The sequence below is a fragment of the Streptomyces sp. NPDC018964 genome (assembly GCF_044390325.1).
In the GTDB taxonomy this organism is placed as follows: domain Bacteria; phylum Actinomycetota; class Actinomycetes; order Streptomycetales; family Streptomycetaceae; genus Streptomyces.
On the sequence record NZ_JBIRYZ010000006.1, the window covers coordinates 222,392 to 275,444 of the forward strand.

Annotated in this window: 51 protein-coding genes, 2 tRNA genes and 1 riboswitch (1 of these 54 only partly in view); of the genes, 25 read left to right on the top strand and 28 right to left on the bottom strand. The window is 71.5% G+C overall.

Annotated features, from left to right (window positions below; all coding sequences use genetic code 11):
• On the bottom strand, positions 1-84 hold the 5' portion of the coding sequence (locus tag ACH5AO_RS12745) for a Na+/H+ antiporter (protein WP_398924254.1). The gene continues 1,509 nt to the left of window position 1, outside the view; 84 of the gene's 1,593 nt are visible here — the first part of the coding sequence; the start codon lies at positions 82-84; its stop codon lies beyond the left edge, outside the window.
• A gap of 60 nt (positions 85-144) precedes the next feature.
• On the opposite strand from ACH5AO_RS12745, the gene ACH5AO_RS12750 reads away from it, so the two are divergent.
• From ACH5AO_RS12750 to ACH5AO_RS12760, 3 genes are all read left to right on the top strand, one after another.
• Positions 145-405: a UBP-type zinc finger domain-containing protein gene (locus tag ACH5AO_RS12750; RefSeq protein WP_398924255.1), complete on the top strand. Its 261-nt coding sequence runs from the start codon at positions 145-147 to the stop codon at positions 403-405.
• Between the two features lie 259 nt (positions 406-664).
• Positions 665-1,078: an anti-sigma regulatory factor gene (locus ACH5AO_RS12755; RefSeq protein ID WP_003973726.1), complete on the top strand. Its 414-nt coding sequence runs from the start codon at positions 665-667 to the stop codon at positions 1,076-1,078.
• A gap of 17 nt (positions 1,079-1,095) precedes the next feature.
• Complete coding sequence (locus tag ACH5AO_RS12760; RefSeq protein WP_398924256.1) at positions 1,096-2,223, top strand: RNA polymerase sigma factor SigF; 1,128 nt, start codon at positions 1,096-1,098, stop codon at positions 2,221-2,223.
• A 213-nt stretch (positions 2,224-2,436) separates the two neighbouring features.
• Here the strand turns inward: ACH5AO_RS12760 and ACH5AO_RS12765 are convergent, their stop codons facing one another.
• Positions 2,437-2,880 carry a hypothetical protein gene (locus ACH5AO_RS12765; protein WP_398924257.1) on the bottom strand — a complete coding sequence of 148 codons (444 nt, stop codon included), beginning with the start codon at positions 2,878-2,880 and terminating at the stop codon, positions 2,437-2,439.
• Positions 2,881-2,996: 116 nt separating this feature from the next.
• Between ACH5AO_RS12765 and ACH5AO_RS12770 the strand changes: the two genes are divergently transcribed.
• The gene (locus ACH5AO_RS12770; protein ID WP_398924258.1) at positions 2,997-3,965 is read left to right on the top strand and encodes a diacylglycerol/lipid kinase family protein; all 969 of its coding nucleotides are present in this window, start codon (positions 2,997-2,999) and stop codon (positions 3,963-3,965) included.
• Between the two features lie 318 nt (positions 3,966-4,283).
• Positions 4,284-4,541, top strand: a complete 258-nt coding sequence (locus ACH5AO_RS12775; protein WP_037937783.1) for a WhiB family transcriptional regulator — start codon at positions 4,284-4,286, stop codon at positions 4,539-4,541.
• Between the two features lie 177 nt (positions 4,542-4,718).
• On the opposite strand, the gene ACH5AO_RS12780 is transcribed toward ACH5AO_RS12775, so the two are convergent.
• Positions 4,719-6,194: a sensor histidine kinase gene (locus ACH5AO_RS12780; protein WP_398924259.1), complete on the bottom strand. Its 1,476-nt coding sequence runs from the start codon at positions 6,192-6,194 to the stop codon at positions 4,719-4,721.
• Between the two features lie 500 nt (positions 6,195-6,694).
• Between ACH5AO_RS12780 and nagB the strand changes: the two genes are divergently transcribed.
• The 7 genes from nagB (at position 6,695) to ACH5AO_RS12815 (ending at position 14,785) form a co-directional block, all read left to right on the top strand.
• The gene (gene nagB / locus ACH5AO_RS12785) at positions 6,695-7,480 is read left to right on the top strand and encodes a glucosamine-6-phosphate deaminase (RefSeq protein ID WP_398924260.1); all 786 of its coding nucleotides are present in this window, start codon (positions 6,695-6,697) and stop codon (positions 7,478-7,480) included.
• Positions 7,481-7,637: 157 nt separating this feature from the next.
• A complete protein-coding gene (locus ACH5AO_RS12790) occupies positions 7,638-8,402 on the top strand; it encodes a GntR family transcriptional regulator (RefSeq protein WP_398924261.1) in 765 nt (254 codons plus the stop codon).
• A 227-nt stretch (positions 8,403-8,629) separates the two neighbouring features.
• Positions 8,630-8,896 (top strand): DUF3311 domain-containing protein, encoded by a 267-nt coding sequence (locus ACH5AO_RS12795; protein ID WP_398924262.1) that lies wholly within the window; start codon positions 8,630-8,632, stop codon positions 8,894-8,896.
• Positions 8,893-10,521, top strand: a complete 1,629-nt coding sequence (gene mctP, locus ACH5AO_RS12800) for a monocarboxylate uptake permease MctP (RefSeq protein ID WP_398924263.1) — start codon at positions 8,893-8,895, stop codon at positions 10,519-10,521. Before ACH5AO_RS12795 ends, mctP begins: the two co-directional genes overlap by 4 nt.
• A gap of 78 nt (positions 10,522-10,599) precedes the next feature.
• Positions 10,600-11,106: a GNAT family N-acetyltransferase gene (locus tag ACH5AO_RS12805; protein WP_398924264.1), complete on the top strand. Its 507-nt coding sequence runs from the start codon at positions 10,600-10,602 to the stop codon at positions 11,104-11,106.
• Positions 11,107-11,118: 12 nt separating this feature from the next.
• A riboswitch (cobalamin riboswitch) is annotated at positions 11,119-11,290 on the top strand.
• 121 nt (positions 11,291-11,411) lie between these two features.
• Entirely contained in the window at positions 11,412-13,772 is a 2,361-nt protein-coding gene (locus ACH5AO_RS12810) for a ribonucleoside-diphosphate reductase subunit alpha (RefSeq protein WP_398924265.1), read from the top strand.
• On the top strand, positions 13,772-14,785 hold the full coding sequence (locus tag ACH5AO_RS12815; protein ID WP_398924266.1) for a ribonucleotide-diphosphate reductase subunit beta: 1,014 nt from the start codon (positions 13,772-13,774) through the stop codon (positions 14,783-14,785). The genes ACH5AO_RS12810 and ACH5AO_RS12815 overlap by 1 nt, the downstream gene beginning before the upstream one ends.
• Before the next feature lie 30 nt (positions 14,786-14,815).
• Here ACH5AO_RS12815 and ACH5AO_RS12820 read toward each other — a convergent pair whose 3' ends face one another.
• Positions 14,816-15,040 carry a hypothetical protein gene (locus ACH5AO_RS12820; protein ID WP_398924267.1) on the bottom strand — a complete coding sequence of 75 codons (225 nt, stop codon included), beginning with the start codon at positions 15,038-15,040 and terminating at the stop codon, positions 14,816-14,818.
• A gap of 93 nt (positions 15,041-15,133) precedes the next feature.
• Between ACH5AO_RS12820 and ACH5AO_RS12825 the strand changes: the two genes are divergently transcribed.
• Complete coding sequence (locus ACH5AO_RS12825) at positions 15,134-16,096, top strand: GlxA family transcriptional regulator (protein ID WP_398924268.1); 963 nt, start codon at positions 15,134-15,136, stop codon at positions 16,094-16,096.
• Positions 16,097-16,117: 21 nt separating this feature from the next.
• Here ACH5AO_RS12825 and ACH5AO_RS12830 read toward each other — a convergent pair whose 3' ends face one another.
• From ACH5AO_RS12830 to ACH5AO_RS12875, 10 genes are all read right to left on the bottom strand, one after another.
• Positions 16,118-17,488 carry a cytochrome P450 gene (locus tag ACH5AO_RS12830; RefSeq protein WP_398924269.1) on the bottom strand — a complete coding sequence of 457 codons (1,371 nt, stop codon included), beginning with the start codon at positions 17,486-17,488 and terminating at the stop codon, positions 16,118-16,120.
• Positions 17,485-18,570, bottom strand: coding sequence for an epi-isozizaene synthase (gene cyc1 / locus ACH5AO_RS12835; RefSeq protein WP_398924270.1), 1,086 nt, complete (start codon positions 18,568-18,570; stop codon positions 17,485-17,487). The genes ACH5AO_RS12830 and cyc1 overlap by 4 nt, the downstream gene beginning before the upstream one ends.
• 220 nt (positions 18,571-18,790) lie before the next feature.
• Positions 18,791-19,441, bottom strand: coding sequence for a peptide deformylase (def, locus tag ACH5AO_RS12840; RefSeq protein WP_398924271.1), 651 nt, complete (start codon positions 19,439-19,441; stop codon positions 18,791-18,793).
• 149 nt (positions 19,442-19,590) lie between these two features.
• Complete coding sequence (locus tag ACH5AO_RS12845) at positions 19,591-20,571, bottom strand: tetratricopeptide repeat protein (protein ID WP_398924273.1); 981 nt, start codon at positions 20,569-20,571, stop codon at positions 19,591-19,593.
• A gap of 133 nt (positions 20,572-20,704) precedes the next feature.
• Positions 20,705-21,976: an HD-GYP domain-containing protein gene (locus ACH5AO_RS12850; RefSeq protein WP_398924274.1), complete on the bottom strand. Its 1,272-nt coding sequence runs from the start codon at positions 21,974-21,976 to the stop codon at positions 20,705-20,707.
• Positions 21,973-23,493: an HD domain-containing phosphohydrolase gene (locus ACH5AO_RS12855; RefSeq protein ID WP_398924275.1), complete on the bottom strand. Its 1,521-nt coding sequence runs from the start codon at positions 23,491-23,493 to the stop codon at positions 21,973-21,975. The genes ACH5AO_RS12850 and ACH5AO_RS12855 overlap by 4 nt, the downstream gene beginning before the upstream one ends.
• Positions 23,494-23,638: 145 nt before the next feature.
• Positions 23,639-23,950, bottom strand: a complete 312-nt coding sequence (rsrA, locus tag ACH5AO_RS12860; RefSeq protein ID WP_398924276.1) for a mycothiol system anti-sigma-R factor — start codon at positions 23,948-23,950, stop codon at positions 23,639-23,641.
• Positions 23,947-24,633 (bottom strand): RNA polymerase sigma factor SigR, encoded by a 687-nt coding sequence (gene sigR / locus ACH5AO_RS12865; protein ID WP_398924413.1) that lies wholly within the window; start codon positions 24,631-24,633, stop codon positions 23,947-23,949. The genes rsrA and sigR overlap by 4 nt, the downstream gene beginning before the upstream one ends.
• Positions 24,634-24,889: 256 nt before the next feature.
• Positions 24,890-25,549, bottom strand: coding sequence for an alpha/beta family hydrolase (locus ACH5AO_RS12870; protein WP_398924277.1), 660 nt, complete (start codon positions 25,547-25,549; stop codon positions 24,890-24,892).
• A 1-nt stretch (position 25,550) separates the two neighbouring features.
• On the bottom strand, positions 25,551-26,366 hold the full coding sequence (locus ACH5AO_RS12875; RefSeq protein ID WP_398924278.1) for an SOS response-associated peptidase: 816 nt from the start codon (positions 26,364-26,366) through the stop codon (positions 25,551-25,553).
• 64 nt (positions 26,367-26,430) lie between these two features.
• Between ACH5AO_RS12875 and ACH5AO_RS12880 the strand changes: the two genes are divergently transcribed.
• The 4 genes from ACH5AO_RS12880 (at position 26,431) to ACH5AO_RS12895 (ending at position 30,133) form a co-directional block, all read left to right on the top strand.
• Positions 26,431-27,153, top strand: coding sequence for a M50 family metallopeptidase (locus ACH5AO_RS12880; RefSeq protein ID WP_398924279.1), 723 nt, complete (start codon positions 26,431-26,433; stop codon positions 27,151-27,153).
• 200 nt (positions 27,154-27,353) lie between these two features.
• Positions 27,354-28,670 carry a 3-phosphoshikimate 1-carboxyvinyltransferase gene (gene aroA / locus ACH5AO_RS12885; RefSeq protein WP_398924280.1) on the top strand — a complete coding sequence of 439 codons (1,317 nt, stop codon included), beginning with the start codon at positions 27,354-27,356 and terminating at the stop codon, positions 28,668-28,670.
• 9 nt (positions 28,671-28,679) lie between these two features.
• Positions 28,680-29,690, top strand: coding sequence for a ribosome small subunit-dependent GTPase A (gene rsgA / locus ACH5AO_RS12890; protein ID WP_398924281.1), 1,011 nt, complete (start codon positions 28,680-28,682; stop codon positions 29,688-29,690).
• A 119-nt stretch (positions 29,691-29,809) separates the two neighbouring features.
• Complete coding sequence (locus ACH5AO_RS12895) at positions 29,810-30,133, top strand: multidrug efflux SMR transporter (protein WP_030860215.1); 324 nt, start codon at positions 29,810-29,812, stop codon at positions 30,131-30,133.
• 6 nt (positions 30,134-30,139) lie between these two features.
• On the opposite strand, the gene ACH5AO_RS12900 is transcribed toward ACH5AO_RS12895, so the two are convergent.
• Positions 30,140-30,751, bottom strand: a complete 612-nt coding sequence (locus tag ACH5AO_RS12900) for a TetR/AcrR family transcriptional regulator (protein WP_398924282.1) — start codon at positions 30,749-30,751, stop codon at positions 30,140-30,142.
• A 128-nt stretch (positions 30,752-30,879) separates the two neighbouring features.
• On the opposite strand from ACH5AO_RS12900, the gene hisN reads away from it, so the two are divergent.
• Positions 30,880-31,680: a histidinol-phosphatase gene (gene hisN / locus ACH5AO_RS12905; protein ID WP_398924283.1), complete on the top strand. Its 801-nt coding sequence runs from the start codon at positions 30,880-30,882 to the stop codon at positions 31,678-31,680.
• Between the two features lie 170 nt (positions 31,681-31,850).
• Complete coding sequence (locus ACH5AO_RS12910) at positions 31,851-32,249, top strand: cyclic nucleotide-binding/CBS domain-containing protein (RefSeq protein ID WP_398924284.1); 399 nt, start codon at positions 31,851-31,853, stop codon at positions 32,247-32,249.
• 71 nt (positions 32,250-32,320) lie between these two features.
• Here the strand turns inward: ACH5AO_RS12910 and ACH5AO_RS12915 are convergent, their stop codons facing one another.
• On the bottom strand, positions 32,321-33,772 hold the full coding sequence (locus ACH5AO_RS12915) for a catalase (RefSeq protein WP_398924285.1): 1,452 nt from the start codon (positions 33,770-33,772) through the stop codon (positions 32,321-32,323).
• A 144-nt stretch (positions 33,773-33,916) separates the two neighbouring features.
• Here ACH5AO_RS12915 and ACH5AO_RS12920 point away from each other — a divergent pair, with 144 nt between their 5' ends.
• On the top strand, positions 33,917-34,333 hold the full coding sequence (locus ACH5AO_RS12920; RefSeq protein ID WP_391789898.1) for a Fur family transcriptional regulator: 417 nt from the start codon (positions 33,917-33,919) through the stop codon (positions 34,331-34,333).
• Positions 34,334-34,447: 114 nt separating this feature from the next.
• On the opposite strand, the gene ACH5AO_RS12925 is transcribed toward ACH5AO_RS12920, so the two are convergent.
• The 4 genes from ACH5AO_RS12925 to ACH5AO_RS12940 all read right to left on the bottom strand — a co-directional run bounded on the left by ACH5AO_RS12925 (position 34,448) and on the right by ACH5AO_RS12940 (position 39,875).
• Positions 34,448-34,521: transfer RNA gene (locus ACH5AO_RS12925), tRNA-Met, on the bottom strand.
• 256 nt (positions 34,522-34,777) lie between these two features.
• The gene (locus tag ACH5AO_RS12930; protein WP_398924286.1) at positions 34,778-36,595 is read right to left on the bottom strand and encodes a tetratricopeptide repeat protein; all 1,818 of its coding nucleotides are present in this window, start codon (positions 36,593-36,595) and stop codon (positions 34,778-34,780) included.
• 223 nt (positions 36,596-36,818) lie between these two features.
• Positions 36,819-36,892 (bottom strand) — tRNA-Met (locus tag ACH5AO_RS12935).
• Positions 36,893-36,947: 55 nt separating this feature from the next.
• Positions 36,948-39,875, bottom strand: a complete 2,928-nt coding sequence (locus ACH5AO_RS12940; protein ID WP_398924414.1) for a UPF0182 family protein — start codon at positions 39,873-39,875, stop codon at positions 36,948-36,950.
• Between the two features lie 164 nt (positions 39,876-40,039).
• Here ACH5AO_RS12940 and ACH5AO_RS12945 point away from each other — a divergent pair, with 164 nt between their 5' ends.
• Entirely contained in the window at positions 40,040-40,582 is a 543-nt protein-coding gene (locus ACH5AO_RS12945) for a PPA1309 family protein (protein ID WP_398924287.1), read from the top strand.
• A 9-nt stretch (positions 40,583-40,591) separates the two neighbouring features.
• On the opposite strand, the gene ACH5AO_RS12950 is transcribed toward ACH5AO_RS12945, so the two are convergent.
• The 4 genes from ACH5AO_RS12950 to ACH5AO_RS12965 form a co-directional block, all read right to left on the bottom strand.
• A complete protein-coding gene (locus ACH5AO_RS12950) occupies positions 40,592-41,686 on the bottom strand; it encodes a PDZ domain-containing protein (RefSeq protein WP_398924288.1) in 1,095 nt (364 codons plus the stop codon).
• A gap of 100 nt (positions 41,687-41,786) precedes the next feature.
• On the bottom strand, positions 41,787-41,951 hold the full coding sequence (locus tag ACH5AO_RS12955; protein WP_398924289.1) for a hypothetical protein: 165 nt from the start codon (positions 41,949-41,951) through the stop codon (positions 41,787-41,789).
• 115 nt (positions 41,952-42,066) lie between these two features.
• The gene (locus ACH5AO_RS12960) at positions 42,067-42,528 is read right to left on the bottom strand and encodes a molybdenum cofactor biosynthesis protein MoaE (RefSeq protein ID WP_398924290.1); all 462 of its coding nucleotides are present in this window, start codon (positions 42,526-42,528) and stop codon (positions 42,067-42,069) included.
• Positions 42,529-42,618: 90 nt separating this feature from the next.
• Complete coding sequence (locus ACH5AO_RS12965) at positions 42,619-43,731, bottom strand: SDR family oxidoreductase (protein ID WP_398924291.1); 1,113 nt, start codon at positions 43,729-43,731, stop codon at positions 42,619-42,621.
• A gap of 192 nt (positions 43,732-43,923) precedes the next feature.
• On the opposite strand from ACH5AO_RS12965, the gene ACH5AO_RS12970 reads away from it, so the two are divergent.
• Entirely contained in the window at positions 43,924-45,369 is a 1,446-nt protein-coding gene (locus ACH5AO_RS12970) for a zinc-dependent metalloprotease (protein ID WP_398924293.1), read from the top strand.
• Entirely contained in the window at positions 45,366-45,887 is a 522-nt protein-coding gene (locus ACH5AO_RS12975; protein ID WP_398924294.1) for an NUDIX hydrolase, read from the top strand. The genes ACH5AO_RS12970 and ACH5AO_RS12975 overlap by 4 nt, the downstream gene beginning before the upstream one ends.
• Positions 45,888-45,936: 49 nt before the next feature.
• Here ACH5AO_RS12975 and ACH5AO_RS12980 read toward each other — a convergent pair whose 3' ends face one another.
• From ACH5AO_RS12980 to ACH5AO_RS12995, 4 genes are all read right to left on the bottom strand, one after another.
• A complete protein-coding gene (locus ACH5AO_RS12980; protein ID WP_398924295.1) occupies positions 45,937-46,692 on the bottom strand; it encodes an AIM24 family protein in 756 nt (251 codons plus the stop codon).
• Positions 46,693-46,709: 17 nt separating this feature from the next.
• Entirely contained in the window at positions 46,710-47,390 is a 681-nt protein-coding gene (locus ACH5AO_RS12985) for an AIM24 family protein (RefSeq protein WP_085572876.1), read from the bottom strand.
• Positions 47,391-47,402: 12 nt separating this feature from the next.
• On the bottom strand, positions 47,403-49,112 hold the full coding sequence (locus ACH5AO_RS12990; protein ID WP_398924296.1) for a TerD family protein: 1,710 nt from the start codon (positions 49,110-49,112) through the stop codon (positions 47,403-47,405).
• Between the two features lie 136 nt (positions 49,113-49,248).
• On the bottom strand, positions 49,249-49,845 hold the full coding sequence (locus ACH5AO_RS12995) for a M48 family metallopeptidase (protein ID WP_398924297.1): 597 nt from the start codon (positions 49,843-49,845) through the stop codon (positions 49,249-49,251).
• A 216-nt stretch (positions 49,846-50,061) separates the two neighbouring features.
• On the opposite strand from ACH5AO_RS12995, the gene ACH5AO_RS13000 reads away from it, so the two are divergent.
• Both ACH5AO_RS13000 and ACH5AO_RS13005 read left to right on the top strand, forming a co-directional pair.
• A complete protein-coding gene (locus ACH5AO_RS13000) occupies positions 50,062-51,288 on the top strand; it encodes a TOMM precursor leader peptide-binding protein (protein WP_398924298.1) in 1,227 nt (408 codons plus the stop codon).
• Positions 51,281-52,648 carry an ABC1 kinase family protein gene (locus tag ACH5AO_RS13005; RefSeq protein WP_398924299.1) on the top strand — a complete coding sequence of 456 codons (1,368 nt, stop codon included), beginning with the start codon at positions 51,281-51,283 and terminating at the stop codon, positions 52,646-52,648. The genes ACH5AO_RS13000 and ACH5AO_RS13005 overlap by 8 nt, the downstream gene beginning before the upstream one ends.
• Positions 52,649-53,053: the final 405 nt, after the last annotated feature.

Sequence of the window (53,053 nt, forward strand, 5' to 3'; positions counted from 1 at the left end):
CGGTGGCGGCACCGGGGTGCGCCGGGCGGCCGCGGCGATCGCGGCGCTGCCCGCCACCAGCAACAGCAGCGGCATCACATCCATGTCCGGCCCACCCTCGTTTTTCCGCGCGGCTCTCCGCGCGGGCGTCGTAATCTGGCAATCATGAAACAGTGCACGCACGCCGACGCGCTGCCGCACCCGGAACCCGTCCCGCTCGGTGAGACGTGTCCGGAGTGCCTGCGGGACGGCACGGATCCGGTGCAGCTGCGCCTCTGCCTCACCTGTGGTCACGTCGGATGCTGCGACTCCTCGCCGAACCGGCACGCCACGGAGCACCACAACGAGACCGGCCACCCCGTGATGCGGACCTATGAGCCCGGCGAGGACTGGCGCTGGTGCTTCGTCGACCACGTACTCGTGTGACCCGGCGTGACCCCGGTGCCGGACGGTTCGACCGTCTGACGTCTGGGTACGTCAATGCGGCGCGCGCTCTTCCCATTTGGGAGCCGCAGACCCCTAGCCACGGAGCGTATTCATAGTTTTACTATGAGTGACGGCATGTGGGTCGGGATCCCTGGGGACAGGACCGTCGAGAGCGCGATAGCGTCACCGCTGAACCACGTAGCGCGTTACCCGGGGGCGAAACAGGCCCTGAAACGCTTGTACCACCTTGGAGGTGAGGGTGTCCCAGATCGCAGGCGAGCCCGCGACCCAGGACTTCGTGGAAGTCCGGCTGCCGGCCGCGGGGGCCTACCTGTCGGTGCTGCGTACGGCCACGGCCGGCCTCGCGGCCCGTTTGGACTTCACCCTCGACGAGATCGAGGACCTGCGCATCGCGGTCGACGAGGCCTGCGCGATCCTGCTCCAGCAGGCCGTGCCGGGTTCGGTGCTCAGCTGTGTCTTCCGGCTCGTCGACGACTCGCTCGAGGTGACCGTCTCGGCGCCGACCACGGACGGTCACGCCCCTTCGCGGGACACCTTCGCCTGGACCGTGCTGTCCGCGCTCGCGGGCAAGGTCTCCTCCGCCGTGGACGAGGACAAGACCGTGTCGATCAGCCTCTACAAACAGCGCGGCGCGGGACCCGGGCCGACGTGAGGAGCGAGGACGGGCCGGTGCGGGACGAAGAACGCGGCACACGGGAGCTGCCGGCCGAGCGCGTGCCGGACGGCATCGACGGCATCCCCGAGCAGGCCCGGCCGCACCCGGAGGACGACTCGGCGGAGGTCGTCACCCCGGGCGGCGGGCAGTCCGGGGGTGCCGCGCGGAGCACGCCCGCGGCCGGGGCCGCTCCGGGCCGAGGGGGCGCCTCCGCCAGGGCCAACCCGGCGGGGGACGAGGTGAGCGCTCGGGGAAGGGCGACGGGCGGGACGATGAGCGAGCACGAGCGACACGCCGAGGACGAGGCGCCGCGGGCGCCCGCCACCCGGGGCGCGCGGAGCACCCCCGGTGCTTCGGGCTCCCAGGGCGGGCACGCGCACCACGACCCGCAGGACCGCAGCGGGGCGCGCGCCCTGTTCCTCGAGCTGCGCACGCTGCAGGACGGCACTCCCGAGTACGCGGAGCTGCGCAACCGCCTGGTGCGCATGCACCTGCCGCTCGTCGAGCACCTGGCGCGCCGCTTCCGCAACCGCGGTGAGCCGCTGGACGACCTCACCCAGGTCGCCACCATCGGGCTGATCAAGTCGGTCGACCGCTTCGACCCCGACCGGGGGGTGGAGTTCTCGACGTACGCGACCCCGACGGTCGTCGGCGAGATCAAGCGGCACTTCCGCGACAAGGGCTGGGCGGTGCGGGTGCCGCGCCGGCTGCAGGAGCTGCGGCTGTCGCTCACCACGGCCACGGCGGAGCTGTCCCAGCGGTACGGCCGCTCCCCCACGGTGCACGAGCTGGCCGAGAAGCTGGCCATCTCCGAGGAGGAGGTCCTGGAGGGCCTGGAGTCCGCGAACGCGTACTCCACGCTGTCCCTGGACGTCCCCGACACCGACGACGAGTCCCCGGCGGTCGCCGACACCCTGGGCGCCGAGGACGAGGCGCTGGAGGGCGTAGAGTACCGGGAGTCGCTCAAGCCGCTGCTGGAGGACCTGCCGCCGCGCGAGAAGCGGATCCTGCTGCTGCGCTTCTTCGGCAACATGACCCAGTCGCAGATCGCGCAGGAGGTCGGCATCTCGCAGATGCACGTCTCCCGGCTGCTGGCCCGCACCCTGGCCCAGCTGCGGGAGAAGCTGCTCGTGGAGGAGTGACCCGGCGCGGCCGCCGGGGCGCCCGGCCCGTCCCCCGGACCGGACCGGCCCCGGGTGACGGCGCCTCGCAGCCGGGCCGAGCGGGGGCCGTGGGGCTCCCTCCCGCGCACGGGCGTCCCCCCGCTCGAACGAAGCCGGGAACAAGGGGCGGTCGGGCGTGGGGCCCCCTCCGGGAAGGTGCGCGCCGTCCCCGGCAGGGTCCGGGGGTGGACGCTACTCCCCGGCGTTCCCGGGCCCCCGGATGCCGAGGGCCCGGGTCGTCTCGGGGTTGATCAGCAGGACGAGCGCGGTGACGGCCACGACGGCGAGCACGATCCCGGCGGGGATGGCCACACCGTCGGACACCAGCAGGTTGTAGGCCACCGGCAGCGCGATGATCTGTGTGATCACGGCGGGGCCGCGGCTCCAGCTCCGCCGGGCGAACAGCCCCCGTGCGGCGAGCAGCGGGAGCAGCGCGAGCACGATCAGCGTCACCCCGCCGGTGACGGCCTGCCCACGGTCGTCCGGTTCGCCGGTGAGGCCGAGGACCGACATCCACACCCCGCCGACCACCAGCGCGAGCCCCTCCAGGGCGGCCAGTGCCGCGGCGTACGTCAGGCGGCGCGGGCGGGGGCCGGTGGCGTCCGGGGCGGTGGTGGGGATCTGCTCACTGCTCACCCCTGAAGGGTAGCCCTCGCCGTGCGCGCCCCCGTGTCGAGGTTCACGCCCCGTCTCCCCCTCCGCCCCCCGCCTCGGGCTGGGCCCGGTACCCCTCAGTAGGTACTCTGCACGTCATGCGTGCACTTCTCGTGGTCAACCCGGCGGCAACCACCACCAGTGCGCGCACGCGCGATGTGCTGATCCACGCGCTCGCCAGCGAGATGAAGCTGGAGGCGGTCACCACCGAGTACCGCGGGCACGCGCGCGACCTGGGCCGGCAGGCCGCGGAGAGCGACGACATCGACCTGGTGGTGGCTCTCGGCGGGGACGGCACGGTCAACGAGGTCGTCAACGGTCTGCTGCACGCGGGGCCCGACCCGGAGCACCTGCCCGGTCTCGCCGTGGTCCCCGGCGGCTCCACCAATGTCTTCGCCCGCGCCCTGGGTCTGCCCAACCAGCCCGTGGAGGCCACCGGCGTCCTGCTGGACGCGCTGCGCGAGGGCCGCGAGCGCACCGTCGGCCTGGGGCTGACCTCGGGCACGCCGGGCTCGGACGACGAGGCCGTACCGGCCCGCTGGTTCACCTTCAACGCGGGGCTGGGCTTCGACGCCGGCGTGGTCGGCCGGGTGGAGCAGCAGCGGGAGCGGGGCAGGAAATCGACCCACTCCCTGTACATGCGCCAGGTGGTCCGTCAGTTGCTCGGCGATCCGCACCGGCGGAACGGGGTGATCACGTTCGAGCACCCGGACGAGGAACCGGTCACCGATCTCGCGCTCTCCATAGTCTCGAACACCTCGCCGTGGACGTTTCTCGGCAATCGCCCGATCTACGCGTCGCCTAAGGCCTCGTTCGATACGGCGCTCGATCTCTTCGGTCTGCACCGGCTGTCCACCGCCGCGGTTGCCCGGTATGGCACCCAGTTGCTCACTTCGTCCCCGGAGCGCGGACCCCGTGGCAGGCATGCGGTCTCCCGGCACGATCTGACGCGCTTCACCTTGCATTCGAAGGTGCCGCTGCCCCTCCAGATGGACGGTGACCACCTGGGGCTGCGAACCAGCGTGACGTTCACAGGCGTACGCCGTGCACTGCGTGTGATTGTGTGAGCAGAAAGGGCCAAAGTCCTTTCAGTCGAACGTTTAGGCCAGGATCCACCCCATGGAAGTACGGCTGTGACCTAGTCGACACCGAAGAATCAAAAAAAACTTTCCGGAAGGGGTTGTATCCGCCGCCGAGGTTTGCGAGTCTCTTCTTGGCGATCGGGACGGCCCGCAACACCGGCCTCCACAGATCACCGGAACCCCTCTTCAAACCCAAGGACCACGCCAGAGAACCTGGCGGTCGGCCCTTCCCTTGTCGAGGGATTCGTGAAAGCGTTCACATTCACAAGCAATCGCATTACATACCCAGGAGAGGTAGCAGCCATGGACTGGCGTCACAACGCCGTTTGCCGCGAGGAAGACCCCGAGCTCTTCTTCCCCATCGGCAACACCGGTCCTGCGCTGCTGCAGATCGAGGAAGCCAAGGCCGTCTGCCGTCGCTGCCCGGTGATCGAGAACTGCCTGCAGTGGGCGCTCGAGTCCGGTCAGGACAGCGGCGTCTGGGGTGGTCTCAGCGAGGACGAGCGTCGCGCGATGAAGCGCCGTGCCGCCCGCAACCGGGCCCGTCAGGCCTCCGCCTGACAACCCACCCCTGCTGACAGCCTGAGCTTGGCGGCGCGTACGGCGCGTACGCATCTCCCGCCCCCGAGCCGCAGCGCGCAGTTGAGCGAAGAGCCCCGGACCGCTTTCAGTGGTCCGGGGCTCTTCGCCGTCCGGGGCTCTTTGTCACCCGGGCCCGCCGTTCACCCGGGCAGCCCGCTACCGGTCCGACTGCACCGGGATGTCCAGGATCACCCTGGTCCCCCGCTCCGGCGCCGGCACCATGTCGAAGCTGCCGCCCAACTCGCCCTCCACCAGGGTCCGTACGATCTGCAGACCGAGGTTGCCCGCGGTGTGCGGGTCGAAGCCCTCGGGCAGACCCACGCCGTCGTCCTGCACGGTGACCAGCAGACGGGTCTCCTTGGTGGTGCCGCCGCGGACCGCCGACACCTCGACGGTGCCGGTCTCGCCCTCGCGGAAACCGTGCTCCAGGGCGTTCTGCAGGACCTCGGTCAGCGCCATCGACAGCGGCGTGGCGACCTCGGCGTCGAGTATGCCGAAGCGGCCCGTGCGCCGGCCGGTGACCTTGCCCGGGGAGATCTCGGCGACCATCGCGAGGACGCGGTCGGCGATCTCGTCGAACTCCACGCGCTCGTCCAGGTTCTGGGACAGCGTCTCGTGCACGATCGCGATGGACCCCACCCGGCGCACCGCCTCCTCCAGTGCCGCGCGGCCGCGCTCGGACCCGATGCGCCGTGCCTGGAGACGCAGCAGCGCCGCCACCGTCTGGAGGTTGTTCTTCACCCGGTGGTGGATCTCCCGGATGGTCGCGTCCTTGGTGATCAACTCGCGTTCGCGGCGGCGGAGTTCCGTGACGTCACGGAGCAGCACCAGCGAACCGATGCGCGTCCCCTTCGGTTTGAGCGGGATCGCCCGGAACTGGATCACCCCGTCGTGCGCCTCGATCTCGAACTCGCGCGGCGCCCAGCCGCTGGCGACCTTGGCCAGCGCCTCGTCCACGGGACCGCGGGAAGGGGCCAGTTCGGCGGTGGTCAGCCCGAGGTGATGGCCCACCAGGTCGGCGGCGAGGCCCATGCGGTGGTAGGCGGACAGGGCGTTCGGGGAGGCGTACTGGACGATGCCGTCGGCGTCGAGCCGGATCAGTCCGTCGCCGACGCGGGGCGAGGCGTCCATCTCGAGCTGCTGGTTCGCGAACGGGAAGGAGCCGGCCGCGATCATCTGTGCGAGGTCCGAGGCGCTCTGGAGGTAGGTGAGCTCCAGTCGGCTCGGGGTGCGCACGGTGAGCAGGTTGGTGTTGCGCGCGATGACCCCGAGGACGCGCCCCTCCCGCCGGACGGGGATGGACTCGACCCGTACGGGAACCTCCTCGCGCCACTCCGGGTCGCCCTCGCGCACGATCCGGCCCTCGTCCAGGGCCGCGTCCAGCATGGGGCGGCGGCCGCGCGGGACGAGGTGGCCGACCATGTCGTCCTGGTAGGAGGTGGGGCCGGTGTTGGGCCGCATCTGGGCGACGGAGACGTAGCGGGTGCCGTCGCGGGTGGGGACCCACAGGACCAGGTCGGCGAAGGAGAGGTCGGAGAGCAGCTGCCACTCCGAGACCAGCAGGTGGAGCCACTCGAGATCGGTGTCGTCGAGGGCGGTGTGCTGGCGTACGAGTTCGTTCATGGAGGGCACGTCAGCGAGCGTACCCGGCGGTCTGCGGGAGCGCGGGACACCCGCGGGCCGCGGCGCCTGAGAGGGACCCTCAACCCTCCCGGCACCGCAGCCCGGAGCAATATCGGCCGTGGGGTGTGCGGTCCCGGTCGGCCGAGAGACGAGGAGCCGGGGCAGTCAGGGCAGAGAGCTCCGGTTCCTCGGTTCCACCTTCCTGTGCGGGGAAGGCAGGCTTGTTGTGCCCTGCTACGCATTGTGGACTAGACCACTGTCCCTGTAAATGCGTCGTGCGCCGTTCTTCGATGCCGCTTCGCCGTCGGTCCGGACCCACGGGTCTCCGTCACGCAGCCTAACCCCTGGGGTTGCCGCGCGGGGCCGGTCGGCCGGGCCGATTTCGGTGCGCGGCCCCCGCACCCGCTCTGTTAGATTGAGATTGGTCTAAACCACACTGCATCACCGTACGGGCCCGCACCGACGGGTCCGGTCCCAGTCGAGTCCTCCTCAAGATCGGCAGGCCCACCGTGGAAGTTGTCATCGTTGCGGACGCCAAGGCGGGCGGCGAACTCATCGCCGGGGCCATGGCGCAGCTCCTGCGGCGCAAGTCCGACGCCCTGCTGGGCGTGGCGACCGGCTCGACGCCGCTGCCCGTCTACGAGGCGCTGGCGGCCAAGGTGCGCTCCGGTGCCGTGGACGCCTCGCGGGCGCGGATCGCCCAGCTCGACGAGTACGTGGGACTGCCCGCCGACCACCCCGAGTCCTACCGCTCGGTGCTGCGGCGCGAGGTACTGGAGCCGCTCGGGATCGGGATGGACGCCTTCATGGGCCCCGACGGCACCGCCGAGGACGTGCAGGGCGCGTGCGAGGCGTACGACAGGGCGCTGGCGGAGGCCGGCGGCGTGGACCTCCAGCTGCTCGGGATCGGCACGGACGGGCACATCGGGTTCAACGAGCCGTGCTCCTCGCTCGCCTCGCGCACCCGGATCAAGACGCTGACCGAGCAGACCCGGGTGGACAACGCCCGCTTCTTCGACGGCGACATCGACCAGGTCCCGCACCACGTCATCACCCAGGGCATCGGCACCATCCTGGAGGCCCGCCACCTGGTCCTGCTCGCCACCGGCGAGGGCAAGGCGGACGCGGTCGCCGCGACCGTCGAGGGGCCGGTGGCGGCGGTGTGCCCGGCGTCCGCGCTGCAGCTGCACCCGCACGCCACGGTGGTCGTCGACGAGGCCGCCGCCACCAAGCTGAAGCTCGCCGACTACTTCCGGCACACCTACGCGAACAAGCCGGACTGGCAGGGCATCTGAGCGACCATTCCTGGTCTGGACCAACCCTCGTCCCGAGGGTATACAAAGGGGATCACGGAGCGTGCGGGGCACACCCCCTCCCGAGCCGTGCCACGATGTCAGCCGTGGCCGATGGGGATGTCGGTCGTTTCGGCACCCGGAGCCGGGAAGGCAGAGCATGAGCACCGACGTCAGCAGTACGGAGAACGAGGGTGGGACCACGGTCCGTACGGCGCGTGTGCCCAAGTACTACCGGCTGAAGAAGCACCTGCTCGACATGACCGAGACGGCGCCGCCCGGCACCCCGGTCCCGCCCGAGCGCACCCTGGCGGCGGAGTTCGACACCTCGCGCACCACCGTGCGCCAGGCGCTCCAGGAGCTGGTGGTCGAGGGGCGCCTGGAGCGCATCCAGGGCAAGGGCACCTTCGTCGCCAAGCCCAAGGTCTCCCAGGCGCTCCAGCTCACGTCGTACACCGAGGACATGCGCGCCCAGGGCCTGGAGCCCACCTCGCAGCTGCTGGACCTCGGCTACATCACCGCCGACGACCGGCTCGCCGGGCTGCTCGACATCGCGGCCGGCGGGCGGGTGCTGCGCATCGAGCGGCTGCGCATGGCCAACGGCGAGCCGATGGCCATCGAGACCACCCACCTGAGCGCCAAGCGCTTCCCCGCGCTGCGCCGCAGCCTGACGAAGTACACGTCCCTCTACACCGCCCTCGCCGAGGTGTACGACGTCCGTCTGGCGGAGGCCGAGGAGACGATCGAGACGTCCCTGGCCACCCCGCGCGAGGCCGGCCTGCTCGGCACCGACGTCGGCCTGCCGATGCTGATGCTCTCCCGGCACTCGCTGGACCGGGACGGACAGCCGGTGGAGTGGGTGCGGTCGGTGTACCGGGGCGACCGGTACAAGTTCGTCGCGCGGCTGAAGCGCCCCCAGGACTGAGCCCGGACCGTCCCCGCGGCGCGCCTTCGGCGGAGCCTCGGCGCGTCCTCGACCGGGCCGCGAAACCCCGCGAAGCGGGCGGTCGGCAGCGGTTTCGTTGCTGTTTCCTCTCGGTTGAGCGGCGCCTGGGTACCGCTATGCGGACGAGGGGTTACGGCTGCGCCACACCCTGACCTAGATTTCCTGCGCATTACCGCAGGTGATCAGTGAGGGGACGGAGCCGTCTGATGTCACAAGCCCCAGAAACCGCAGAAGGGCCGGTGGTGACGCCCGTGCGCGTCGTCATCGCCCTCTGTCTCGTCGCACCGTTCGTGGCCATGCTGTGGGTCGGGTCCTACGCGAAGACCGACCCGACGTTCATCGGCATCCCGTTCTTCTACTGGTACCAGATGCTGTGGGTGCTGGTCTCCACCGCCCTGACGATGATCGCGTACAAGCTCTGGCAGCGTGACCAGCGCGCCCGCTCGGCCGCGAAGGGCGGTGCGTCGCAGTGAACGACGGCGTGAACGGCGTGGCACTCGCCGTCTTCATCTTCTTCTTCCTGCTGGTCACGGCGATGGGCTTCATGGCCGCGCGCTGGCGCAAGGCCGAGAACGAGCACAGCCTCGACGAGTGGGGCCTGGGCGGCCGGTCCTTCGGCACCTGGGTCACCTGGTTCCTGCTCGGCGGCGACCTGTACACCGCGTACACGTTCGTGGCCGTACCGGCGGCGATCTACGCGGCGGGCGCGGCCGGCTTCTTCGCGGTGCCGTACACGATCCTGGTGTACCCGCTGATCTTCACCTTCCTGCCCCGGCTGTGGTCGGTGTCGCACAAGCACGGCTACGTCACGACGTCCGACTTCGTGCGCGGCCGGTTCGGCTCGAAGGGGCTGTCGCTGGCCGTCGCGGTCACCGGCATCCTGGCCACGATGCCGTACATCGCGCTCCAGCTGGTCGGCATCCAGGCCGTGCTGGACGTGATGGGCGTCGGCGGCGGCGAGGACACCAACTGGTTCGTCAAGGACCTGCCGCTGCTGATCGCCTTCGGTGTGCTGGCGGCGTACACGTACTCGTCGGGTCTGCGGGCCCCCGCGCTGATCGCGTTCGTCAAGGACACACTGATCTACATCGTGATCGCCGTGGCGATCATCTACATCCCGATCAAGCTGGGCGGCTTCGACGAGATCTTCGCCTCGGCGAACGAGGCGTTCGCCCAGACCAACCCGGCCACGGGCGCGCCGCGCGGCGCGACGGTACCGGGCGAGGCGGGCCAGTGGACGTACGCCACGCTGGCGCTGGGCTCGGCGCTCGCGCTGTTCATGTACCCGCACTCGATCACGGCGACGCTCTCCTCGCGCAGCCGTGAGGTGATCCGCCGCAACACCACGATCCTGCCGCTGTACTCCCTGATGCTGGGCCTGCTGGCGCTGCTCGGCTTCATGGCGATCGCGGCCGGGGTCAAGGTCAGCAACGGCCAGCTGGCCATCCCGCAGCTGTTCGAGAACATGTTCCCGGACTGGTTCGCGGGCGTGGCGTTCGCGGCGATCGGCATCGGCGCGCTGGTGCCTGCGGCGATCATGTCGATCGCGGCGGCGAACCTGTTCACCCGCAACATCTACAAGGACTTCATCAAGCCGGACGCGACGCCGAAGCAGGAGACCCAGGTCTCCAAGCTGGTGTCCCTGCTGGTGAAGGTGGGCGCGCTGGCCTTCGTCCTGACCATGGACAAGACCGTCGCGATCAACTTCCAGCTGCTCGGCGGCATCTGGATCCTGCAGACCTTCCCGGCGCTGGTGGGCGGCCTGTTCACCCGCTGGTTCCACCGCTGGGCGCTGATCGGCGGCTGGGCGGTCGGCATGGTCTACGGCACGGTCGCCGCGTACGGGGTGGCCTCGCCGACGCAGAAGCACTTCGGCGGGTCGTCGAAGGAGATCCCGGGCATCGGCGAGATCGGTTACATCGGCCTCACCGCGTTCGTGCTCAACGTCCTGGTCACGGTCGTCCTGACCTTCGTCATGAGGGCGCTCAAGGCGCCCGAGGGCATCGACGAGACCAGGCCGCAGGACTACACGGCGGACGCGGGCGACCCCGGTGTCCAGGTGGAGCTCCCGCCGGCCACGGCGGGCAGCGCGCACTGACGCCGTACGTACCGTGAGCGACGGGCCGTCGGAGAAATCCGGCGGCCCGTTGTCGTACCCGTCCGGCACACTCCCCCCATGGACATCGTCATCCGGCCGGTGGAGCCCGGCGAGCACGCGGAACTCGGTGAGATCACCGCACAGGCCTATCTGCTGGACGGGCTGCTCGACTTCGGGGAGAGCGACGCGTACCTGGATGAGCTGCGGGACGTGGGGAAGCGGGCGGCCGCCGCCGAGGTGCTGGTCGCCGTGGCGGACGGGACGGTGCTGGGCGGAGTGACCTTCGTGCCGGGCCCCGGTCCGATGGCCGACATAGCGGGGCCGGGCGAGGCGGAGATCCGGATGCTCGCGGTCGCCCGCGCGGGCCGGGGCAGAGGCGCCGGGGAGGCATTGGTGCGGGCCTGCGTCGACCGGGCGCGGGCCGTCGAGGGCTGCGTGCGGGTCGTGCTGTCGACCCAGCGCACCATGCGTGCCGCCCACCGCATCTACGAGCGGCTCGGTTTCACCCGCAGCCCGGAGCGCGACTGGAACCCCCTGCCGGAGCTGGACGACATCACCCTGCTCACCTACGAGCTGACGCTCTGACACCGCCGCGACACAACATATGGGGTTGGTGGCGGCACCCGGCACAAGATGTATGCTCATGCTCGCTGTCGCCGCAGGGGAATCCGGTGTGAATCCGGAACTGTCCCGCAACGGTGTACCCATGCCCGCGTACGCGTGTGCCTGGGCGTCAGTCCGAGGACCTGCCGACAGCGCACCCGGCCGTCCGGTCGGGTGCGTGGACGTCCGGGCCTCGTGGAATGGGCCGGTGGACGCGACGCCGCGTGCGTTCGTGTGCTGCCCCCTGCGCTCTTCGAGGCCCCGTGCCGAGCGAGGGAGAGCCCCACGTGACCATCGCGCCAGCCGATCCGGCCTCAGCGATCGACGTGACCGAGGAGAGCGGTGGCCCCGGTGCCGCGCTGCTGCGGACCCTGACCGAGCTGACCGCCGACCTGCCCGACGCCGACCCCGGCCGGGTCGCCGCCGCCGCGCTGCGCGGCCGGTCCGCCGCCGCCGACGAGGCGGAGCTGCGGGAGCTGGCCACCGAGGCGGCGGCCGGGCTCATCTCCGAGGACCCGGCCTACTCCCGGCTCGCCGCCCGGCTGCTGACCCTCGGCATCCGCGCCGAGGCCGCCTCGCAGGGCGTCACCTCGTTCACCGGGGCCGTCGCGACCGGACACCGCGAGGGCCTGATCGCCGACCGGACCGCCGCGTTCGTCCGCCTGCACGCGGACCGGCTCGACGCGCTGATCGACACCGGCGCCGACGACCGCTTCGGCTACTTCGGCCTGCGCACCCTGCACAGCCGCTACCTGCTGCGGCACCCGCTCACCCGCAAGGTCGTCGAGACGCCCCAGCACTTCCTGCTGCGGGTCGCCGCCGGCCTCGCCGAGGACGACAGCACGCGCTCGGTGGACGAGGTCGCCGCGCTGTACGGGCTGATGAGCCGCCTGGACTACCTGCCCTCCTCCCCCACCCTGTTCAACTCCGGCACGCGCCACCCGCAGATGTCGTCCTGCTACCTCCTGGACTCCCCCAAGGACGAGCTGGACTCCATCTACGACCGCTACCACCAGGTCGCCCGCCTCTCCAAGCACGCCGGCGGCATCGGCCTGTCGTACTCCCGCATCCGCGCCCGGGGTTCGCTGATCCGCGGCACCAACGGGCACTCCAACGGCATCGTCCCGTTCCTGAAGACGCTGGACGCCTCGGTCGCCGCCGTGAACCAGGGCGGCCGGCGCAAGGGCGCGGCGGCGGTCTACCTGGAGACCTGGCACTCCGACATCGAGGAGTTCCTGGAGCTGCGCGACAACACCGGCGAGGACGCCCGCCGCACGCACAACCTGAACCTCGCGCACTGGGTGCCCGACGAGTTCATGCGCCGGGTGAACGCCGACGCGTCCTGGTCGCTGTTCTCCCCGGCGGACGTGCCGGAGCTGGTCGACCTGTGGGGCGAGGAGTTCGACGCGGCGTACCGGGCCGCCGAGGCGAAGGGCCTGGCGAGGAAGACCCTCCCGGCCCGCGAGCTGTACGGCCGCATGATGCGCACCCTCGCGCAGACCGGCAACGGCTGGATGACCTTCAAGGACGCCGCCAACCGCACGGCGAACCAGACGGCCACGCCGGGCCACGTCGTCCACTCCTCCAACCTGTGCACGGAGATCCTCGAGGTCACCGACGACGGGGAGACCGCGGTCTGCAACCTGGGGTCGGTCAATCTCGGCGCCTTCGTGGACGGTGACGACATCGACTGGGAGCGCCTCGACGAGACCGTCCGCACGGCCGTCACCTTCCTCGACCGGGTGGTGGACATCAACTACTACCCGACCGAGCAGGCGGGCCGCTCCAACGCCCGCTGGCGCCCGGTGGGCCTGGGCGCGATGGGCCTCCAGGACGTGTTCTTCCGGCTGCGGCTGCCCTTCGACTCGCCCGAGGCGAAGGCGCTGTCCACGAGGATCGCCGAGCGGATCATGCTCGCCGCGTACGAGACCTCCGCGGCCCTCGCCGAGCGGAACGGCCCGCTGCCCGCCTGGGAGAAGACCCGTACCGCCCGGGGCGTGCTGCACCCCGACCACTACGACACGGACCTCGCCTGGCCGGAGCGCTGGGCGGCGCTGCGGACGCGGATCGCGGCCACCGGGATGCGCAACTCGCTGCTCCTGGCGATCGCGCCCACCGCCACCATCGCGTCGATCGCGGGCGTGTACGAGTGCATCGAGCCGCAGGTGTCCAACCTGTTCAAGCGCGAGACGCTGTCCGGGGAGTTCCTCCAGGTCAACTCGTACCTGGTGGACGACCTGAAGCGGCTCGGCGTGTGGGACGCGCGCACCCGTGAGGCGCTGCGCGAGGCCAACGGCTCGGTGCAGGACTTCGCCTGGATCCCCGAGGAGGTGCGGCGCCTGTACCGCACCGCCTGGGAGATCCCGCAGCGCGCTCTGATCGACATGGCCGCCGCCCGCACCCCGTTCCTGGACCAGGCGCAGTCGCTCAACCTGTTCCTGGAGACGCCCACCATCGGGAAGCTCTCCTCGATGTACGCGTACGCCTGGAAGCAGGGCCTGAAGACGACGTACTACCTGCGCTCCCGCCCGGCGACCCGGATCGCCCGCGCGGCGGCCCGCACCACCGTCCCCGTCCCGCAGGCGGCCGACCCCGAGGCCGTCGCCTGCTCCCTGGAAAACCCCGAGTCCTGCGAGGCCTGCCAGTGATGACCAGCACCACGAAGAACCTGCTCGACCCGGGCTTCGAGCTGACGCTCCGCCCCATGCGCTACCCCGACTTCTACGAGCGCTACCGGGACGCCATCAAGAACACCTGGCACGTGGAGGAGGTCGACCTCCACTCGGACGTCGCCGATCTCGCGAAGCTCAGCCCCGAGGAGCAGCACCTGATCGGCCGGCTGGTCGCGTTCTTCGCGACGGGCGACTCGATCGTGGCGAACAACCTGGTGCTGACGCTCTACAAGCACATCAACTCCCCGGAGGCGCGGCTGTACCTGTCGCGGCAGCTCTTCGAGGAGGCGGTGCACGTCCAGTTCTACCTGACGCTGCTCGACACCTACCTGCCCGACCCGGACGACCGGGCGGCGGCCTTCGCGGCCGTGGAGAACATCCCGTCCATCCGGGAGAAGGCCGAGTTCTGCTTCAAGTGGATGGACTCGGTGGAGCAGATCGACCGGCTGGAGACGCGGGCGGACCGGCGCCGCTTCCTGCTGAACCTGATCTGCTTCGCCGCGTGCATCGAGGGCCTGTTCTTCTACGGGGCCTTCGCCTACGTCTACTGGTTCCGCGGCCGGGGCCTGCTGCACGGGCTGGCGACCGGCACCAACTGGGTGTTCCGGGACGAGACGATGCACATGTCCTTCGCCTTCGACGTGGTCGACACCGTGCGCAAGGAGGAGCCGGAGCTGTTCGACGAGGAACTCGGGCAGCAGGTCACCGACATGCTGCGCGAGGCGGTCGAGGCGGAGCTGCAGTTCGCGCGGGACCTGTGCGGGGACGGGCTGCCGGGCATGAACACCGAGTCGATGCGTCAGTACCTGGAGTGCGTCGCCGACCAGCGGCTGGTGCGGCTGGGCTTCGCTCCGGTGTACGGCTCGGAGAACCCGTTCTCGTTCATGGAGCTCCAGGGCGTCCAGGAGCTGACGAACTTCTTCGAGCGGCGGCCGTCCGCGTACCAGGTCGCCGTGGAGGGCACGGTCGACCTGGACGAGGACTTCTAGACAGCCGTGCGCCCGGGTGCCGCCCCGCCGTCACGCCGCTCGCGCGGTGCGGTGCGGGGCGGCACCCGTCGCCGGGCGTGCGGCCGCCGGCTCCTCGCGGCGTCCGGCGGCGGCTCGGGCGGCCTGGGCCCGCTCGATCTGCCGGTCGATCCGCCGGTCGCGTGCGATGCCGATCAGGGCGGGCAGGGTCATGAAGAGGAACAGGCCGAGGACGGCCACCATCGAGGTCAGTGCTTGCATCCACGTCGTATCCATGGACACCACTGTCCCGCCCGATGCTCCTTACCGGCAGTGGCAGGACTGCCGCACACCCTCGATTTACTGCCAAGGGTGCGGCACACTGGAGCCATGCTGCAGAACGTGGTCGCCGTCCTCCTCGACGGCGTGAACCCCTTCGAGCTCGGTGTCGTCTGCGAGGTCTTCGGCGTCGACCGCAGCGACGACGGCCTGCCGGTCTACGACTTCGCCGTCGCCTCGGCCGACGGTCCGGCGGTGCGCACCAACACGGGCTTCTCCCTCCAGGTCGAGCACGGCCTGGAGCGTCTGGAGACGGCGGACCTCATCGCCGTGCCCGCCGGTTCCTCCTATGTGTCCCGGGAGTTCCCGCCCGAGCTGCTGGACGCCCTGCGCAGCGGGGTGGACCGGGGCGCGCGGGTGCTCAGCGTCTGCTCCGGGGTGTTCGTGCTCGCCGCCGCCGGGCTCCTCGACGGCCGGCGTGCCGCCGCCCACTGGAAGCACGCGGAGGCGCTGACCGGGAAGTATCCCCATCTGACGGTCGAGCCGGATGTGCTCTACGTCGACGAGGACCCGGTGATCACCTCCGCGGGCACCGCCGCCGGCATCGACGCCTGTCTGCACCTGGTGCGCAAGGAGCAGGGTCCGGAGATCGCCAACAAGATCGCCCGGCGCATGGTGGTGCCCCCGCACCGCGACGGCGGGCAGGCCCAGTACATCGAGCGTCCGCTGCCGCCGTCCGGGGGCGACACCGTCTCCGAGGTCCTGGTGTGGATGGAGCGGCACCTCGACGAGGAGACCACCGTCGAGCAGCTCGCCGCCCGTGCCCACATGTCGCCGCGCACCTTCGCCCGCCGCTTCCAGCAGGAGACCGGCACCACGCCCTACCGCTGGATCCTGCGCCAGCGGGTGCTGCTGGCGCAGCGCCTGCTGGAGGGGACGGACGAGACGGTGGACGCGATCGCCGGCCGTACCGGCTTCGGCAACGCGGCGGCGCTGCGCCATCACTTCGTCCGCGCGGTGGGGACGACCCCGCAGGCCTACCGGCGCGCGTTCAGGGGCCCTCAGGCCGCCTGAACGCGCGCCGTGCGACCGGGGTCAGCGGGGCACCGCCCGCAGCATCAGGCCGCGCGGCCGGAGCGTGATGCCGATCCGGGGCCGGGTGTCGGAGCCGGGCGCGTGGTCGAAGCGGTAGGCGGAGGCGATCACCGCGGTGGTGAGCGTGAGCTCGGCCATCGAGAAGTGGTCGCTGGGGCACTTGCGGTTGCCCACGCTGAACGGGCTCATCGCGTACTTGGGCACCTCCCCCGCCCGCTCCGGGAGCCAGCGGTCGGGGTCGAACTCCTCGTGCCGCTCGTACGACCGCCGGTCGCGCTGGATCGCGTACGGACTGTAGATGACGTCCGCGCCCCGGGGAATGCGGTATCCGCCCAGTTCCGTGTCGGCCACCGCACGGCGGGTCAATATCCATACGGCCGGATACAGCCGCAGGGTCTCGACGACGACATTCGCGGTGTACGTCAGTTTCCGGACGTCCTCGAATGCGACCGGGCGGTCACCCACGACGGTTTTCACCTCGTCACGGATCTTGTCGCCGAGTTCCGGGTGCTCGGTGAGAACCAGCAGGAGCGACATGATCGTGGCTCCGACGGTTTCGCTGCCGGGGGTGACTATGGCGATGACCTGGTCGTGGATCTCCTGTTCCCCTATGGGATCGCCATTCTCGTCCTTCGCCTCCAGCAAAGCCGTCAGCAAATCGTTCGGCTTTTGACCGCTCGCCCGTCGGTCGGCGACGATCTCGTCGACCAGGACATGCAGATCGGCCAACGCGCGGTTGAATTCCCGGTTGGCCGGAAGCGGAACCTTGTAGAGCGGTCCGAGCGGCACCACCATGCGCTGGTACATGCCACTGAACAGCGTGGCGAGGTCGGCGCAGATGCGCTCCGCCCGGGCGTCCATGGAGCTGCCGCGCATCAGGCAGCGGGCGGTCACCCGGACGGCCACGCGGAACGACTCCGCCGTGACGTCCAGCACCTCTTTGGAGCGCCAGCGCTCCACGAGCGCGTACGCCTCCTCCGCCATGACCGGCCCGTACGCGGGGATCGCGTCCAGCTTGAAGGCGGGCTGGATGGTGCGGCGCTGGCGCCGGTGCAGCGGGCCGTTGGCGGTGGCGACGCCCTCCTTGCCGAGCAGGCTCTCCAGGGACTCCCACAGCGGTCCGGCGATGATGTAGTCGGGGCTCAGCGCCACCGCCCCGGTGAGGGCGGGGGTGGTGACGGCGTACACCGTCTTCGGTCCGAGCTTGAGGCGCACGACGTCGCCGTGGTCACGCAGCCGGGACATGAAGGAGAGCGGATCGCGCGCCAGTTTCCAGCCGTGGCCGAGGACGGGGACCGCCCCGCCGGCCACGGGAGGCTCGCGCAGCGCGGCCGCCCCGGCCGTTCCGTGGTTCACGGACTCGACGGTCATGACTCACCTGCCGTTTCGTTGTCGACGTACGGGGGTGTGGACCGGTCGTCCCAGCTGTCGACCCGGTAACGGCCGGACTCGTGGTGGAACCAGTAGACGGAGCTGAACCAGTTCCGCATGTTGCCGACGCAGGCGCGTACGGCGGCACTCGTCTCCTTTCCTCCCACCGTGCCGTCGTCGAGGGTGTCCGCGAAGCGCAGGGCGTCCCGTTCGGCGTCCTGGAATTCGCTGATGCATTCCTCGACGCGACGCCTCATGTCCGCGATCGCCTCTTCGAGCGTGAGTTCCTCGTGGACGATGAGGCTGATGCCGAGATTGTGTACCTCGCTTCCCGCTATTTCCTTCGGCAGTGAACACAGGTCGTTGTACCAGGCGGCGAATTCCTGACTGAGCAGTGCCGCCCTCCGATAGGCGGGGTCATGCCGTACCGCGTCCGGTAGTTCACTGCCCGCGCTCTGCTCCAGGAGGTCGGTCCAGATCCAGTGCGCGAAGGTGAGCCGGCGAAGTTCCAGGTATTCCTCGACGGTGGGGACGATCCCCTCCGTACGGTTGTGGAATTCCCGGTCGTACGCCTCGATCACCTCGTGGAAGTGCCGGGCGAACCGGGCGTTCCAGCCGCCCGGCAGGAACGCGTACAGCCGCTCCGCGCTGTCCGCGAGCCCCGCCACCACCGGGTCCTCGTGGCCCACGTGGTCACCGGGGCTGTCGAGGGCGCGGTGCAGTCGGTCCTTCAGCCGCCGCCAGGCGGCGGGGCGGCCGTGCACGATGTCGCGGTCGTGCCGGTCGTCCCAGACGAAGAACCACGCGCTGTAGTCCGCTATCGCCTGCAGGACGTCGTCGGGGGCATCCGTGTAGTAGCCCGCCATAAGGTCGGTGTAGCACAGGCCATCGGCATATTCCTCCACCTTGTCCGCCGGCATGAGCCGCTTTTCGAGCAGCCACGCCCTGGTCGCCTTCTGAAGCCGGGGCCAATACGGGTGGAGTTGCCGGGGAAACGCCGTCTCGATCACCGGAAGAGACAGCGCCGGTGGAACTGTGATGGTGGTCGGTGTCGATGTGGTGCCGTGTGACAAATCATGCACGAACAATCCCCTCTCTGCCGCCAGTCGGCGCGCCCCGCCCCGATCCGGGCGCACGCCGCGCGTATCCCCGCACCTCCATTCAGCACCACAACTGACCGCTCTGGGAACGGATTTGCCTATTTCGCTGTCATGGAGGGCACACAGACGAACGGCGCCCGATCGGGAAAGTGCTCGATCGGGCGCCGTCGGTGAGGAGGGGGAAGAAGGCTCCGGAGGCCGGTCAGTCGTTGGCCACCACGGGGTAACGCGGCTCGTTCTCGGCCATCTGCCGCAGCGCGTCCTTGCGCTCGCGCTTGGACAGCCGGTCGATGTAGAGGTAGCCGTAGAGGTGGTCGGTCTCGTGCTGCAAACACCGTGCGAAGTAGCCGGTGCCGCGTACCCGGACCGGGTTGCCCTTCTCGTCCTGCCCGGTCACCTCGGCGTAGTCGGGGCGGGCCAGCGGCATGTAGGCGGTGGGCACCGACAGGCAGCCCTCGTTGCTGTCGTCCAGCCGGCGCCGCTCGGCGGGCAGTTCGACCAGCTCGGGGTTGCAGAGCACACCGACGTGCCGCACGCCCTCGTCGTCCGGGCAGTCGTAGACGAAGACCTTCTTGCCCACACCGATCTGGTTGGCGGCCAGGCCCACGCCCTCGGCGGTGCGCTGGCTGGCGAACATGTCGGCGACCAGCTGCTGGAGCTCGTCGCCGAAGTCCGTCACGTCCTCGCACTCCTGGTGCAGCACCGGGTTGCCGACCACGGTGATCGGGCGCGAGGTGCCGCGCTCCCGCCACGCCGTCTCGCGCTCCTCGCAGTCCTCCGTGTCGATGACGTACCCCTCGTCGTCGACGGGGAGCACGCCCGCGTGCTGCTGATCGGTGTCCTGCTGAGCCATGACCGACGTGTGCCTTCCTGAGTGGAACCGGGGTTGTGATCTGACAAGGGTACGGTGAAGCGCCCCTTCAGGGGCGCGGGACCGTGCCGTGTGCGGCTCGGCCGCGTGGGCGTGGACAAGCACGACGGATCCGCGCGCGGCCGACGGCCTCAGCAGACCTCTTCGAGATCCCGCCAGTCCCGCGAGTCCGGGCTGTCCGCGACCCACCCGTCCAGCAGCCCCCGGACGAGAGAGGCGGGGGCGGCCACGCCGCACTCCCGCTCCGGCACCCACAACTGCCCGTCCGTACGATGCCCGAGCGGCCCGGGATGCCCCGGCTCGCTGTGATCGTGCGGGTCCAGGTGCTCGCCCTCCCCTTCGTCGGACGGCATCCGGGACTCCGAGCACATCCGGCACAGCAGCCGTACGGAGGACGACCAGTCCTCGGCCGCGAACCCGGCGTCGGAGGCCAGTTGCTCCAGCGCGTCCCGGTCGGCCTCCGTCGCGGCCTCCAGCAGCACCACCCAGGTCGGCACCGGCGAGGGCGCCCACAACTCGATCTCGTCGAACACCGGGTAGGTGTGCCCGGCGGCGGTGCTCCGCTCCCCGTGCGGCACCCCGTCGTGCAGGACGACCTCGCCCCAGCGGCGCCCGGAGGACGGCAGCGGAATGGACAGCACCTCGATCCGGGCGGGGTCCAGGCGCCGCCCCCACACCACCTCCGCCTCCCCCTCCGGGGACAGCCGTACGGCCGCGCTGCCCAGCTCCATGCCGAGGGGCTCGCCGGAGTCGGTGGCCGGTCCGGGCACCTTGAGTCCGTAGGCCTGCCAGGCCCGCCGGGCCAGCGGCCAGTCCTGCAGGGCGGTGGCGGCGATGCCCACGTTCCACCAGTCCGGAGCCCCGGTGTCGCGGTCGAGCAGCGCCACGGCCCGCAGGCCCGCCGCCCGCGCCTGCTCCCAGTCGTGCCGGAACTTGTGCAGCAGCGCGAGGTTGAACCAGGACTCCGACAACCAGGGCTCCAGATCGGCGGCACGGGTCAGCAGCGCGCCCGCGTCCTCGTACCGGCCGTCGCCGATGAGCGTGAACGCACGGTCCGTGGCCTGCCGCCAGGAGGCGGAGGGCCGGTGCCGTCCCTTGCCGAAGATCCTCACGATTCCCGCCTGCCGGTTCCGTCGGTGGGCTGGCCGTACCTGTCCGCGCCCCCGGACACCCTCTTCTTCGCATCCAACCACGTACGGCCGCGAGGGCGCTCATTACTCATGGGTTACCCAGCCTCGGCCGAGGTCAGACAGTCCCGTTCGTGGCCCTCGCCACGCTCGGCCCTCCATGTTCACGTGCCCCCTCCGTGTTCCGTGACAGCACCCGGGCCAGTGCTTCGACCACCTCCGGCGCGTACTCCCCGGCGGTTGTCAGGCGCAGTTCCTCCAGCGCGGCCAGCGGCCCGCCGGGCCCTCCTTCCCGGGACTTCTCCTCGTACGCGTTGACCACCCGGACGATACGCGCGGCGAGCGGCTGCTCCCGGTGCGGGTCGGCCTGGCGTTCGACGATCGCGGCCACGCGCGGGTCCACCCCGGTCCGGCGCACCACGGCGCCGCCGAGCAGCGCGATCCGCCGCTGTTCGGTGACCGGCAGGACGGCGGTGGCGCCACCGGGGACCGGGTCGACGAGGCTGAGCTGGCCGATGTCGTGCATCAGGGCGGCGTACTCCAGCACGGTCAGTTCGGGTTCGGTCAGCCCGAGGTCCCGGCCCACCGCCCGGCTGAGCTCGGCGACCCGGCGGGCGTGCCCGGCCGGGGTGCAGCCGGCGATCTCGGTGGCCCGCGCGAGGGAGGTGATGGTCTGCCGGTAGGTGGCGCGCACGGCGGCGTACCGCCGGTAGGAAAGCTGTGCGAGCAGCAGGGGCACGGAGAAGACGGGCAGCGCCCACAGCCCCACGACCGCGACCCCGAGCGCCATCACCGCGCCCGTGGCGACGACCGCGGCCCCGATGCCGGGCACGGCCCGCAGTTCGTCGCGCAGCGTCGGCAGGAAGGGCCATCCGGTGCGGGAGTGGGCCAGCGCGGCGGCGAGCACGGCGTCGCACAGCGCGGTGAGGGACAGCAGGACGAGCAGGAGCAGCGCGTGGGCGGGGCCTCCCCAGCCGTCGAAGGTGCCCCGGTTGTACAGCGGCTGGAAGCACACGGCGGCGAACCCGACGGTCAGCACCCTGCGAGCCGGCGGGTCGAGGGCGGGTCCCGCTCCCCGCCCGACGTGCGGCACGCTGCCGAGCAGGGACGCGGCGAGCACCACGGTGACGACCTGGGCGGCGCCGTGGTGGGTGGGCCGCCCCGCGGTCTCGCCGAGCAGCGCGTACGACAGGGAGCCCGCGGCGGCGAGCGGCGCCGCCTCCCTGATCCGCGTCCCGTCGCGCCGGGTGAGCTCGCCGACGGCGACGAGCACCCCGAAGGCGAGGGCGGCACCGCGCTCCTCGACACCTTCGTAGAGGGTGACGCCGAGGGAACCGGTGGCGAGGACGACGGCGCACAGGTGGACGACGGTGTGGAGCCGGGGCCTCATCGGCGCGCCCCGGGCCGGCCGGTGACCGGTGCGGCGGCTCCGGGCGCGGCCGCGGGCCGTATGTCCCCGGTGGCGGACCGCGTGCCGCCGTCGGCGGGCCGGGTGTCACCGGGAGCCGGTCGGCTGCCGCCCGTGGCGGGCCCGGGGACACCGGCGACCGGCCGGGTGGCGTCGGGGGCGGGGTGGGTGTCACCGGGGGCGGGGCGTGCTTCGTCGGCGGTCACCGCCGGATGCCAGCCGTCCCGGCCGATCGCCCGGATCAGCGCGGCCACCATCCGCGGGTCGAAGTGGGTGCCCGCGCACCGCCGGAGCTCCTCCAGCGCCACGGACACGGGCCGCGCCCTGCTGTAGGAGCGGGTGGAGGTCATCGCGTCGAAGGCGTCGGCGACGGCGACCACCCGCGCGGACTCGGGGATCTGACTGCCCGTCAGTCCGTAGGGGTAGCCGGCGCCGTCCAGCCGTTCGTGGTGGTGCAGCACCGCCGCGCGGGCCTCGCCGAGGAAGGAGATCCCCCGCACCATCTCGTGCCCGTACTCGGGGTGCAGTTCGATCACCCGGCGCTCCTCGGGGGTCAGCGGACCGTTCTTGGTGAGCAGCCGGGTGGGTACGCCGAGCTTGCCGACGTCGTGCAGGATGCCCGCGAAGCGGAGCACCTCGACGCGCTCGTCGTCCATGCCGAGTTCCCGCGCGATCATCATGGACGCGCGTCCGACGCGTTCGCTGTGCCCGCGCGTGTAGCCGTCCTTGATGTCGACGGCCTGGACGAGGGCGCGGATCGTCGCCTGATGGGCGGCCCGCTCCTGGTGGTACTGGGCGAACGCCCACCAGGAGACGCCCATCGGCAGCAGCACGAGCAGCGCGGCCACGGGACCGTAGGGGCTGCGCCACAGCAGCGCCATCATGAGTCCGGCGAGGCCGTGCACGGCGCTCGGTACCAGCGACCCGAGGAACAGCCGCCACCGGGCGGCCACCGCCGGGATCCGCCTCCCGCGCGGGAGCGCGCCGGGCGCCGGGACGCCGCCGTCCAGCAGGGTCAGCACCAGGCAGAACGCCAGCACCGCGGCCCCGGCCGTGCCGAGCGCGCCCGGGACGTCGCAGTCCGCCACCGCGTCCCGGCCGCCGACCGCCAGGTGGACCCGGCTCGCGGCCCAGACGGCGAGCACCAGCCGGCCGGCCCGCCAGAGCCTGCGCGCCAGGTACGGGCGTCGTCCCACGGGGAGCAGCAGCGCTCCGGGGAGCGCGACCAGCGCCGCGGCGGACGGTGGCAGCAGGAAGGCCCCGGCGAGCAGGACGGGGTGGAAGGTTCCGCCCGGGTGCGGGGCGGTGGCCGGGCGCGACCGGGCGAAGCGCTCGCAGCCCGCGTACACCGCGGCGAGCAGGGCGACCGCCCACCAGGAGAAGCGCGCCCCGCCCGGCGGGGACACCGGGACCGAGGGGACCAGGGACAGCGGACAGAGCAGGCCCAGCACGGTGACGCGGACGACATATACGCGGGCCCGCGCCGGTAACGCCTCCATGAACCCCTCCCCGACCGTGCCCGCCGACACCCGGCCTGTCACCTGTCAGACTCCGGAGCCTAGGGCGACGAGGTGTGCCTCCACGGGCCGATAACCCGCGGATTAGCACGTTCGAGTGACACAGGGGTCGGGGAACCGCGGAGTGTCAGGACTCCTGCGGTGCGACCGGCGAGGCCGTGACGTCCTGGTCGGGGACGGCCTGGCCGGAGCGGATCAGTTCGAGCCGGCCCATGACCTTGGAGCGCAGGTCGCCCGGCACGTCGTCCTGCCCGCAGCAGCGCTTGACCAGCTTCTTCACCGCCTGCTCGAGCCCGTACTTCTCCAGGCACGGCGAGCACTCCTCGAAGTGGTGCTCGAACTTCACGCAGTCGGAATCCGGCATCTCACGGTCGAGGAACTCGTAGAGATGATCGAGGATTTCGCTGCAATCCGTCTCGTGCGGCTCTCCGCAGCTCATGACCCCGAGCCTTTCGCTTCGTTCGACTCTCCGGCGCCGGCCGGGACCAGTCCGCGCTCACGCGCGTAGTCCTCCAGCATGCCGCGCAGTTGACGGCGGCCGCGGTGCAACCGGGACATCACCGTACCGATGGGTGTCCCCATGATGTCCGCGATCTCCTTGTAGGCAAAGCCCTCGACATCGGCGAGATACACCGCGATGCGGAACTCCTCCGGGATCGCCTGGAGCGCTTCCTTGACGTCCGAGTCGGGCAGGTGGTCCAGCGCCTGCGACTCCGCGGAGCGCAGACCCGTGGACATGTGCGACTCGGCGCGCGCGAGCTGCCAGTCCTCGATCTCCTCGGCCGCGCTGCGCTGGGGTTCGCGCTGCTTCTTGCGGTACGAGTTGATGAAGGTGTTGGTGAGGATCCGGTACAGCCACGCCTTGAGGTTGGTGCCCTCGCGGAACTGGTGGAAGGACGCGTACGCCTTGGCGTACGTCTCCTGCACCAGGTCCTCGGCGTCGGCCGGGTTGCGCGTCATGCGCAGGGCGGCCGAGTACATCTGGTCGAGGAACTCGAGCGCGTCCCGCTCGAAGCGCGCGCTGCGCTCCGCGGTCGACTCCGCGCCCGTGCCGCCCCGGCCCTCGGGCTGCTCCGCCTGGCCGTGTTCGGTCCCTGCGCCGGTACCGGGAACCGGACCCACCTCCTCCAGAGTTGTCGTGAGACCGAAGGCGGCCTCACCCGAATCGGAGGATAGACGACGATCCGGTCCGCCCGCCGCCCGAACAGGGGCGGTCTTGGCCGCGTGCAGCACCGTCCAGTCCAGATCGGCGCGGGCACTGCGACTCGGGCAGAAGGTCGAACCCATGCGGCGGACTTCCTCTCCTACGACGGCGATGCCGTTGACCGGCATGTACGTCCGTCCCAACAGCGGGATCCGCGCGGGCATTCCCGGTGCCTCACCCGAGTGAGGCGGTCCACCGCACGACCGCGTCCGTGATCACCGTCACGGCCTCCTCCTGTGTCAGGTCCGCCCGCGCGGGCACGGCGAAGCCGTGATCACCGTGGGGGACCTCGATCAGTTCGAACCTCCCCTCGGGGAACTCCCCGGGCCTGCCGAACGGGTCGTTGCCGCCCTGGACGACGAGGGTGGGCACGCCGGCGCCGAGCAGCTCGGCGGCGCGGGACTTCTCGGGCCTGCCCGGCGGATGCAGGGGGAAGCTCAGGGCGAGGACGGCGTGGGCGCCGAGTTCCGCGGCGGTGCGGCAGGCGACGCGGGCGCCGGCGCTGCGCCCGCCCGAGACCACCGGCAGGCCCGGCTCCGCCAGCGCGGGCCAGATGCCGCGCCAGCCGGTGTCGAGGGTCTTCGGCGCGGGGGCCACCTTCTTGCCGGCCACCCGCCAGGGCTGTTCGACCAGGGCGACGGTCACGCCGTGCGCGGGCAGCCCGGCGGCGAGCGCCTTCAGGTCCCGGGCCTCGATGCCGCCGCCGGCGCCGTGGCCCACCGCGAGGACGAAGCGGGCGCGCCGACGTGCGCGGTGCCAGGTGATGCGGGCGGGGCCCGCCTCCGTCTCGACGGTCTCGGTGGTGACGGTCGTGTCTGCCGTGTCGGGGGTCACGTCAGAAGAGTGTGCCCTCTTCCGGCGCGGCCAGCTCGGTCAGCAGCTCGGGTCCGTTGTTGCGGACGTTGCTGACGGCCGTGGCGACCGGGTAGGCGCGCAGCAGGCCGGAGGGGGGCGGGGCGAGCAGTCCGCGCAGCTCCTCGACGTCCGTGCGGGCGGGGTCCAGCCAGGCGTCCCAGCGGTCCGGCGTGAGCATCAGCGGCATCCGCGGGTGGATCTCGGCGAGGGTGCGCGGGCCGTCCGCCGGCGAGGCGGCGAGCGGGCCGCTCTCCGCCTCGGTGGTGATGACGGAGCACGTCGCCCACCAGGCCTGGGGGTGGTCGTCCGGCAGCGTCCGGTCCCGCCAGAACTCGTACAGCCCGGCCATGGCGAACACCGAGCCGTCGGCCGGCGTCACGAAGTAGGGCTGCTTGCGGGGCCGCTTCTTCTTCCCCTCGACCTCCAGGTCCCGCTCCTGCTTGCCGGTGACCCACTCGTAGTAGCCGTCGGCGGGCAGGACGCAGCGCCGGGAGGAGAAGGCGCGGCGGTAGGACGGCTTCTCGTGGACGGTCTCCGCGCGGGCGTTGATCATCCGGGCGGCGCCCTCGGGCGTCTTGGACCAGGAGGGCACCAGGCCCCACCTCAGCTTCCGCAGCTGCCGAACCGGGCGCGGGTCCGCCGCGTCCTTCAGGGCACGGTCGAGTACGGCGTAGACCTCCTTGGTCGGCGCCACGTTGTAGTCGGGCTCCAGGGTCTCCTCCGGGTCCCACTTGGCGATTTCAAAGATTTCCGCGAGATCCTCGGGCCTGCGACTCGCTGCATACCGTCCGCACATACGTGCAACACTGCCAGACTCCGCACGCCCGGGCAGAGGGAGCAATCGGAAACAGATGGAAAGCATGGTCAGTACCGCGTCCGCCTCATTCGCCTCCCTCTGGGACGAGGTCTCCGGCACCCAGCCCGACCCGGACGTGTGGGTGGTCGTCGCCACCCTGGTCGCCGCGGCCGTCGTCGTCGTACCGCAGGGGCTGTGGCGGCTGTCCCGGAACGCCGTCACGATCGCCCACGAGGGCGGGCACGGGCTGGTGGCGCTGCTCACCGGCCGCACGCTGACGGGGATACGCCTGCACTCGGACACCAGCGGCCTGACCGTCAGCCGCGGGAAACCGCACGGCATCGGCATGATCCTCACGGCCGCCGCCGGCTACACCGCTCCCCCGCTGCTGGGCCTGGGCGGCGCCGCGCTGCTCGGCGCCGGCCGCATCACGCTGCTGCTGTGGTTGGCCACGGCGCTGCTGGTGGCGATGCTGGTGATGATCCGCAACGCGTACGGGGCGGTGTCGGTGCTGGTCACGGGCGGCACGTTCGTCCTGGTGTCCTGGCTGACCGGGCCCCAGGTGCAGGCGGCGTTCGCGTACGCCGTGGTCTGGTTCCTGCTCCTGGGCGGAGTGCGCCCGGCCTTCGAGCTCCAGGCCAAGCGGTCACGCGGCGGCGCGGGGGACTCGGACGCGGACCAGCTGTCGAGGCTGACGCACGTCCCGGCGGGGCTGTGGTTCTTCCTGTTCCACGCGGTGTCGCTGTGCTCCCTGCTGGGCGGGGGCAGGTGGCTGCTGGACCTGTAGGCCACGGCGCGCTGCCGGCGAGGCGCGAGCAGCCGGCCCGAAGGGGGCCCGGGACCGTGCCGCCGTGCGGGTGCGCCGGGCCGTCCTCGCCCGCCCCGCACGCGGTGCGGCCCGCGGCTCCGCCGCGCGGGTGCGCCGGGCCGCCACGTGGCCGCACCCGAAACACAGCCCGCCTCCCGGGCTCCTTATAAAGTGGGGCCATGGCCCCGAACCCCACGCACACCGCCCTCTGGCCCGCCCCGCACGCGAGCGGAGCCGTCGACGCGACGGTCCACGTGCCTGGGTCCAAGTCGGTCACCAACCGCGCCCTCGTCCTCGCCGCCCTCGCCTCCGAGCCGGGCTGGCTGCGCCGCCCGCTGCGCTCCCGCGACACGCTGCTGATGGCCGGCGCGCTGCGCGCGATGGGCGTGGAGATCGAGGAGGGCGTCGGCCCGGACGGCACCGGCGAGGCCTGGCGGGTGCTCCCCACGGGCCTGCGCGGTCCGGCCACCGTCGACGTCGGCAACGCCGGCACGGTGATGCGGTTCCTGCCCCCGGTCGCCACCCTCGCCGACGGCCCCGTCCGCTTCGACGGCGACCCCCGCTCGTACGAGCGTCCCCTGAACGGCGTCATCGACGCGCTGCGCCGGCTGGGCGCCCGGATCGACGACGAGGAGCGTGGCGCGCTGCCGATGACCGTGCACGGCGGCGGCGCCCTGGACGGCGGCACCGTGGAGGTCGACGCGTCCTCGTCCTCCCAGTTCGTCAGCGCCCTGCTGCTGTCGGCGCCGCGCTTCAACCAGGGCGTCGAGGTCCGCCACACCGGCGCGACGCTGCCGTCCCTGCCGCACATCCGGATGACCGTCGACATGCTCCGCGCGGTGGGTGCCCAGGTGGACACCCCCGAGTCGGGCGGCGAGCCGAACGTCTGGCGGGTCACGCCGGGCGCCCTGCTGGGCCGGGACCTGACCGTCGAGCCGGACCTGTCCAACGCCCAGCCGTTCCTGGCGGCGGCGCTGGTGACCGGCGGCAAGGTCGTGATCCCGGACTGGCCGGCCCGTACCACCCAGCCCGGTGACCGGCTGCGGGAGATCTTCACCGAGATGGGCGGTTCCTGCGAGCTGACCGAGTTCGGGCTCGTGTTCACCGGCTCCGGGTCGGTCCACGGCATCGACGTGGACCTCGGCGAGGTCGGCGAGCTGACGCCCGGCATCGCGGCCGTGGCGGCGCTCGCGGACTCCCCGTCGACCCTGCGGGGCGTGGCCCACCTGCGGCTGCACGAGACGGACCGGCTGGCCGCGCTGACCAAGGAGATCAACGAGCTCGGCGGTGACGTCACCGAGACCGCCGACGGCCTGCACATCCGTCCGCGCCGGCTGCACGGCGGGGTCTTCCACACCTACGAGGACCACCGCATGGCCACCGCCGGCGCGATCATCGGCCTCGCGGTCGAGGGCGTGCGGATCGAGAACGTGGCGACGACGGCGAAGACCCTGCCGGACTTCCCCGAGCTGTGGACCGGGATGCTCGGGGCGTAGGGGTTCACCATGCGCCGCTACGGCAAGCACACCGACGAGGACGACATCCGCTCCCGCCCCAACCGCAAGGGCAACCGGCCGCGCACCCACATCCGGCCCAAACACGAGGACGCGGCCGAGGGACTGGTCCTCACCGTCGACCGGGGCCGGCTGACCTGCCTCGTCGACGACCGGACCGTGCTGGCGATGAAGGCCCGCGAGCTGGGCCGCAAGGCGGCGGTGGTCGGCGACCGGGTGGCGATCGTGGGCGACCTGTCCGGGAAGAAGGACACGCTCGCGCGGATCGTGCGGATCGAGGAGCGCGCGTCGGTGCTGCGCCGTACCGCGGACGACGACGACCCCTACGAGCGGGTCGTCGTCGCCAACGCCGACCAGCTCGCCGTCGTCACCGCCCTCGCCGACCCCGAGCCCCGTCCGCGGCTGATCGACCGCTGCCTGGTCGCGGCGTACGACGGCGGCCTGGAGCCGCTGCTGGTGCTGACCAAGTCGGACCTCGCGCCGCCGGACAAGCTGCTGGAGCTCTACGGCGACCTCGACATCCCGTACGTCGTGACCAGCCGCGCGGAACTGGAGAGCGGCGAGGCGGCGGACCGGGTGCGGGAGCATCTGGACGGCCGGATCACCGCGTTCGTGGGGCACTCCGGGGTCGGCAAGACGACGCTGGTCAACGCGCTGGTGCCGCAGGAGCGGCGGCGTACGACCGGACATGTCAACGCGGTGACCGGGCGGGGGCGGCACACGACGACGTCCGCGCTGGCGCTGCCGCTGTCGGGCGCCGAGGGCTGGGTGATCGACACGCCGGGGGTGCGGTCCTTCGGGCTCGCCCACGTCGACCCGTCCCGGGTGATCCACGCCTTCCCCGATCTGGAGCCGGGCACGGAGGGCTGTCCGCGCGCGTGCGGTCACGACGAGCCGGACTGCGCGCTGGACGCGTGGGTGGCCGGGGGGCACGCGGATCCGGCGCGGCTGTACTCGCTGCGCCGGCTGCTGGCGACGCGGGAGCGCACGGAGGGCGACTGACCTCCGCGTTGTTTGTCGTGACCGCCGGGCGGTAAGTGCATAATCGCACCGAGCCGGACCCGAACCCGCCGAACCTGGCGAAGCGGTCACTGTATGTGGGGAATGCGGGAGGACGACACATGGCGTGGCTGCTGGTCATAGTGGCCGGGTTGCTCGAGACCGGCTTCGCCGTGTGCCTGAAGCTGTCGCACGGCTTCACCCGGCTGTGGCCGACCGTCGCGTTCTGCGCGTTCGCGCTGGGCAGCTTCGGGCTGCTGACGCTGGCGCTGAAGAAGCTGGACGTGGGGCCCGCGTACGCGGTGTGGACGGGCATCGGAGCGGCGGGGACGGCCATCTACGGGATGGTGTTCCTCGGGGACCTGGTGTCGACGCTGAAGATCGTGTCGATCACGTTCGTGATCGTCGGCGTGATCGGGCTGCAGTTGTCGGGGTCCGCGCACTGAGCCCCGCTACAACACCGCCGAGGGCCGGTGCAGGGCGCCGCGCACCAGGTCGGCGACGCCGGTGCCGGCCGGGGGCGCGACGACGCAGGACAGGGCGAGGCGGACCACCAGCTCGCAGGAGCGGGCCAGGTCGGCGGTGTCGGACCGGGGGACGCCGGGGCCGGCCAGGACGGCGACGGCACGGTCACGGACGAGGGCGACGAGGTCGGTGGGTGAGGGCAGCGGGCCGTCGGCGCGGCGTTGCGCGGGCGCGGCGGATCCCGACGCCACGGCCGCGAGACCCGGGGCGGGCAGGCGGGCGTCCCAGCAGCCGGTGAGCATGGCGCGGACCAGGGCGTTCCCACGGGCGCCGGCAGTGATCCACTCGGCGGTCGCGGTCAGCCGGTCGCGCGGGTCCGAGTGGCCGGCGAGGGCGCGGTCGACGCCGGCGAGGTAGCCGTCGGCCTCCCTGCGGACGAGGGCCCGGGCGAGGCCGTCCTTGCTGCCGAACTCGTTGTACAGCGTCTGGCGGGAGACCCCGGCCGCGGCGGCCACGTCCACCATCCGCACCGCGGACCACGGGCGACGCGCCAGTGCCGTGTAAGCGGCGTCCAGCAGGGCTTCCCGCGCTGTGGGCATCTTCGCCTCCCTCGGGGCGAGCGGCCGACCTCGCGGTTAGATTTGACGCGCCGTCGGGCACTGTCAAGGGTTCTCGGGCCCCTCCCCCCGGTGGCCCCGCACCGACCTCGGCGGATACCGTTCGTTGCATGCCCGACTACCTCGACGACCTGCGTCTCGCCCATGTCCTGGCGGACGCCGCCGACGCCGCGACGATGGAACGGTTCAAGGCTCTCGACCTCAAGGTGGAGACCAAACCGGACATGACTCCGGTGAGTGAGGCGGACAAGGCCGCCGAGGAACTCATCCGCGGCCACCTCAAACGCGCCCGCCCCAGGGACGCGATCCTGGGCGAGGAGTACGGGGTGGAGGGCACGGGGCCCCGGCGCTGGGTGATCGACCCGATCGACGGCACCAAGAACTACGTGCGCGGGGTTCCCGTGTGGGCCACGCTGATCTCCCTGATGGAGGCCGGCGAGGGGGGCTTCCAGCCGGTCGTCGGGGTGGTCTCCGCCCCCGCCCTCGGCCGTCGCTGGTGGGCCGCGCGGGGGCACGGCGCCTTCAGCGGCCGCAGTCTGTCGTCGGCCTCCCGGCTGCGGGTCTCCCGCGTCTCCGAGCTGTCCGACGCCTCCTTCGCGTACTCCTCGCTCAGCGGCTGGGAGGAGCAGGGACGCCTGGACGGCTTCCTCGACCTCACCCGCGAGGTGTGGCGCACGCGCGCGTACGGCGACTTCTGGCCGTACATGATGGTCGCCGAGGGGGCGGTGGACCTGTGCGCCGAGCCGGAGTTGTCGCTGTGGGACATGGCGGCCACCGCGATCGTGGTCACGGAGGCGGGCGGCAGTTTCACCGGGCTCGACGGCCGCCCGGGGCCGCACAGCGGCAACGCGGCCGCGTCGAACGGGCTGCTGCACGACGAGCTGCTGGGGTACCTCAACCAGCGTTACTGAGCGGCACGGGGTGAGCGTGCGCGCCCCCGGCCGGCCGCACGCGCCCTCTTGTTGACCCCCGCTTTACCTGCCACTCTGAGAGTCCCCCCACTTGTGAACTTGTGAAATCGCGAACGATCGGACTTCCACGCCCGTGACCTCGCGTTTTCCGGTAGGAGGTGGCTCCATCCATGCTCGTCCGTGACGCCATGAGCACCGTGGTCCTCACCATCGGCCCCGCCCACACCCTCCGCCAGGCCGCCGCCCTGATGTCCGCCCGCCGGGTGGGCGCGGCCGTGGTCCTCGATCCCGACGGCACCGGCATAGGCATCCTCACCGAGCGGGACGTGCTCAACTCCGTCGGGCTCGGCCAGGACCCCGACACCGAGCACGCCCACGCCCACACCACCGCCGACGTCGTGTTCGCCGCCCCGTCCTGGACCCTGGAGGAGGCCGCCACCGCCATGGCCCACGGCGGTTTCCGCCATCTGATCGTCCTCGACCGGGGCGAGCCCGCCGGCGTGGTCTCGGTCCGCGACATCATCCGCTGCTGGGCGCCTCAGCGGCCGGTCCAGCGGGTGCCGGCGTAGTGGCATGCGGAACGGGCCGGACCCCGCGAGGGGGTCCGGCCCGTGTTTCGACAAGCGGTCCAGCGCTGGAATCAGCCGCGCAGGGCCTGGACCGCGGCCTCCAGCCGCTTGCCGAAGTCCTCGTCCGCCTGGCGGAAGTTGTTGATCGCGCGGGCGGCGATCTCGTCGCGCGTGACCCCGGAGATGGCGCCCGCCAGGTTGTTCACCAGGCGCTCCTTCTCCTCCTCCGTCATCAGCCGGTACAGGTTGCCCGCCTGGACGAAGTCGTTGTCCTCGGCGTGGACGGGCGTGACCGTCTCACCGGTGACGCCGGTCACCGGGACGGGCTGCCACAGCGGACGGCCGGTCTGGACCGGGCCGCCGAAGCTGTTCGGCTCGTAGTTCTTCGCACCGTTGTGGCGGCCGTCGTACAGGTAGCCGTCACGGGAGTTGGTGCGCGCCTCGGTGGCGTGCGGGCGGTTCACCGGCAGGTGGTCGGCGTTGATGCCGACGCGGTAGCGGTGGGCGTCGCCGTACGCGAAGAGGCGGCCCTGGAGCATCTTGTCCGGGGAGGGACCGATGCCCGGCACGAAGTGGGCGGGGCTGAAGATCGACTGCTCGACCTCGGCGAAGATGTTCTGCGGGTTGCGGTTGAGCTCCAGCTTGCCGAACTCGATCAGCGGGTAGTCCGCGTGCGGCCAGACCTTGGTCAGGTCGAACGGGTTGAAGCGGTACGTGGCCGCCTCGGCCGCCGGCATCACCTGGACGTAGACGGTCCAGGACGGGAACTCGCCGCGCTCGATGGCCTCGCGCAGGTCCCGCTGGTGGGAGTCGGGGTCCTTGCCCGCGAGGATCTCGGCCTCCTCGGCGGTCAGGTTCTTGATGCCCTGGTCCGTCTTGAAGTGGTACTTGACCCAGAAGACCTCGCCGGCCTCGTTGTTCCACTGGTAGGTGTGCGAGCCGAAGCCGTCCATGTGGCGGTACGACGCCGGGATGCCGCGGTCACCGAACAGCCAGGTCACCTGGTGCGTGGACTCCGGCGACAGGCCCCAGAAGTCGAAGACGTTGTCCGCCTCCGTCGAGCCCGTGTACGGGTCGCGCTTCTGGGTGTGGATGAAGTCCGGGAACTTGATCGCGTCCCGGATGAAGAACACCGGGGTGTTGTTGCCGACGAGGTCGTAGTTGCCCTCCTCGGTGTAGAACTTCAGCGCGAAACCGCGCGGGTCGCGCACGGCGTCCGCGGCGCCCAGGTTGCCGGCCACCGTCGAGAAGCGCAGGAAGGTCTCCGTCTCCTTGCCGACCTCGGAGAGGAACGCGGCCCGCGTGTACCGCGTGACGTCGGCGGTCACCGTGAAGGTGCCGTAGGCGCCGGCACCGCGGGCGTGCACCACGCGCTCCGGGATGCGCTCGCGGTTGAAGTGGGCCAGCTTCTCGATGAGGAGCTGGTCCTGAACGAGGACCGGGCCGCCGACGCCCGCGGTCTCGCTGTTCTGGTTGTCGGCAACCGGGGCACCGGCCTCCGTGGTGAGCGGTCCCTGCGTCACGTGCGCCTCCTGCGTCCTTGCTGACCAAACCGTGCCTTGGCCAAGTCCGACCCCGATCCTACAATGGACAATGTCTAAGTCAAACAAAGCTCCAAAGTCACACCCATTCGGGATTTCTGTCCCCTTGCTGCTAGGCTGGTGCCTATGAGTGACCTTTTGGATCGGCTCCGTGGACGTGGATGGCGGATGACCGCGCAGCGCCGTGTCGTGGCCGAGGTCCTCGACGGCGAACACGTCCACCTGACGGCCGACGAGGTGCACGCCAGGGCTGTCGCCAAGCTGCCCGAGATCTCCCGGGCGACCGTCTACAACACCCTGGGCGAGCTGGTCTCGCTCGGTGAGGTGCTGGAGGTCGCCACGGACAAGCGGGCCAAGCGGTACGACCCCAACGCCCACCGCCCCCACCACCACCTGGTGTGCGCGCGGTGCGGCGCGATCCGCGACGTCCACCCGACCGGCAATCCGCTGGCCGACCTCCCTGACACGGAGCGCTTCGGCTTCACGGTCTCCGACGTCGAGGTGACGTACCGCGGAGTCTGCCCGAACTGCGCGGCCGCCTGAGACATACGAGCGAGCCCCGGCACCGATGGGTGCCGGGGTTTCTCTTCTGCCGTCCGGATACGCCGTACGCACCGAGGGCCGGAACCCTATCGGATTCCGGCCCTCGGCCTTCAGTAGCGGGGACAGGATTTGAACCTGCGACCTCTGGGTTATGAGCCCAGCGAGCTACCGAGCTGCTCCACCCCGCGTCGATGAATGGAACACTACGTCAAGACGTCCGACAGAAGCAAATCCGTTTCCACACGCCACGGCGGACAGCCGCACCACCCCGCCGCGTAGCCGCGGGCAGTCGTGCCTCCCCAACGCCTCAAGGGCCCGGGAGGTACCCCCAGGGCGGCACGGGTGGGCGATGGGAGTCCCTTCCCCGCTCGAGCGAAACCGAGAGCGGGGGAGGCGCCCCGCAGACGCCGGGCCGCGCAACACCCCGCTCAGCCCGGCGCCGCCTCACGCGGACAGTTCCTCACGCAGCGCGTCCCGCAGCCGAGTGGCCCGCTCCGCGACCGCCGCCGGCCCCAGCTCAGCCGCCCGTTCCGCCCACCGCTGCCCCTCCGCCAGCTCCCCCCGCCGCGCGTAGACCAGCGCGAGCCGCAGCGCAGCCCGCCCGTGCCCCGCGTCGGCCGCCCGGGTCCACCACACGGCCGCCTCCGGCTCACTGCCCTCACGGGCCAGCAGCAACCCCAGGTTGAAGGCGCCGTTGCGCGAACCGGCCTCCGCCGCCTCCCGGTACCAGCGCGCCGCCTCCACCACGTCCCCCCGGGCCGCCGCGAGCATCCCGACCCGTACCTGCGCCCGCCGGTGACCCTGGGAGGCGGCCCGCTCGTACCACTCCTCGCACTCGCTGCGCCGGTTCACCGGCTCCCCCAGCTCGTGCGCGGGCTCCGGCGGCCTGCGGGCGTCCAGCACCGTCGCCAGCCGGTACGCGGCCTCCGCGCTCCCCCCGCCCGCCGCGCACCGCAGGAACCGCTCCGCCTCGCCCTCCTCGCCCTCCCGCAGCCGCGCCATCCCGACCTGGAGCGCCGCCTCCATGTGTCCTGCGGCCGCCGCCCGCTCGTACCAGCGCAGCGCGGACCGCTCCTCGCCCCGGCCCGCGTGCAGGATGCCGAGGTTGAAGGCGGCGTCCACGCTGCCGGTCTCCGCGGCCTTGGAGAACCACGGCTCCGCGCCGGTCTCGTCCCCGGCCCGCAGCAGCAGGATCGCCAGCGCGTTCGCCGCCTCGCGGTGACCGGCGTACGCGGCCCGGCGGTACCACTGCTCGGCCTGGGCGGTCCGGCCCTGGTCGGCGCAGAGCAGCCCGAGGTTGTACGCGCCGTTGATGTCACCGGCGTCCATCGCGGCCCGGTACCAGCGCTCGGCGGTCTGGGTCTCACCCCGCTCGGCGTGCAGCGCGCCCAGCGCGTTGGCGGCGTTGCCGTCGCCGTCCTGCGCGGCCCGCAGCCACCACACGGCGGCGTTCTCGGTGTCCCCGGCGTCGCGCAGCAGGAAGCCGAGCGCGCAGGCGGCACGGGGCTCGCCGTCCTTGGCGGAGGTCAGGTACCAGCGGCCGGCCTCCTTGAGCTCGCCGCGCCGCTCCAGGATCGTCCCGAGGTGCAGCGCGGCCCGGCGGTGTCCCCGCGCGGCGGCCTGCCGGTACCACTGCTCGGCCTCCCGCACCAGCGCCGCGGCACCGTCGTCGCCCTCCCGCGCGGCCCTGCGGTCCAGCGCGCGGGCCAGCCGGTACGCCCCTTCCCGGTGCCCCCGCTCGGCGGCGACCCGCATCCAGCGCTCGGCCTGGGCCGTGTCCCCGCGGTGTTCCAGCAGGTCGGCGAGGGCGTACGCGCCGAGGGTGTGGCCCTGTTCGGCGGACTGGCGCAGCCAGTACTCGGCGGCGGGTTCGTCCCCCCGCTCCCGGTGGTGGCGGCCGAGCGCGTGGGCCGCCGCGGTGGATCCGGCCACGGCGGCGATCCGCCACCAGCCCGCGGCCTCGTCGGCGTAACCCCGCTGGTGCAGCAGGACACCCAGGTTGTTGGCGGCGGCGCGGTCGCCCGCGGTGGTGGCGGCACGCAGATGGGGTTCGGCTCCGTCGAGATCACCGCGGCGCAGCAGCATGGCGCCGAGGACGCTCATCGCCTCGACGTCGCCGGCCTCGGCGGCGATCCGCCGGCGCAATTCCTCGGCCGCCTCGTCGGCGGCCTCCCCCGTCTCGTCGCGGGGTTCCTCCCGAGGGGAGGACTGCACAAAACGCCCTGTCCTGAACAGAGTTGCCTTGTCCCCCATACCATCCATCGTCGCACCACCTGCAACCTGGGTACACCTGGTATACCGCAGTCAGTGAGGTCACTACAGCGTTTTGTCGACATGCCCACAGAGAGACAAGTCAAACACAGATCCGCCAACTCCCGTCGGCGGCACGGCCGTCACTCGCCCAGGTACATGCGTTCGCCCATCACAAAGGCCCGGATTCCTGGAGGAATCCGGGCCTTTGACGTCGCCGACTTCGCGACCTGAGTAGCGGGGACAGGATTTGAACCTGCGACCTCTGGGTTATGAGCCCAGCGAGCTACCGAGCTGCTCCACCCCGCGCCGTTGTGTTGCAACCGTAGCACGGCGCGGGAGGGGCATCTGACCAGCCTGCTCGCTAACTGCTCGGGCTCGCGTCGGGAGCGGGGCCGCTCTCCCCGCCGCCGCCCCCTTCGGCCGACTGGGCCTCCTCAGCCTTGCGCAGCGCGTCCTCCAGGTCCTTCTGCGCCTGGCCGTAGGCCTCCCAGTCGTTCTTCTTCAGGGCTTCCTGACCGGCCTCGAAGGCCTTCTGGGCGTCGTTCAGCGCCTCCTGGACCGTGGGGTTGTCGGACGTCGGCGGTGGCGTCGTGCCCTCCTCCTCGCCGGTTCCCTCGTCCTCGCCCGGTGGCTCGGTGGTCGTGCCCTCACCCCCGAAGACCTTGGCGAGTGCCTGGTCGAGGGTGTCCTCGAAGGCGGTCTGGCCTCCGTAGGTCACCAGCACCTTCCGCAGCAGCGGGTACTTCAGTCCGCCACCGCGCACGTAGACCGGCTCCACGTAGAGCAGTCCTCCGTCGAGCGGGACCGCCAGGAGGTTGCCGTACTCGACCTCGGAGTCGCCGCCTCTCAGCAGCCTGATGGACTCGGCGATGTCCTGTTCGGAGTTGAACTGGCTCTGGACCTGTTTGGGTCCGGCGGCCGTGGTGCTGCTCGGCAGTTTCAGCACTCTGATCTTGCCGTAGTCCTCGGTGCCCGGATCGGCGTTCACCGCCATGAAGGCACTGAGGTTGTCACGGCCGTTCGGCGTGAACGTCGTGGTGAGCGAGAAGGTCTGCTCGTCCTGGTCGGGCATCTTCATGCTCAGGTAGTACGGAGGCACCGCGTCGCCCGTCTTGTTGGTCGGGTCGTCCGGCACCTGCCACACCTCGCTGCCCGAGAGGAACGTCGTGGCGTCCTTCACGTGGTAGCGGGTCAGCAGTTCGCGCTGCACCTTGAACAGGTCCTGCGGGTACCGCAGGTGGGCCATCAGCTCGCCGGAGATCTCGGTCCTCGGCTCCACCGTGTCCGGGAACGCCTTCATCCAGGTCTTCAGGACGGGGTCCTGGGTGTCCCACTGGTAGAGCTTGACCTCGCCGCTGTACGCGTCGACGGTCGCCTTCACCGAGTTGCGGATGTAGTTGACCTGGTTCTGCTGGGCCACCACCGCACGCTGGTCGTTGGTGGCGGTCAGCGAGTCGGCCGTGGTGTCTCCGAGGGTCGTCCGCGACGCGTACGGATAGCCGTTGGTGGTGGTGTAGGCGTCGACGATCCATTGGATGCGGCCGTCCACGACCGCCGGGTAGGCGTCACCGTCGATGGTCAGCCACGGGGCGATCGCCTCGACGCGCTCCTTGGGCGTGCGGTTGTACAGGATCCGCGACCCCTCGCCGATCGCCCCGGAGTACAGGATCTGCGGCTCGCCGAACGCGACCGCGTAGGCGGCCCGGTTGACCGGGTTCTCGAGGTCGACCCCGCTGTCGCCCCGGTAGCTGTACGTCTTCTCGCCGCTTTCGTCGGAGTAGTCGATCTCCTTCTGGGGACCGCCGACGATCGAGTACGTGGTGGTGCGCTCGCCGTAGTAGACGCGCTGCTCGTACTCCGGGAGGTCCCCCTTGGACGGCAGGTCGGACTCGATGAAGTCCGGACGGCCGCCGGAGTCCACGCTGGTGCCCTCGGCCGCGACGACGCCGTACCCGTGGGTGTAGCGGAAGTGGTCGTTGATCCAGTTCCGCTTGGGGATGCCGTCGAGGTTCAGCTCGCGCAGACCGATGACCGTGTCCTGCTCCTCGCCGCCGATGGGGTACCGGTCGACGTCCAGGTTGGTCGGGAACGCGTAGTAGTTCCTGATCTGCTGGAGCTGCTGGAACGTCGGCGAGACGATGTTCGGGTCCATGATCCGGATGCTCGCCGTGTCGGTGACCTCGTCCCGCAGCCGGGTCTTGTCCTCGGTCTGGCTCGTGCCCGGGTAGTCGGTGACCTTGGAGTCGTCGATGCCGTAGGCCTCACGCGTGGCCTTGAGGTTCTTCTCGACGTACGGCGCTTCCTTGGCCTGCTCGTTCGGCTGGACCTGGAACTTCTGCACGATGGCCGGGTACAGGCCGCCGATGAGGATCGCCGACAGCACCATCAGGCCGAAGCCGATCACGGGCAGCTGCCAGGTGCGCCGCCACAGGGTGGCGAAGAACAGCAGCGCGCAGATCACGGCGATGCAGAACAGGATCGTCTTGGCCGGCAGATAGGCGTTCGCGTCGACGTACCTGAGGCCCGTCCAGCTGTCGGTGGCCCTGAAGTCGCTGGACTTCACCGCCAGTCCGTACCGGTCGAGCCAGTAGGCGACCGCCTTCAGGGCGACGAAGACACCGAGGAGCACCGACAGGTGTCCGGTGGCCGCGGCCGTGGCGCGCGCGCCCGGGCTGGTGATGCGCAGCCCGCCGTACAGGTAGTGGGTGAGCGCGGCGGCGATCAGCGCCAGGATCGTGGCGGCGAAGCCGAAGCCGAGCAGGAACCGGTACCAGGGCAGGTCGAAGGCGTAGAAGGAGACGTCGAGCTTGAACTGCGGGTCCTTCTGGCCGAAGGACACGCCGTTGACCCACATCAGCCAGGTCCGCCACTGGCTCGACGCCGAGGCGCCGGCGATCAGGCCCACCAGCGCGGTGATGCCGAGCAGCAGCCACTTCTTGTACGGGGCGATGCCCATCCGGTACCGGTCGAGGTTCTGCTGCTCCATCGACATGGCGCTCAGCGGCGGCCGCATCCGGTGCGCCAGCCAGACGTTGAAGCCGACCGCGAGGGCCATCAGCAGACCGAAGACGAAGAACAGTCCGATCTTGGTCCACAGGGTCGTCGTGAACACCGACGAGTAGTTGACCGAGCGGTACCACAACCAGTCGGTCCAGAAGCCCGCGAACATGGTGAACACCATGCCGAGGACGGCCAGGACGCCCAGTGTCATGAGCAGGGTCCGGACCCGCCGGGACGGGCGGCCCACTCTGATCCGTGGCCCCGTCGGGCCTCCGCCGCGGTCCGGCATCTGGAAAGCCAAGGTAGGCACCTCGAAGTTCGCTGTTGATTCGTCAGGCCCGCGTCTTCACGGACCGTGTGTGGTCCCCCGTGTTCGCAGGCCCACACCTATGCAACTTACTCACCCTTTACTCGGTTCCCGATTCCGGCCGGGAACGAGAGAGGATTGTGACCATGTCCAACACACCCATGGCGGCCAACCCGCTCACCCGGGCCGTGCTCGAGATCGACGAGTACGTCTCCGGCCTCGGCTGGGACCAGCCCGCCCGCCTGTTCGCCCTCGTCGACACCGCCCGGCTGCGGGCCGAACAGCCCTCGCTCGCGGACCGGCTCGGTCTGGGCGACGAGCAGGAGACGACCGCACTCACCCCGATCGAGCAGGACGAGATTCCAACGGGCAAGCCGCTCGACGAGTTCCTGGGCACCATCGCCTGGCCCGACGCGGTGACCGGCTGTGCCCTGACCGTGGAACGGCTGATGCTGCCGCCGTCGGCCGAGGCCCAGGTCCCCGAGGACCTGGACGAGGCCGCGCTGACGAAGTGGGTGGCGCGGCACCCGGAGCGTCAGGAGGTCCGGATGACGGTCGCGGTGCTGCGCGACGGGGCCCGCGAGTCGGCTCTGCGGCTGCGGGAGAAGGACTCCGCCACGGAGGTCCTCACCGGCTCCGAGCTCGTGCCGGGCCTGGCTCAGGCGCTGGCGGCGACGTTCGAGGAGTAGCGGGGCCGGTCAGGAGGCCGTGCACCTCGGCAGGTCCGAGGTGTCGCCGGAGCGGATGTCCTTCAGGGCGTCCAGGGCGTCACCGATGGTGTCGACCTTCACCAGGGTGAGGCCCTCGGGGGTGTCCTCGGCGGCGGACGCGCAGTTGTCGGCGGGCGTGAGGAAGTACTCGGCGCCCTTGTCACGCGCGCCGACCGTCTTCATCTGGATCCCGCCGATCGGCCCCACCTTGCCGTCGTCGTCGATCGTGCCGGTGCCGGCGACGAACGCGCCGCCGGTCAGGCTGCCCGGGGTGAGCTTGTCGTAGATGCCGAGGGCGAACATCAGGCCCGCGCTCGGCCCGCCGACGTCGGCGAGCTTGATGTCGATGGTGAACGGGAAGGTGTGGTCGGTGCCGGCGGAGATCCCGACGATGGCGCGCTTCTCGCCGCCGTCCTCGGAGGCCGTGGTGGTGATCGTCACCTTCTCGGTCCTCGTCGCCGTCCGGTCCTCCTTCTCGGCGGCGGCCTGCTCCTTGGCCGGCACGATCGTGAAGACCACGTCCTCGCCCGGCTCGTGCTCGGTCACCCGCTCGGCGACGTCGGCCGGCTCCTTCACCGCCTTGCCGTCGACGGCCTTGATCACGTCGCCCGCGTGCAGCTTGCCCTCGGACGGGGACCCCTTGACCACCGTGGAGACGATCACCCAGGACTCCACCGGGACGTCGAGTTCCCTCAGGGCCGCGACCTTGGCGCTCTCCTGGGACTGGCTGAACTCCTCGGCGTTCTCCTGGGTGGACTCCTCCTCCGTCTTGCCGTCGGGGTAGAGGGTCTCGTGCGGAACGACCTTGTTGTCGTGCGCGAGCCATCCGTAGACGGCCTCGACGAGGTTCATCCGGTAGTCGGCGCTGGTGACCCGCACCGTGGTCATGTTGAGGTGACCGTCCGCCGGGTAGGTTTTGTGACCGTCGATCTGCAGCACCGGCTCGCCGTCGTGCTCGCCCAGCGTGTTCACCGTCGGCCCCGGGGACATCTCCGAGTAGGGCACGGGGATGAAGACTCCCGCGCACAGGAGCGCGATCAGCATCAGGGTGGAGGCGAGCATCGTCGCGGTGCGGCGTGGCATGCCTCGACAGTACGGGACATGCCTGTCAGCGCACCGTCAGGGCCGCCCGGACGGGCGGCCCTGCTCGCTTCGTATGCTGTGACCTGCTGTTCTTTGGCCTTCAGCTACCCGAGTGCGACTTTTCCATGGCCTCGCGGAACCGGGCGTAACCGATGAGTTCGGGGCCGTCCCCCCGCACCTTGCGGGTGCGATTGGCCCAACTGCCCCACAGTCCCGCTCCGATCGCGGCCACAAGCGGAATCAGCAACCAGGCAAGCGCCGCCATGCCGACCTCCCAACCCCATGAGCGTCCGCAACACTGACTGATCAGCAGATTAACCATCAGCAGTGACAACGCTCACGCCAGGGGTGGGGTTACGCAACCGGAGGTCCGGGCCTGCTCAGCAGGCCCCCACCCATTCCTCGGTCCCGTCGGAGAATCTCTGGTGCTTCCAGATGGGCACCTCGTGCTTGAGGTCGTCGATCAACTTCCGGCAGGCCTCGAAGGCCTCCCCCCGGTGCGGGCACGACACGCCGACGACCACGGCCAGGTCACCGACCCGGAGGTCCCCCACCCGGTGCACGGCGGCCAGCGCCCGAACGGGGTACTCGGCGGCCACCTTTTCGGCGATCCGCCGCATCTCGTCCTCGGCGCTGGGGTGGCACGAATAGCCGAGCTCGTCGACGTCGGCGCCCCCGTCGTGGTTGCGCACGGTCCCCACGAACAGCGCCGTCCCGCCGGCCGCGTCGTCCCCGACCGCGCGGAGGACCTCGTCCACGGACAGCGGCGTGTCGCGGATCGAGATCAGCTTGATCGGGTCCTGTGCGGCCTGCTCACCCGGGTGTTCGTGCGTGGATGCCATGCCCCCATCGTGCCCCACGCCGGCGACAACGCGGAACGGCGTCACCGCCCGGTACGCGCGCGTGCCCGTGCGGAGCCCCCGGGAGGCACGTCAGATCCGGCGCCGGGCCCTGCGCGCCCGTCGCACCACCGCGGCCGCGCCCAGCAGGGCCACCGTCGCTCCTGCGGCGCCCGCCGCCGTCGCGTCCTTGCGCCCCAGCCGCCGGCCGGCGACCGTGTGCCTGCCGGACACCTCCTCCAGCAGCTCCGCGAGCACCTCCTCGTTGGTGTGCGCGGGCCGCCACCCGGCGTCGTGCAGCCGGCTCCCGCTCACCACCCAGGGGTACATCGTGTACGCCAGGTCCCCGGCCGGGGACGGGGTGAGACCGATCCGGTGCAGCCGGGCCGCCGCGCCGAGCGCGACCGCCGACGGCAGCTCCATCCGCCGGATCCCGCTGAGCTCCTCGACCTCCTCCTGCTCCAGCCACCCGTCACAGCCGACGGCCAGCTCGCCGTCGACCTTCTCCAGGACGGCGTACTCCAGGGCGCTGCACAGATCCTCGACGTGGCAGAACTGCCACGCGGGCCGCGAGCCGGCCACCACGAGCAGCCTGGGCGACTCGAAGTACCTGGTCAGCGCGGTGTCGGTGCCTCCCACCAGTACGGCGGGACGCACGACCGTGACATTGAGCCCCGGGTGCGCCCTGGGCGCCCGGCGGCCGAGCCGCTCGATCTCCAGGAGGTCGCCGACGCCCGTCGCCTCCGCCGTGGCCCGCAGCTCCGCGTCCTCGGACAGCGGCAGCTCGTTGTCCGGCAACGCCCCGTAGACCATCGCCGACGTGCACAGCACCACGCGGCGCACTCCGGCGGCCGCGGCGGCCGTCAGCACCGTCTGGGCGCCCCGTACGTTGTAGGCCGTCCGGGCGGCGGCATCGGTCTCCAGATCGAGGTCGAGCGCGAGATGGACCACCACGTCGGCCCCGCGGAGCTTGTCCGCGATGGCCGGATCCCGTACGTCCAGGATGTGCCAGCGCGCCTCGGCGCACTCGCCGCGCCGCTCGTCGATGGCGATGACCTGCTTGATCTCCTCCGAGGCGGCGAGCCTCGCGGTGAGCAGCGCGCCGATGCCGGACGCGGCACCGGTGACCGCGACGACGGGCCCGCGCGCCGCGGAGGCGGTCGGGCCGTTTCGCGCTGCGCGAACCTGTGGATCTGGGGAACTCACCGGGCGTCTCCAGCGGTTGTCTTCAGTACGAGCGCGAGCGACGCGTGCGTACCAGGTGGCATCCATCCTGCCGCAGGCCTGCTGTCGGCGAAGCACCGAGGCTCGAACCGCTTCAGGTGTCTACGCTGGGTGGTGTTGTCGGGCAGCCGTGCCGCCGGAAAGAACCGGTGGCCCTACCAGCCGAGGAAACCCGTGAGTGACACCCCATTCGGATTCGGCCTTCCGCCGGAGGAGCCGGACGACGGCGACGAGGGCAAGAAGAAGGACCCGCAGAGCGGTGGTGGTCAGGGCCCGGCCAACCCGTTCGGCTTCGGCGTGCCCGGAGCCGGAGGCTTTGGCGGCCCGGGCGCGGACAATCCGTTCGCCGCGATGTTCGGGTCACTGAACCCCACCGACCTGGGCGCAGCGTTCCAGCAGCTCGGCCAGATGCTCTCCTACGAGGGCGGGCCGGTGAACTGGGACATGGCCAAGCAGATCGCCCGGCAGACCGTCTCGCAGGGCACGACGGAGGGTTCGAAGGACGCGAGCGTCGGGCCCGCCGACCGCAGGGCCGTGGAGGAAGCGGTCCGTCTGGCCGACCTGTGGCTGGACGACGCGACCTCCCTGCCGTCGGGGGCCAGCTCCGCCGTGGCCTGGAGCCGCGCGGAGTGGGTGGAGGCCACCCTCCCGGCGTGGCGGGAGCTGGTCGACCCGGTGGCCGAGCGCGTCGGGAACGCGATGGGCGATGTGCTGCCGGAGGAGATGCAGGCCATGGCCGGCCCGCTGATCGGCATGATGCGCTCCATGGGCGGCGCCATGTTCGGCACGCAGATCGGGCAGGCCGTCGGCGTGCTCGCCGGTGAGGTCGTCGGCTCGTCCGACATCGGCCTGCCGCTGGGCCCGGCCGGCCGGGCCGCGCTGCTGCCGCTGAACATCGAGACGTTCGGCAAGGACCTGGGCGTCTCCCAGGAGGAGGTGCGGCTGTATCTCGCCCTGCGCGAGGCCGCCCACCAGCGCCTGTTCGCGCATGTCCCGTGGCTGCGCTCGCACCTGTTCGGCGCCGTCGACGGTTACGCGCGCGGGATCAAGGTCGACACCGGCAAGCTCGAGGACGTCGTCGGGCAGTTCGACCCGCAGAATCCGGAGCAGCTGCAGGAGGCCCTCCAGCAGGGCATGTTCCAGCCGGAGGACACGCCGGAGCAGAAGGCCGCCCTGGCCCGTCTGGAGACGGCGCTGGCACTCGTCGAGGGCTGGGTGGACGCCGTGGTGCACGCCGCGGCCAAGCCGCGGCTGTCGTCGGCCGACGCGCTGCGCGAGACGCTGCGCCGCCGCCGCGCCTCGGGCGGCCCGGCGGAGCAGACGTTCGCCACGCTGATCGGCCTGGAGCTGCGTCCGCGCCGGCTGCGCGACGCCTCGCGCCTGTGGGCCTCGCTCACCGACGCGCGCGGGGTCGACGGCCGGGACGCCCTGTGGGCGCACCCGGACATGCTGCCGACGGCGACCGACCTGGACGATCCGGACGGTTTCGTGCACCGCGAGCAGATCGATTTCTCCGAGCTGGACAAGATGCTCGGTGAGGCCGCCGGCGGGAAGCCCGACCTCAAGAAGAAGGACGAGGGCGAGGACAAGAGCGAGAACAAGGGCGACGACGCCGAGTGAGCCTCCACGACGACGCGGTCCTCGTGCTCAAGGGGTACGAGGACCAGCCCGAACTGCGCCAGACCTATCTGGACCACCTCGCGGCGCATCCGGACGGCATGTGGAAGGCCTGTGCGGACGGCCACATCACGGCCAGCGGCCTGGTGATCGATCCCGAGCGGGGCCGGGTGCTGCTGACCCTGCACCGGAAGCTGCGGATGTGGCTCCAGATGGGCGGGCACTGCGAGCCGGGTGACGTCTCGCTCGCGGCGGCGGCCCTGCGGGAGGCGACGGAGGAGTCCGGCATCGCGGGACTGACCCTGGTCCCCGGCGGCCCCGTGCGTCTGGACCGTCATCACACACCGTGTGCCTGGCACCTGGACGTCCAGTACGCGGCGCTGGCTCCGTCCGGATCCGTCGAGGCGATCAGCGACGAGTCCCTCGACCTGCGCTGGTTCCCGTACGACGAGGTGGCGGACGTGGCCGACACCTCGGTCACCCGTTTGGTGGAAGCGACCCGGACGAGACTGGGCATCTGACGCACCGGTGAGGGGCGGCCGCCGTGGCGGCCGCCCCTCACCGGTGCGTTCAGCTCCAGACGTTGCCCTGGTTCTGGCCGCGGGCCCCCTGCTGTCCCACACCGTACTGGGCGGCGACGCCCGAGCCGATCTGGGCGTTCTGCGGCGGCAGCAGCTCGCTGGGCTGGACGAGCGCGAAGCCGTTGCCCATGAAGCTGAGCTCCCAGCCCTCGCCGGTGTTGCCGCGGCGCCGCCACACCCCGGAGGAGTGGGTCTGGGCCTGCATCTGCACGCGCAGGGACGTGGACCAGGCGACGATCGCGTCGGCGTCGCAGTTGACGTACTTGTCCGGTGTCACCTGCATCAGCAGCGGCATGCCCGAGGTCATCAGGGCGACCTTGCCGCGGCCGGTGATGTTGAGCTGGTACTTCCCGGAGCCGGAGATGCCGTACAGGCTGTCGACGGCGATGACCTCGTGGTGCAGCGAGGAGTCCATCGCGAGCACGTAGCTGCTGTCGACCGTCAGCCCGTCCTGCTCCACCTCCATGACGTGGATGCGCTGGGCGAGGTTGGCGAGGTAGACGGTGCCCTGCCCGTGGCAGCGCATCAGGTCGAGTCCCTCACCGGTCTGCGCACGCGCGCGTGACGCGCTGTTGCCCTGGAACTCGGCGTCGAACTCGACGAGTCCCTGGTAGGCGACCATGGTGCCCTTGCGGGCGAGGACGTCGTCGTGACCCTCCAGGGCGACGCGGAGCATCTGCTGGTTCTGCAGGCTCCAGCGCTCCTGGGTCTGCTGGTCGTTGAAGGCGAAAAGCGGGCTCTGCATGGTGTGGTTGCTCCCCCTCAGCCCCGGACCCGGAGGCGGTCGGTGCTGTCCTCACTGGGCTGGACGACGACGATGCCCTGACCGGAGAAGGCCATCTGGTAGGCCTCTCCGCTGCCGCGGCCGATCAGCGACTGGGCGCGGAAGCTGCGCTTGCCCTTCACCTTGAGGTTCGGGGACCAGGCGACCAGGGCGTCCGGGTCGACGTACGTCTCGTCGTCGCCTCCGCCGCAGTCCACGACGATCGGCTTGCCGCGCGAGGTCAGCGCGACCCAGCCCTGCCCGGAGATCCTGGTGTTCCACAGGCCCTGTCCGGCGAACTTCGCCAGGCCCTTGACCCGCTCCACGCCCCACGTGAGGTGGGCGTCGAAGGCGAGCAGGTTGGTGGCGTTGACGGAGATGCCGTCGCCGTTGAGGTTGATCACGACGACGTTGGCGCCGTAGTCGGCGAGGTAGAGCAGGCCGTCGCCGGAGCACTTCATCAGCGGCGCGCCCTCACCGGTGAGCCAGTCCTTGGCGATCTGGCGGACGGCCGGCGGGTTGGGCTCGTACTGGACGAACCCCTCGTAGGCGACCATCGAGCCCACGCGCGCGAGGAGGTCGTTCCCGGTCTGCATGGCGATCTTCGCCATGTGGTTGCCGTGGTTCTCCATGCGGGCGGTGACGGGGGCGGGGGCGTAGCCCGCGAGTGGCTGGTTCATGACGGGCTCCCTTTAGATCTCGTACGGCTGGACGACGATGAAGTTGCCGGGTGCGCCCCTGAACTGGAGGTTCACGCTCTCCCCGGTGTCGCCGGGGTAGGAGTTGCGGCGCATCCGCACCTGGCTGGAGACGACCACCTGGGAGGCGGCCGACCAGGCGACCACGGCGTTGCAGTCGGCGAACGTGGTGGGCGTGACCGGCAGCACCACCGGCGTGCCGTGGGTCTTGACGACGATGGTGCCGGTCCCCTGGAACTGCATCGTGAACAGCGCGCCGCCCGGGATGCCGTGCCCCTCGATGCGGCGGACCTCGTACTGGAGGCCCTCGTCGAAGGCGAGGACGTTCTCGGCGGAGACGCACACGGCGTCACCCTGGAGCTCGATCGGGTGCAGCATCGTGGAGTTCTCGGCGAAGAACACCTGGCCCTTGCCGGTGCAGCGCATCAGCTGCATCTCCTGGCCGGTGGCGTTGCCGACGATGCGGCCGGAGAAGCCGGCGCCCTTGTAGCTGAAGTCGACCTTGCCCTGGTAGAGCACCATGCTGCCCTGCCGGGCCAGGACGGGCTGCTCGCCGATGCCGAGGTCGACGCGGACGAGCTTCTTGTTCTGCTGCGTCCAGCGCTGACCGGTGGGCGTCTCCTTGAACTGCTGAAGCGCGCCGAGCACGCCGGAGCCCTGCGGTGCGCCCTGGGGTGCTCCGTAGGGGGCCTGCTGGCCGGGCGGCTGTCCGGGCGGGGGCTGCTGGCCGTAGCCCGGAGGGGGTGTGGGCTGTCCGTAACCGGGCGGCTGGGCGGGGGCCTGCGGCTGTCCGTAACCGGGCGGCGGGACAGGTGCCTGCGGGGCCTGCGGCTGTCCGTAGCCCGGAGGCGGCGGGGCGGGCTGGCCGTACGGCGGCTGCTGGCCCGGCTGGCCGTAGGGCGCGGGCGCCGGCGCCGGGGGCGGCACCGGGGAGCCGCCGGGCGGGGTGTGCAGGGGGGCGACGATGGTCGGCGCGGTGTGCACCGGCGGTGCGGAAGGCGCGGGGGCCGGCGGCGGCGCGAAACCCTGTGCGGCGGGCTGGGGCGCGGGGGCCGGAGCGGGCGCGGCGCCTGCGGGTACGCCGAACGCGGGCGGGGCGGTGGCCTGGGCGGGCGGGGCGAAACCGGGCGCGGCTCCGCCCGCTTCCGGCTGCTGCTGGGCGGCGGCCGGCTCGTCCTCGGCGACCTCGCCGCCGAAGTTCCGCAGCAGCGCGTCGAGCCCACCGTCGAAGCCCTGCCCGACGGCGGCGAACCGCCAGACGTCCTTGAAGTAGAAGTCGCCCAGCATCACGGCCCGCTCGGTGGAGAACTCCGAGCCGTTGAACGGGTACCGGGCCACCTCCTCGCCGCCCGCGACGATACGGATGTACCCGGGACCGATCTGCGACATCTGCCCGGCACCGTCGAGGGTCGCCGTGAAGGACAGCTTCCTGATCTGCTGCGGGATCCGGTCCAGCGTCACGCGGAACGACTCCGTGTCGCCCGCCTGGGCGCCCAGGAGCTGAACGGACTCCTCGGGGGACTTCGGCTGGTTGTAGAAGACGAAGTAACGGTCGTCGGAGAGCCGCTCGTCGGCGTCGAGACCGAAGCAGCTGATGTCGAAGGTCAGCCCCGGACCGGAGATCTGCACGCCTACGTACAGATCCGTACCCGCCGTGAGGTCACTGATCCTGGCCTTGTGGCCGCGTTGGAATTCCCTGGCCATACGTACGACCGTCCCCCATCCCGAATGTGAGTGCGTCGCGCCAGGCTAACGGCAAACCCGGACACCGGATGAAGTCGGTACAGACCCGGTACACAACGCGTGCGCAGGCCTACGGTGTGCTCACTTCGGGCCGTGCTCACGCATCCCGCGCACCCGGCACATGCGGCAGCCGCGCGGCCGCGACCACCCCTTCGAGGTAGCCGCGGGCCCGCTCGGTCCTCGGATACGCCTCCAGCAGCCGCCAGAAACGCGGGCCGTGTCCGGGCACCAGAAGGTGCGCCAGCTCATGGCAGAGGACGTAGTCGACGACGTACTCGGGCATGCCCTGCAGCCGGTGCGACAGCCGGATGCTTCCCTCGGACGGGGTGCACGAGCCCCAGCGCGTGTTCTGGTTGGTGACCCAGCGCACCGAGACGGGCCTGGCCCGCCCGTCGAAGTACTGGTCGGACAGCCGCCGGGCGCGCTCGGCCAGCTCCGTGTCCCCGAGGGTCCGCCTGCTCTCCTGCGCGGCCAGCTTGTCGAGCATGACGGTCACCCAGCGCTGCTCCTCCGCCTCGGACATCCGGGCAGGGATGAGTACGACGGTGCGATCGCCCTCGCGGTACGCGGAGACCGTTCTGCGGCGGCGGGCGCTCCTGCGGACCTCGATCGCGCTCGCCCATGAGCCGTTCGTCGGCTGGCTCGTCGTGCTGCGCTGTGGCGTTCCGGCGCGGTGCAGTGGGTCGGCGGGCACGCCCCGACGGTACCCGCTGCACACGGGGAAGTCTTGGCTCCGGAACGGTTCCATGGCGTTCCCCCCACCGGGCGCCGGATTTATACGATGAATCCTGCTGCCTGTGGACAACTTTCGGCAGTCCTCGCCCCGTCCCGGCATGCTGGCACGTGTCGGACGAGCCGTGAAGGGCTCGACCGTCCAACGGGGACGATCCGGGACATACGGGGGCCTGTCATGCATCCGATGGTCAAGCCCGCGCTTCGGCGCGGATGGCGCGATCTCAACACCGTGCAGTTCGGGATGACACCGGCGCACGCGTTGACGCTGGGTCCTGTGGACACGGCCACGGGCAGCTTCCTCGACCTGCTCGACGGCACCCGCGGGCTGGAGCTCCTGCGGGAGGAGGCACGGCGCATGGACCTGCCCGAGGGGCATGTCGACCGGCTGGTGCGCCGGCTGTCGCGGGCCGGGCTGCTGGACGACTCGCGGGGCGGCGGGCCGGACGCCGAGGCCCTGCGGGAGAGACCGGAGGTGCTCGACCGGCTCCGTCCGGATCTGGCGTCCCTCGCCCTGATCACCTCCGAACCGGGTGACCCGCTCCGTCGGCTGGCGGCGCGCCGCAGTATGCGGGTGCAGGTGAGGGGCGGGGGCCGGGTGGGCACCACCCTCGCGGCACTGCTGTCGGGGGCCGGGGTGCACGAGGTCGACGTGCGCGACGTCGGGCGGGTCGAGCCGTGGGACGTCGCGCCGGGCGGGCTGCCCGCCGAGGCCGTCGGCGACCGCAGGGACGAGGCGGCCCGCCGCGCGGTGCGCCGGGCCGCCCCGGACCGCCCGCCGCGCCGGACCGCCCGGTCTCCCCTCGCTGAGGGCGACCCCGGCTTCGGTCTGGTCGTCCTCGCCCCGCGGGACGACGTCGCCGTGCACGCGCCCGACCCGGCGGCCGCCGAAACCCTGGTGACCTCGGGCACACCCCACCTCTACGCCGGTGTCGTGGAGGGGACCGGTGTGGTCGGCCCGCTGGTCCTGCCCGGCGAGACGAGCTGTGCGGGCTGTCTCCAGCAGGACCGCACCGACCGGGACCCGGTCTGGCCGCGCCTGGCCGCCCAGTGGCGCTCCGGTCGGCAGCGCCGGGTGGGCGCCTGCGACGTGACGCTGGCCACGACGGTGGCCGGACTCGCGGCCGCTCACGCGCTCGCCTTCCTGGACGGCCGGGTCCCGTCCAGCGCCGGCGCACGCTGGGAGGTCTCCCTCCCCGCTCTGCGCTGGCACGCGCGCCCGGTCCGGCCGCACCCGGCCTGCCCGTGCGGAGCCGCGCGCACAGATCCGGAAAAAGGTAAGGGAGAACACACCTCCGGGGACGGGGGGTCACACGAGACAATGACCGTGCACGGGCCGTCGGAGGAGTGGCGCCGCAAGGCGGACGCGAAGCGGCCGGCAGGGACTTGGAGGGCGCATGTCTGATCTTCCCCGCAAGGCGGTCACCCGGACCGCCAAGCTGGCCGCGCTCCCGCTCGGCTTCGCCGGGCGGGCTACCTGGGGGCTCGGCAAGCGGATCGTGGGCGAGTCCGCGGAGCTTGTCGGCCGCGAGCTCCAGCAGCGCACCGCCGAGCAGCTGTTCAAGGTGCTCGGCGAGCTCAAGGGCGGTGCGATGAAGTTCGGCCAGGCCCTGTCGGTCTTCGAATCGGCCCTGCCGGAGGAAGTCGCCGGTCCCTACCGGGCGGCGCTGACCAAGCTGCAGGAGGCCGCCCCTCCGATGCCCACCCGTACCGTCCACGCGGTGCTGGAGGAGCGGCTGGGCGCGGGCTGGCAGGAGCTGTTCCTGGAGTTCGAGGACAAGCCGTCCGCCGCGGCCTCGATCGGCCAGGTGCACCGGGCGGTGTGGCACGACGGCCGCGAGGTGGCGGTCAAGGTGCAGTACCCGGGAGCCGGCGAAGCCCTGCTGTCCGACCTGAACCAGCTGAGCCGCTTCGCCCGTCTGCTGGGGCCGCTCATCCCCGGCATGGACGTCAAGCCGCTGATCACCGAGCTCAAGGACCGGGTCTCCGAAGAACTGGACTACGGCCTGGAGGCCCGGGCCCAGCGGGCCCACGCCGAGGAGTTCGACGACGATCCCGACGTCGTCGTGCCGGATGTGGTCCACCAGTGCGAGCAGGTGCTGATCACCGAGTGGATGGACGGCACACCACTGTCGGAGATCATCTCGGACGGCACGCAGGCCCAGCGTGACCGGGCCGGCCAGCTTCTGGCCCGCTTCCTGTTCTCCGGTCCTGCCCGCACCGGTCTGCTGCACGCCGACCCGCATCCCGGCAACTTCCGTCTGCTGCCCGGCGGTCCGGGCGGCGAGGACGACTGGCGTCTGGGCGTACTGGACTTCGGCACCGTGGACCGGCTCCCGGGCGGGCTGCCCGAGCCCATCGGCGAGGCCCTGCGGATGACGCTGGACGGCGAGGCGGAGGCCGTCTACGAGATGCTCTGCGCCGAGGGCTTCGTCAAGGAGTCGATCGAGCTGGACCCCGACGCCGTCCTCGACTACCTCCTGCCGATCATCGAGCCGGCCCAGGCCGACGAGTTCACCTTCACCCGCGGCTGGATCCGGAGCCAGGCGGCCCGGATAGCGGACCCCCGCTCCCCCGCCTACCAGCTGGCCAAGCAGCTCAACCTTCCCCCGGCCTACCTCCTGATCCACCGGGTGACCCTGAGCACGATCGGCGTGCTCTGTCAGCTGGGGGCGACGGTGCGGCTGCGGGAGGAACTGGAGGAGTGGCTGCCGGGCTTCGTCCCGGAGGAACCGGCGGCGGAGGAACCGGCCGCCCAGGCCTGACGGCGCCGAGGGGCACGTCGAGCGCCGCGGGCACGGGTTGCCCCTGCCACCACCGCGGGCCCGGGCGGCCCCCGATCGCCCGCGGGTCGTCGCGGGAGCGCACCGCACAGGAGTGACGGCGGGTGTCCTCCTCCGCGGAGAAGGACCAGGTCGGCTGCTGTCCCTCGGCGCGGGTGCCGCAGCGGGCACACACCGGCGGCTCCGGCCCCGCCGCGGCACCGCCGTCGTCACTGACACCGGGGACTCGTCGCCCGGCGACGGCAACGCCGCTCCCGACGGCCCGCCCCGCACGACGCACCGCGGGGGGCGGGGCGGGTGTAACGGCCCGCCCCCCCGGGGGGAGCGGGGGCGGCGGGCGGGGGGGACCCCCGCGTCAGGGGGGAGCCGGGTAAGCCATTACGCCCA

What these genes read in the sequence shown, in the direction of transcription:
- ACH5AO_RS12825 (WP_398924268.1), top strand. Translation starts at nt 15,134, where the DNA reads ATGCTGCAGAACGTGGTCGCCGTCCTCCTCGACGGCGTGAACCCCTTC.
- ACH5AO_RS12980 (WP_398924295.1), bottom strand. Translation starts at nt 46,692, where the DNA reads ATGCAGAGCCCGCTTTTCGCCTTCAACGACCAGCAGACCCAGGAGCGC.
- ACH5AO_RS12940 (WP_398924414.1), bottom strand. Translation starts at nt 39,875, where the DNA reads ATGCCGGACCGCGGCGGAGGCCCGACGGGGCCACGGATCAGAGTGGGC.
- ACH5AO_RS12955 (WP_398924289.1), bottom strand. Translation starts at nt 41,951, where the DNA reads ATGGCGGCGCTTGCCTGGTTGCTGATTCCGCTTGTGGCCGCGATCGGA.
- ACH5AO_RS12770 (WP_398924258.1), top strand. Translation starts at nt 2,997, where the DNA reads ATGCGTGCACTTCTCGTGGTCAACCCGGCGGCAACCACCACCAGTGCG.
- ACH5AO_RS13000 (WP_398924298.1), top strand. Translation starts at nt 50,062, where the DNA reads ATGCATCCGATGGTCAAGCCCGCGCTTCGGCGCGGATGGCGCGATCTC.
- ACH5AO_RS12805 (WP_398924264.1), top strand. Translation starts at nt 10,600, where the DNA reads ATGGACATCGTCATCCGGCCGGTGGAGCCCGGCGAGCACGCGGAACTC.
- aroA (WP_398924280.1), top strand. Translation starts at nt 27,354, where the DNA reads ATGGCCCCGAACCCCACGCACACCGCCCTCTGGCCCGCCCCGCACGCG.
- ACH5AO_RS12950 (WP_398924288.1), bottom strand. Translation starts at nt 41,686, where the DNA reads ATGCCACGCCGCACCGCGACGATGCTCGCCTCCACCCTGATGCTGATC.
- ACH5AO_RS12930 (WP_398924286.1), bottom strand. Translation starts at nt 36,595, where the DNA reads ATGGATGGTATGGGGGACAAGGCAACTCTGTTCAGGACAGGGCGTTTT.
- ACH5AO_RS12895 (WP_030860215.1), top strand. Translation starts at nt 29,810, where the DNA reads ATGGCGTGGCTGCTGGTCATAGTGGCCGGGTTGCTCGAGACCGGCTTC.
- ACH5AO_RS12750 (WP_398924255.1), top strand. Translation starts at nt 145, where the DNA reads ATGAAACAGTGCACGCACGCCGACGCGCTGCCGCACCCGGAACCCGTC.
- ACH5AO_RS12875 (WP_398924278.1), bottom strand. Translation starts at nt 26,366, where the DNA reads ATGTGCGGACGGTATGCAGCGAGTCGCAGGCCCGAGGATCTCGCGGAA.
- ACH5AO_RS12820 (WP_398924267.1), bottom strand. Translation starts at nt 15,040, where the DNA reads ATGGATACGACGTGGATGCAAGCACTGACCTCGATGGTGGCCGTCCTC.
- hisN (WP_398924283.1), top strand. Translation starts at nt 30,880, where the DNA reads ATGCCCGACTACCTCGACGACCTGCGTCTCGCCCATGTCCTGGCGGAC.
- ACH5AO_RS12815 (WP_398924266.1), top strand. Translation starts at nt 13,772, where the DNA reads ATGACCAGCACCACGAAGAACCTGCTCGACCCGGGCTTCGAGCTGACG.
- ACH5AO_RS13005 (WP_398924299.1), top strand. Translation starts at nt 51,281, where the DNA reads ATGTCTGATCTTCCCCGCAAGGCGGTCACCCGGACCGCCAAGCTGGCC.
- def (WP_398924271.1), bottom strand. Translation starts at nt 19,441, where the DNA reads ATGGCTCAGCAGGACACCGATCAGCAGCACGCGGGCGTGCTCCCCGTC.
- ACH5AO_RS12910 (WP_398924284.1), top strand. Translation starts at nt 31,851, where the DNA reads ATGCTCGTCCGTGACGCCATGAGCACCGTGGTCCTCACCATCGGCCCC.
- ACH5AO_RS12945 (WP_398924287.1), top strand. Translation starts at nt 40,040, where the DNA reads ATGTCCAACACACCCATGGCGGCCAACCCGCTCACCCGGGCCGTGCTC.
- ACH5AO_RS12900 (WP_398924282.1), bottom strand. Translation starts at nt 30,751, where the DNA reads ATGCCCACAGCGCGGGAAGCCCTGCTGGACGCCGCTTACACGGCACTG.
- ACH5AO_RS12790 (WP_398924261.1), top strand. Translation starts at nt 7,638, where the DNA reads ATGAGCACCGACGTCAGCAGTACGGAGAACGAGGGTGGGACCACGGTC.
- ACH5AO_RS12960 (WP_398924290.1), bottom strand. Translation starts at nt 42,528, where the DNA reads ATGGCATCCACGCACGAACACCCGGGTGAGCAGGCCGCACAGGACCCG.
- ACH5AO_RS12990 (WP_398924296.1), bottom strand. Translation starts at nt 49,112, where the DNA reads ATGGCCAGGGAATTCCAACGCGGCCACAAGGCCAGGATCAGTGACCTC.
- ACH5AO_RS12850 (WP_398924274.1), bottom strand. Translation starts at nt 21,976, where the DNA reads ATGAGGCCCCGGCTCCACACCGTCGTCCACCTGTGCGCCGTCGTCCTC.
- ACH5AO_RS12830 (WP_398924269.1), bottom strand. Translation starts at nt 17,488, where the DNA reads ATGACCGTCGAGTCCGTGAACCACGGAACGGCCGGGGCGGCCGCGCTG.
- ACH5AO_RS12920 (WP_391789898.1), top strand. Translation starts at nt 33,917, where the DNA reads ATGAGTGACCTTTTGGATCGGCTCCGTGGACGTGGATGGCGGATGACC.
- ACH5AO_RS12985 (WP_085572876.1), bottom strand. Translation starts at nt 47,390, where the DNA reads ATGAACCAGCCACTCGCGGGCTACGCCCCCGCCCCCGTCACCGCCCGC.
- ACH5AO_RS12775 (WP_037937783.1), top strand. Translation starts at nt 4,284, where the DNA reads ATGGACTGGCGTCACAACGCCGTTTGCCGCGAGGAAGACCCCGAGCTC.
- rsgA (WP_398924281.1), top strand. Translation starts at nt 28,680, where the DNA reads ATGCGCCGCTACGGCAAGCACACCGACGAGGACGACATCCGCTCCCGC.
- ACH5AO_RS12795 (WP_398924262.1), top strand. Translation starts at nt 8,630, where the DNA reads ATGTCACAAGCCCCAGAAACCGCAGAAGGGCCGGTGGTGACGCCCGTG.
- ACH5AO_RS12880 (WP_398924279.1), top strand. Translation starts at nt 26,431, where the DNA reads ATGGTCAGTACCGCGTCCGCCTCATTCGCCTCCCTCTGGGACGAGGTC.
- ACH5AO_RS12855 (WP_398924275.1), bottom strand. Translation starts at nt 23,493, where the DNA reads ATGGAGGCGTTACCGGCGCGGGCCCGCGTATATGTCGTCCGCGTCACC.
- rsrA (WP_398924276.1), bottom strand. Translation starts at nt 23,950, where the DNA reads ATGAGCTGCGGAGAGCCGCACGAGACGGATTGCAGCGAAATCCTCGAT.